The sequence below is a fragment of the Mesorhizobium sp. M1163 genome (genome assembly GCF_040318415.1).
In the GTDB taxonomy this organism is placed as follows: domain Bacteria; phylum Pseudomonadota; class Alphaproteobacteria; order Rhizobiales; family Rhizobiaceae; genus Mesorhizobium.
In genome coordinates, this window is sequence record NZ_JAMYMF010000017.1 from 57672 (window position 1) to 112973 (window position 55302).

The window sequence follows — 55302 nt, forward strand, 5'->3', positions numbered from 1 at the left end:
GCCGGCTGGGCCGCTTCGAAGCGCCCCAATCCAATGCAGGTCCGCGCCCTCAATCTGGTGTCGCACACGGTGTTCGCGCTCGGACTGTTCGGCACCGCCCTGCTCATCCGATAGCCAAGTCAGCCGTCGCGGCGCTGCGCCGGCCTGTCGATCGGCTGCCATCCATGGATAACGCGACGCGCACCGGTATCGTATGCGAAGTAGTTCCCGCCGCCCGCTGGCTGATCCGCCTCGCGGCTGATTTCCCGACCGCTCAAAGAGAGCAGCAGGAGCGTTCCGACACCTCCGTGACCTATGAATGCGACGTCGACAGCGGCGTCGGTGCCTAGCACAGTGTCTACCTCGCTTAGAATACGACGCTGGGCATCGATAGCTCGCTCCCATCCACGAATGCTGCTGTTTGGATTGGCGAAGAATTGGTCGGCGACCGCTTCGAACTCGGAAGGCGGCAGGAAACCGGTTGCCGATCGGTCATTCTCATGCATCCCTTCCCTCACCTCGATCGCAAGGCGGAGATGCCTTCCGAGTATCTCGGCGGTTTCTATCGCCTTGCGTTCACCCGATGACACGATCCGCCGAATCGACCCAACCCACGGCTGATCGAGCATTGCCGATGTTCTCGCTCGCCCGAGGTCGGATAGTCCCCATTCCGCCACTGGAACGTTGGCATCGACCTGAACCTGGGGATGCGTGATGTAGTATGCGATCGGCATGATAGAGCTCTTCCTGCCAGAGAGCGGACCCGCAGCCGGAATTCAATAGCTTTGGGTCGAGCGCCGCGCCTTTGTGGTCGTCGGCTGCTTTGACTGCGAACCTGGTACTGGTGCCACAGTCTTGACGAGCCCTTTCTTGAATGGCGCCATGCCGAGCCGCGCCAATTCGTCGGCGCGCTCGTTCTCGGGATGGCCGGCATGGCCCTTGACCCAATGCCAGGTGACCTGATGGCGGTTACGCGCTGCATCGAGCTGCTGCCACAGCTCGGCATTCTTCACCGGCTGCCTGGCGGCCGTCTTCCAGCCGTTGCGCTTCCATCCGTCGATCCAGCTGAAAATACCGTCCTTGACATAGTTGCTGTCGGTATAAAGATCGACGGCGCAGGGCTCCTTGAGCGCATTAAGCGCCGAGATGGCCGCCAACAGTTCCATACGGTTGTTGGTGGTGGCAGCCTCGCCGCCCGACAGTTCTTTCGTCACACCGTTGAAGCGCAAGATCGCGCCCCAGCCGCCAGGCCCGGGATTGCCCGAACAGGCACCATCGGTGAAGATTTCAACGCGCTTGGTCATGTTAGTCCATATTCGGAAGGAGAGTTGATCGCCCGATGGAAGCGCATCCGGCGGATATATTCGGTCGGGTCGCGTTTCATCACAAGCCCGCCGTCCGGGACCGTCAGCCAGTCGTAGAGCCGGGTCAGCATGAAGCGCAGCGCCGAACCGCGCGCCAGCATCGGCAGCGCCGCTTTCTCGTCGCTGCTCAGCGGCCGCACGCTTTGGTAGCCGGCAAGCAACGCCGTGCCCTTGGTCAGATTGAAGGAAAAATCCTTCTCGAAGCACCAGGCGTTGAGGCACGTGGCAACATCATAAGCGTAGAGGTCGTTGCAGGCGAAATAGAAGTCGATCAGCCCGGACAGTTTCTCGCCGAGGAAGAATACATTGTCCGGGAAAAGATCGGCATGGATGATGCCCTGCGGCAGACCGTTCGGCCAGTTCCGCTCGAAATCGGCGAAATCGGCATCGACCTCGGCCGCCAATCCCGGCTCGACCTCATCGGCGCGGGCGTGGGCGGCGTTCCACAGCTTGCGCCAGCCATCGATGGCAAGGGCGTTGGGGCGGGTCATCGGGAAATCCGCGCCGGCGAGATGCAGTGCCGCCAGAGCCTTGCCGACCTCGCCGCAATGCCCAGCTGTCGGCCGCCGCAGCGATAGACCCTCAAGGAAGGTGATGATGACCGCCGGCCGGCCGGCAAGCGTTCCGATCACACCGCCATCCTGCGCGGTGACCGGGAGCGGGCACGAAATGCCCTTTCTGGCGAGGTGGGCCATGAGGCCCAGAAAGAACGGCAGGTCAGCCTTGTCGACGCGCTTCTCGTAAAGCGTCAGTATGTAGGAGCCGCTGCTGGTGTGCAGCAGAAAATTCGAATTTTCGGTGCCTTCGGCGATGCCCTTGTAGGACAAGAGATCGCCGACCGGATAGTTCCTGAGGAACGCGCCGAGCTCGCCCTCATTGACGTCGGTGTAGACCGCCATCGTTGCTACGCAGCCCCGTTGACGAAGGCCATGTCGGCTGCCGTCAGTTCGACATCGCGCAACACCCGCATCACCGGAAAATCCTCCGTCTCCGTCGCCGTCACGGCCAACTCGATGGTTACGTCGAAGCGCTGCCGGAAGGCATCGACAATCTCGTCGACGATGATCTCCGGCGCCGAGGCGCCCGCCGACAGGCCGAGTGTCGAGATGCCGGCAATGTCATTCCACGGAATTTCGGAGGCGCGCTGCACGAGAAGCGACATCGAGGCGCCGGCGCGTTCGGCCACTTCGACAAGCCGCCGTGAGTTGGAGGAGTTAGGCGCACCGACGACCAGGAAGAGATCGGCGCCGGCCGCTGTTTCCTTGACCGCCTCCTGGCGATTGGTGGTGGCATAGCAGATCGATTCCGCCGCCGGCGCGTGCAACTCGGGAAAACGTTGCTGCAGGGCGCGGATGATGCCGGCGGTGTCCTCGACCGACAGCGTCGTCTGGGTGACGAAACCGAGCGCTCGCGGGTCTGCGGGCACGAAGCTTGCGGCGTCGGCTTCGGTCTCGATCAGAGTGACCGCGCCATCCGGCAACTGGCCCATTGTGCCGATCACCTCAGGATGCCCGGCATGGCCGATCAAAAGCACGTGGCGGCCAAGCCGCTGATGGCGCATTGCCTGCTTGTGGACTTTCGAGACCAGCGGGCACGTCGCGTCGAGATAGAACAGGTTGCGGGACCGGGCGTCGGCCGGCACCGATTTCGGCACGCCATGCGCCGAAAAGACGACCGGGCTCTGGCGATGCTCGGGCGGGATCTCGGAGAGCTCCTCGATGAACACCGCGCCGAGGCTTTGCAGCCCTTCGACGACGTAGCGGTTGTGCACGATCTCGTGGCGGACATAAACCGGCGCGCCATATTTCTTGAGCGCCAGCACGACGATCTGGATGGCACGGTCAACGCCCGCACAGAAACCGCGCGGCTGGCAGAGCCGGATGGTCAGCGGTGGCTTTGTCTGAAGCATGATTGCATCTTACGCTGATTGTAGGCCGGTTGATCGGACTATGACTTCTGAGCTCAAGGCGCGAAATGAGGTGTGCGGCCCTGCCCTGTCAAGGGTAGTGGCGGCGATCATTGGTCTTTCGCCGGGCGGCGGAGCCAGGAGATCAGGACACCGGCAAGGGCGACGGCAAGGCCGTACCAGGTTATCGCATATTGCAGATGGCTGTTCGGCAGGTCGATGACGGTGACGCCGCCGACGGGCAGCCCGCCGGGGTTGGCGGCGGCGTTCGCATCGATGAAGATCGGCACCAGCGCCGCACCTGCCGGCAGGCCGGCGCTCGAGGCCATCGCGTCACGATCTTTCCAGTAGAAGATGTTCTTCTGCGGATCATTGTCGGGAAGCATCATCGAGGGCTTGGCCGGCAGCGGGTTGCGGGCGAGCCCCGTCACCGTCACTTTGCCCGTCACCTGCCCCTGCGGCCGCTTGGCGGGGTCCTTGAAATCGTAGGGCACGAAGCCGCGGTTGATCAGCACGAAACGGCCATCCTCGAGTTGCAGCGGCGTGAAGACATCGAAGCCGGACTGGCCTTCCCAGGTGGCGAGGAAATGCCGTTCGCCTTGATGCAGGAAAGTGCCGGTCACTATCACCGGCGTGTAGTCCACGTCGCCGGTGGCAGCAAACCGCTTTTCGACCTCGGCCAATGGCACAGGCGCCGAATGCGTGCGCTGGTCGATCGTCTGGAGAAGGCCCTCTTTCCAGTGCAGGCGCTGAACCTGCCAGGTGCCGAGCGCCAGCAGGATCAAAGACACGACGATACCCAGGCCGAGCGCCAATGCGCGTTTCGGCCGCGACCGGCCGGCCACCAAACCTGATGCCTCGCTCATTCGCCGCGGTCCAGCCGGCCCTCGGCCGCCTTGTTGCGGTATTGCAGCGTCAGCAGCACGCCCTTGATCAGCCTGAGCGCCGCCAGGCACAGCACCAGCGTCAGCGGAATCCACAGCAACAGATGCAGCCAGAGCGGCGGATTGAGCGTCACCTCCATCCACAGCGCCAGGCCGACGACGATGAAGCCGATGATCAGAATAACGAACACCGCCGGCCCGTCGCCGGCATCGGCGAAGGAATAATCGAGGCCGCAATTGGTACAGCGATCGCCGACTGTGAGGAACCCGAAGAACAGCTTGCCCTCGCCACAGCGGGGGCAGCGGCCATGCAGGCCGGCCGAGATCGGATCGATTGGTGGCCAGATCGCCTTGTCGTCGCTCATGGGGTCATCCTAGGAGCATTTGCCGCAAAAGATAATGCGGCCACGTCGCCGCAGCCGCCTTGTCTATTTCCTCGGCCCCATTTTCCTCGGGCCCATTTCCTCGGGCCAATGTCAGTGCGGTTCGATCATTGCGCCGTTCGATGCCCAGACATAGATCGAGGCAAACAGGAATAGCCACACCACGTCGACGAAATGCCAGTACCAGGCGGCGGCCTCGAAGCCGAAATGCTGCTTGGGCGTGAAGTCGCCCTTCATGGCGCGGATCAGGCAGACCAGCAGGAAGATAGTGCCGATGATGACGTGGAAACCATGGAAGCCGGTCGCCATGAAGAAGGTGGCGCCGTAGATCGAATCCCTGAAGCCGAACGGCGCATGCATGTACTCGTAGGCCTGCACCATGGTGAACAGCATGCCGAGGCCGACGGTCAGCACCAAGCCATTGATCAGCCCTTTGCGGTCGCCGTGGATGAGCGAGTGGTGCGCCCAGGTCACCGTGGTGCCCGACAGGAGCAAGATGACGGTGTTGTAAAGCGGCAGATGGAAAGGGTCGAGAACTTCGAGGCCCTTGGGCGGCCAGACGCCGCCGGTGAAGGCGGTACGGGCATACTGATGGACCTCGCCGGGGAACAGGCTGGCGTCGAAGAAGGCCCAGAACCAGGCGACGAAGAACATCACCTCGGAGGCGATGAACATGATCATGCCGTAGCGCAGATGCAGCGACACGACACGAGTGTGGTGCCCCTCATGCGCTTCCTTGATCGTATCCGACCACCAGGCGAACATCGTGTAGATGACGATCAGCAGGCCGATGAAGAACAACCATGGATTGGCGATGTTGAAACCGAAGATGGGGAAATCGCCGCCCTTGAGATATTGCATGTAACAGACGCCGCCGATCGCGGTCACCAGCGCCCCGACGGAGCCCAGGAAAGGCCATGGGCTCGGGTCGACGAGGTGGTAGTCATGTTGCGGTTTTGCGTGTGCGTCTGCCATATCAACCCCCGAGGCTTGCTTCGGTATCTGAACTCTTGTTGCGGCGGCCGTCGGCCGGCACCGATGATGCGACCGGCTTGGTCTTGTCGACCGGGAACATCGTGTAGGACAGGGTAATCGTCTTCAAATCCTTCAATTCCGGCGCGTTGACGATGTCGGGATCGACATAGAACACGACCGGCATGTCCAACGTCTCGCCCGGCTTCAGCGTCGTGTCGGTGAAGCAGAAACACTCGACCTTGTTGAAGTAAGGTCCGGCCAGTTCAGGCTGTACATTGAAGGTGGCGCGTCCGGTGATGGGCCGGCTGAATTTGTTGGTCGCGCTGAAATGCGCCTCGGCTGTTTCGCCGATCTTGATGGTGATCGAGCGGGCGACCGGCTGGAATTGCCAGGGAATGCCGACAGTGTTGGCATCGAAGCGGATGGTGATGTCACGGTCGAGCACCCGATCGGCATATTGCTGGGTCGCCCGTTTAACGGTGCCGCCGTAGCCTGTCGCCTGGCAGAACATCGCGTAGAGCGGCACTGCGGCATAGGCCATGCCGATCATGCCGCCGAAGAACGCGATGCAGACGCCGGCGACGACGCGGTTCGTATTCTTCTTCGTAGGATCGGTGACTGTTTGCCTGGTCATGTTCAGCTCACATCGAACCGGTGACGCTGTGACCAAATTTCACGATGGTCGCGACGTAGAATATGACGACCAGCGCCGCCAGCGCGAAGCCGATTGCGGCCGAGCGATTGCGGCGGGCCTTCTGCTGACGGTCGGTCAGCGTGACCAGTTCAAGCTTCTTTTCGGCCATGCTCATGCTCCACCGATGGTCAGCGCGCGTGCGACGACGCAATCGCCAAGGTAGGCGGCGAAGATGGCGAAGAGATAGAGCAGCGAATAGCCGAACAGGGCCTTGGCCGGCTTCATCGCCCGGTCGTCATCGGCCATTTGCAGCACCTTCCACGCATACCAGACGAAGCCGGCGCCGAGCAGCAATGCAACGACGCCATAGGCTGGCGTGGTGAAGCCGAGAACCCATGGCAGCACGCCAACCGGTGCGAGGACCAGCGCATAGGCAAAGATCTGGCGTCTGGTCGAAGCCTGGCCGGCGACATTCGGCATCATCGGAATGCCTGCCTTGGCATAGTCCTCCGACTTGAAGAGCGCGAGCGCCCAGAAATGCGGCGGCGTCCACAGGAAGATGATCAGGAACAGCACCAAGCTTTCGAGGCTGACCGATCCGGTTACCGCCGCCCAGCCGATGACCGGCGGAATGGCACCGGCAGCACCGCCGATGACAATGTTCTGTGGCGTCCAGCGCTTCAGCCACATCGTGTAGATGACGGCATAGAAAAAGATGGTGAAGGCCAGAAGCGATGCGGCCAACCAGTTGACCAGCACGCCGAGCGTCATCACCGACAGAACCGACAGCACCAGCCCGAAGCTCAATGCCTCGCCAGGCCGTATGCGGCCGGCCGGCACGGGACGGCCGGCGGTGCGCGTCATCACCGCATCGATGTCTGCGTCATACCACATGTTGAGCGCACCGGACGCGCCGGCACCAATGGCAATAGCCAGGATCGCGATCACCGCCAGCAGCGGATTGATGGTCACCGGGGCGGCGACCATGCCGACAAACGCTGTGAACACCACCAGCGACATGACGCGCGGCTTCAGCAGGGCGAAGAAATCGCCCGCCGTCGCTTCCGACATGCGGAAGCCCGGCTCGTCAATCAGTCTGTCTTCGGCAAGGGCCATGCGTACTTAGAGTCCATCATTCCGTTGGCCAAAACCGCCGGACGGCCGGCGGTTCCGTATTAAAGGAGGCAACCGCCTACTTGATCTTCGGCAGCTGTTCCCATTGGTGGAACGGCGGCGGCGAAGGCAGCTGCCATTCCAGCGTGGTCGCACCCTCACCCCAAGGATTGGCGCCGGCGACCCGCTTCTTCTGGAACGCCTCGAAGACGCCGAACAGGAAGATGACGACGCCGACAGCCGAGATGTACGAGCCGTAGGACGACACCATATTCCAGCCGGCGAAGGCATCGGGATAGTCGATATAGCGACGCGGCATTCCGGAGAGACCGAGGAAATGCTGCGGGAAAAAGACCAGGTTGACGCCGACGAAAGTGACCCAGAAGTGGGTGTTGGCGATCACCGGCGAATACATGTAGCCGGTCATCTTCGGGAACCAGTAGTACCAGCCGGCGAAGATGGCGAAGACCGCGCCCAGTGACAGCACGTAGTGGAAGTGCGCAACCACGAAATAGGTGTCGTGCAGCGGGCGGTCGAGGCCGGCATTGGCCAATTGCACGCCGGTGACGCCACCAACTGTGAACAGGAAGATGAAGCCGATCGCCCACAGCATCGGGGTCTTAAGCGAAATCGACCCGCCCCACATAGTGGCGATCCACGAGAAGATCTTCACGCCCGTCGGCACCGCGATGACCATGGTGGCGAAGACGAAATAGCGCTGGGTGTCGAGCGACAGGCCCGTCGTGTACATGTGGTGGGCCCAGACGATGAAGCCCACCGCGCCGATGGCAACCATCGCATAGGCCATGCCGAGATAGCCGAACACCGGCTTCCTCGAAAAGGTCGAGATGATATGGCTGATGATGCCGAAGCCCGGCAGGATCAGGATATAGACTTCTGGATGGCCGAAGAACCAGAACAGGTGCTGGAACAGGATCGGGTCGCCGCCGCCGTCCGGGGCGAAGAAGGTGGTGCCGAAATTGCGGTCGGTCAAAAGCATGGTGATGCCGCCGGCCAGCACCGGCAACGACAGCAGCAGCAGGAAGGCGGTGATCAACACCGACCACGCGAACAGCGGCATCTTGTGCATGGTCATGCCGGGCGCGCGCATGTTGAAGATGGTGGTGATGAAGTTGATGGCGCCAAGAATCGAGGAGGCGCCGGCGATGTGGATTGAAAGGATCGCCAGGTCCATGGCCGGTCCAGGCTGGCCCGATGTCGAGAGCGGCGGATAAAGCGTCCAGCCGCCACCGACGCCATAGGCGCCCGGCGCACTCGGGACGAAGGCCGAGATAATCAGCAGGATGAAAGCCGGCGGCAGCAGCCAGAACGAGACGTTGTTCATGCGCGGGAACGCCATGTCCGGCGCGCCGATCATGATCGGCACCATCCAGTTGGCAAAGCCGCCGATCAGCGCCGGCATCACCATGAAGAAGATCATGATCAGCGCATGCGCGGTGGTGAAGGCATTGTACATGCTCTTGCCGCCGTCGATGGCGGCGTCACCGTTCATGCCGTAGACCATCTGTGCCAGGCCAGTGAATATCTGGATGCCCGGCTCCTGCAATTCCATGCGCATGACGACCGATAAGGCGCCACCGATGCAGCCCGCCATGATCGCGAAGATCAGATAAAGCGTACCGATGTCCTTGTGGTTGGTCGAATACACCCACCGGACCCAGCCATGATACGGCTTGTGGTCGTGGTCGTCGTGAGCTGCAGCGTCTGCCATGGTCGGCTCCGTTCCCTGAATCTTTTCTGGTCGCGGCATCAGTTGCCGGCGGCCGCTACCTTGTTCGTGCCATCGACCTCGGCCATCAGCGCCTTGTTGGCGCCGGGAAGATCGGTCTTGGCTGCCGCCAGCCAGGTCTTGTATTGCGCATCGGAGACGACGCGAATGGCGATCGGCATGAAGGCGTGGTCCTTGCCGCAGAGTTCCGAGCACTGGCCGTAATAGAGGCCTTCCTTGTCGGCCTTGAACCACACCTCGTTGATGCGGCCCGGCACCGCGTCGGTCTTGATGCCGAAGGACGGCATGGCAAAGGCGTGAATCACGTCGGTCGCCGTCACCAGCACGCGGGTCATGGTGTTGACAGGCACCACCATCTCATTGTCGACGGCGAGCAGGCGCGGATAGGCGGCGCGATCTTCCTTGCCGGCAGCAGCCCTGTCGGCATCCTGAAGGATCGCGGAATTGAAGGAAAGCGTGTTGTCGACCTGGTATTCGTAATCCCAGTTCCACTGATTGCCCGTCGCCTTGACGGTCAGCTTGGCTTCTTCCGGCGGCGTGTATTGCGCGGTCAGCAGCTGGAACGAAGGAATGGCGAGACAGAGCAGGATGACGACGGGACCGACAGTCCAGATGACCTCGATCAGCGTGTTGTGGCTGGTGCGCGACGGGGTCGGGTTGACGCTCGCCCGGAATTTCAAAATGCAGTAGGCGATCAGAAAAAGCACCAAGGCGGTGATCACAATGATGAACGCGAACGAATAGTTTCCGAACCACTCGATCTGCCTCATAATATCGGTCGCCGGAGGCTGAAAACTGGTTTCCCAGGGTTGAGGCTGGGCTGCATGAGCGGATGCAGCGGCAAACAACGTGGCGGCGGCACTAGCTACGATTTTGGCGGTTGCCAGGAATTTTCTCATCGCCCTCGTCATCTCCCAGTTCCTCGCGATCGGACCGCAAGAATGCCGAATAATGCCGGGACGGGAATCCCGGACAATTCAAGGCTGGTTCAAACCATACTCTATTTGCCTCCGCAAGAAAGGAGCGGCGGAACCCGTGCGGCATTTTTGCGCGCAAGCGCGGCTGTAGCTTCGTGCGGTGACCGCTCGTCGCGAATCACCGGAGCGGCATCCCGGCAGAATGAGCCGCGCGGCGCGCGAAACCGTCGCAATTAGGGCGAAATTGGCACGGAAAAGCGCATTGTCGCCTATGTCGGGGCAGACCGCGGGGGTCTCGTCCTTTACTTGGGTTTAGTGCGGCTTAAAGTGCCGTGATTCGCAATGGAGCCGTCATGAACGCGTGGCTTTCGAGAACCTTGGCGGAGGTCATCCTTGTTGCCGCCGCAATAGCCTTGTCAGGCGGCGGCCTGGCCAATGCCGCGCAGCCAAGCGGCACGGTGAAGTCGACGCATGGGGCGTGGTCGATCATCTGCGATACGCCGGCCGGTGCTACGTCCGAACAATGCGTGATGATGCAGAACGTCGTCGCCGAGGACCGCCCGGAAATGGGTCTTTCCGTTGTCGTGCTGCGTACAGCCGACAACAAGGCCGAAATCCTTCGTGTGCTGGCGCCGCTCGGCGTGCTGTTGCCCAACGGCCTCGGCCTCAATGTCGACGGCAAGGATATCGGCCGCGCCTATTTCGTGCGCTGTTTCCAGGACGGCTGCTATGCCGAGGTCATCCTGGAAAAGCCGCTGCTCGACACGCTGAAGACCGGTACGTCGGCGACCTTTATCGTCTTCCAGACGCCCGAAGAAGGCATCGGCATTCCCGTCGACCTCAAGGGTTTTGCCGACGGCTTCGCCGCCCTGCCTTGAACGCGGTCTTGTAGCACGATCCAGTGATTGTTGACCGGCCGCGGTCACGGCAAATCTCATTTCAGATTGTCTGTGCAGGCCTTCGCGCCTACATCGTGGGAAACAATCCTCCTGCGAATGGACCTGCCATGAACAGCCTGATCGGCCAATTCGACATTTCCGACGATCGCATCAAGCAGATCGTCGCCGAGACCATCAACGGCGCCGACGACGGCGAACTGTTTCTCGAATACAGCGAAAGCGAAGCGCTGATGTTCGACAATGGCAAGCTGAAGACCGCGAATTTCAACACCGACCAGGGTTTCGGCCTGCGCGCCGTCGCTGGCGAGGCCAGCGGCTACGCCCATTCCAGTGATCTCTCCGAAGCCTCGCTGCGGCGCGCCGCCGATGCCGTTTCGACGGTGAAGAGCGGCTATTCCGGCACGCTTGCCGCAGCGCCCGTCCGCACCAACCGCCATCTCTACGGCGACGGAAACCCGATCCCCTCGCCTTCCTTCGAGACCAAGGCCAAGTTGCTTCAGGAAATCGATGCATGGCTGCGGGCCGAAGATCCGCGCGTCAGGCAGGTGACGGCGTCGCTCGCCGCCTCCTGGCAGCATGTCGAGATCGTGCGCGCCGATGGCCAGATGGTCCGCGACATCCGCCCGCTGGTCAGGATCAACGTATCGGTGGTGGTCGGCGACGGCGACCGCCAGGAGAGCGGCTCCTACGGGATGGGAGGCCGCAAGGATTTTGGCGAATTCCTGGTCGAGGACAGCTGGCGGCACGCGGCCAAGGAGGCACTGCGGCAGGCGCTCGTCAATCTCGAAGCGGTTCCAGCACCTGCCGGCACTTTCGACATCGTGCTGTCGAGCGGCTGGCCCGGCGTCATGTTGCACGAGGCCGTCGGCCACGGGCTGGAAGGCGATTTCAACCGCAAAAAGACGTCGGCCTTTGCCGGCCTGCTTGGCCAGCAGGTGGCGGCGAAAGGCGTCACCGTCGTTGACGACGGCACCATGCCCGAGCGGCGAGGTTCGCTGACCGTCGACGACGAAGGCACGCCTTCGGCCCATAACGTGCTGATCGATGATGGCAAGCTGGTCGGCTACATGCAGGACCGCCAGAATGCACGGCTGATGGGCATGAAGGCCACCGGCAACGGGCGGCGCCAAGGTTACGCGCATGAGCCGATGCCGCGCATGACCAACACCTACATGACGGCAGGCGACATGGAGCCGGAGGAAATCATAGCCTCGGTCAAGAACGGCATCTATGCCGTGTCGTTCGGTGGCGGCCAGGTCGACATCACTTCGGGCAAGTTCGTGTTCGGCTGCACCGAGGCCTACATGATCGAGAACGGCAAGGTGACGCAACCGATCAAGGGCGCCATGCTGATCGGCAATGGGCCGGATGCCATGCATCGGGTTTCGATGGTCGGCAACGACATGAAGCTCGACACCGGCATCGGCATGTGCGGCAAGGCCGGACAGGGCGTGCCGGTCGGCGTCGGCCAGCCGCATCTCAGGATGAACCAGATGACGGTCGGCGGCACCAGGGTTTGATGCGGCTGCCGCCTTCCGGTAACATCGCCTTCCAAATGATGTTTCCGGATGCCGGTGTCTTCGACCATGTCCAAAGCCAAAATCGTCATCCTGACAGGCGCCGGCATTTCGGCGGAATCGGGCGTCGCCACGTTCCGGGATCCCGACGGGGTCTGGGCGAAATACGACCTGCAGGACGTGGCCACGCCGCAAGGTTTTGCGCGCGACCCCGTAAAGGTGCAGGATTTCTACAATATGCGCCGGCGGCAGATGGGCAGCGTCGAGCCGAATGCGGCGCACGCCGCGCTGGCCAAGCTCGAGCAGAAATTCCCAGGCGACGTCCTCGTCGTCACGCAGAATATCGACGACCTGCATGAGCGCGCCGGTTCGCGCAAACTGATCCATATGCATGGAGAACTGGGCCATGCCCTTTGCCTGAGCTGCGGGCAAAGCAGCACCTGGGCCGACGACATCGCTGCCCATTCGGCCTGTCCAGCGTGTGGCGCAAAAGGTCAATTGAGGCCTGACGTGGTCTGGTTCGGCGAAATGCCTTACCGCATGGAGGAGGTCGGCGAGGCGCTGACGCGCTGCGACCTATTCGTGGCCATCGGCACCAGCGGGAGTGTCTACCCGGCAGCAGGTTTCGTGGAGGAGGCACGCGCGGCCGGAGCCGTAACAGCCGAACTCAATCTGAAATGCGCCGGCTGGGCCTCCCGTTTCGACGAGCAGATGGAAGGGCCGGCGACACAAGTGGTGCCCGCCTTCGTCGAGCGCGTCCTTTCAGGCGCAGGCTAGCACCGTCTGGCTATGCAGCCTTGAATTCAGCGCGCGATCAGCATCTTTGTTATGTCGGGAGAGGAAACTGTGATCGCTGCCGGAGAAAAGCTAGAAGTCACCAGTTCGACCGACGATCAAGTCGCACTGCCTGTTCCAGTCTTGCCTTTAACACGGCCATAGGACGTATTTGGATCCCTGCTCCACATAGGCAAGCCGAAGACGTTGGAAGAGATGGAGGCGGGTGTGCCCGCCGCAGCTCGAACTGCCCTAAAGCCATGATGCCGCTGTTTTCGGCAGGCGATGGTCGGGATCGATGATTTCAAGATCCGGAGCATCGTTTTCGTTCCAGCGCCACAGCGCGACGCATGTGCCGCCAGGCGACATGAAGGACGGGTAGATCACGCCGTGCAGCCCGTCGCCAAGCAAGCGGTCTCTCAGTTGGTGCGTCTCGGGCACAAAGCCTCCATCCACGATGTCACGCCATTCGCACCGGTGAATGTCGGCCGTTACACCGAGCTTCGACAGCGTATCAGCCTCTGTCAGGTCGGCCAGCCGGGCGCCTGACAGTTTCAATTGTGCAATCAGCGCCGGGTGCTGGACAAAACCCTGATTGTACTCGGCCCAAGCCGTGGACAGTTCCCGGGCGGCGTAGATCGCCGGCGTGCCAATCGGATTCCAGCGGCCGCCGAAGCGGGCCGCGCCCTCACCGGAAAGCGGCAGATGGGCCCAGCGCGGCACAAAAGCGCGCCATAGAGTCAGCCTGGGTTCAGGCATAGATGCCGGAGCGGACTGCCTCCAGATAGGCAAGCACCTTGTCAGTCTTGCCTTCGCGAACGAGATCGTAGGCGGTCTTTCCCGCCCAGCCGGGGATCGGCTGATGTTTGAACCAGATCGCGGCACGCTGTTCATCACCGGCCATCTCGCCGGCCATCGCCAGGATGCGGACGATGGGACTCAATGCGGCGTCGACCTTGCGCGCACCGGACTTGGCGGCAAGCGTGTTGCGCGCGAGACCGGTCAGGCCGGCCAGTTCAGTCATATTGACCCCTAGCAGTGCGGCTACCCGCCTCGGCGAGAGAAACGGCGCCCGCTCCTCGCCGAAGCGCGATGCCGAATTTTCAAAGGCTGCGGTGCTCATGGCAATTTCCTAGCCCAGTTTGAACGACGTACACTCAAAATGTGCTTTTTTGGTGCGCATTTCAAGCCCTAGCTGCTAGCGCCTTCGTCTCGGCTTCTCCAACAGCGCGACGGCCTCGACATGCGGCGACCACAGGAACTGGTCGATCGGGATTACGCTCTTCAAGGCGTAACCGCCATCGAGGAGGATGCGAAGATCCCGCGCCAGCGTCACCGGATTGCAGGACACCGCGGCGACGAGCGGCACGTCGGAGCGCGCGATCTGCTTCGACTGGTCCTCGGCGCCGGCGCGGGGCGGGTCGAAGACTACGCCGTCAAAGGCATTCAACTCCTTGAATGTGAGCGGCCGCCGGAACAGGTCGCGACGTTCGCCGGTCACCCGCTTCAGGCCGCTGGCGAAACGGAAGGCCCGGTCAAGCGCCGAGAGTGCTGCCGCATCGCCTTCCACCGCATGAACCTCCGATCTTGAGGCCAGACGCAGTGCGAAGCTTCCGCAGCCGGCGAAGAGATCGGCGACCTTTTTGGCGCGCGCGAGATGCTGGCCGACAATGTCGGCCATCGCTTCTTCGGCGGCCTCGGTCGCCTGCAGGAAAGCGCCCGGCGGCACTGCGACAGCGACGCCACCAAACAGGACGACCGGTTTCTTTGGTTCGATAATGATCTCGCCGTCGACCGACAGCCTGGCTAGCCTCTCGGCAATGACAAAGTTCGAGGCGACGCGGCGCTGGTTCTCGCCGAGCTTACCGGAATCGTGAACCGCGACATCGAGGCCGGAACCGGTCACCGTCACCGCCATGTGGAACGATTTGGTCGTGGTGCAGATCAGTCCGGCAAGCATCCTCAAACGGTCGAGCGCAGCGACGATCTGCGGCAGCGAGATCGGGCATTCCTCGATGGAGATGATTTCGGACGACAGCGCGCGAACGAAGCCGAACTGCATTCCCGCCTCGCTCCGCCGGGCAGTGAAGACGACGCGGCGGCGCGTGTGCGGCGCGCACGGCACCAGCGGGCCGACATCGCAGGCGATGCCCTTGCTCTTCAGCGCTTGCACGACCCTTTCGCGCTTCCATTGGTGATAGGCTTCAGTCTCGAGATGCTGGACGGCGCAGCCGCCGCATTCGCCGAAATGGCGGCACGGCGGATCGACTCGCAGCGGCGAGGCCTCAAGCACCGACATCAAGGTAGCGCGATCTTTCTCCCGCCCGGCGGTGACGACCTCTCCCGGCAGCGTAAACGGAATGAAAACCTCGCCGGTCTCGGTCTCGGCGATGCCGTCGCCCTGCGAGCCCAATTTTGCGATTGTGAAACGCGTGGTCATCGCTTCTCAATCCCGGCCCGCCCGATCTTGGCAGGCTTGGTCGCGACGGCCTTGATGCCGCCGAGCAGGAACTCGCGGTTGCCGTCGCCGCCCTCTATCGGCGACAGATGAAGTCCCAACGAGCGCCAGCCGGGAATGGCATCGAGCCAGTCCTGCATCAGGCCGGCAATGCGCGCCGCATCATAGGGGTCCTTCAGCAGGCCGCCCTTGCCGATCGCCTCGCGGCCGGCCTCGAATTGCGGCTTGACCAGAAACACGGCTTTTGCGCCGTTCCTGGCCAAGGCAAGCGCCGGCGGCAGCGCCAGTTTCAGCGATATGAAGCTGACATCCGAGACGATGAAATCCGGCACACGGCCGCCGAGATCGGCGGCCGACAGTTCGCGCGCATTCAGGCCTTCAATCACCGTCACGCGCGGATCGCCGGCAATGTCGGAGTGGATCTGGCCGTGCCCGACATCGATCGCCGTGACATGCGCCGCGCCGCGTTCGAGAAGTACCTGCGTGAAGCCGCCGGTCGAGGCGCCGACATCGAGCGCTTCGCTACCGGTGGGGTTGAGGCCGAAATGGTCGAGACCAGCCTTCAGCTTCAGTGCGGCGCGCGAGACGTAACCTTGCGCCGGATCGTCAACGACGATGTTGCACTCAGGCAGAACGGCCTGGCCCGGCTTGTGGGCGACGATGCCGTCGACCGTCACGGTGCCGCGCGCCACCGCATCGCGAGCACGCGAGCGGCTGGCAAACAGGCCGCGCTGGACGAGTAATTCGTCGAGCCGCTGGCGAATGCTGGCTGGCGGAAGGGAAGTCATCGGCCTTCATGGCGAATGCCAACGATGATGGCAAGGATATTGGCGATGAGACAAGGCATAGTTGGAAAAGCGGGTGAACTCATCAGCCGCTCCGCTGTTTGTCGAACCTCGCACGACACCCGACGCAATGCTAAGAAGAGATGCCGTTTAGCCGTCGAAACGTGGAGGAGGAACATGCTGACGGGAACCTGCCACTGCGGCGCAGCCCACTGGACCCTGGAGGGCGATCCCGGTTCGATCACTGCCTGCAACTGTACGCTTTGCCGTCGCTACGGCACGCTCTGGGCGTATGACTATGTCGACGAACGCATCCGCCTTGCGGGGCCCGTGAGTGCCTATACGCGCGTTGGAAGGGCTCACCCTTCGCTTAAGATTCTCTTCTGTCCAACGTGCGCTTGCGTCCTGGCCTGGCGCGGATTGCGTGCCGATACCGCCGGTCGCCACCGCATCGCCGTCAATATGAGGCTTGCGCCGCCGGAGGCTGTCGCCGACCTCCCGATCGATCATTTCGACGGTCTCGACACATTCGAGGATTTGCCGAGGGATGGTCGCTGTGTGCGGGATATGTGGTTCTAGTTTCTAGAATATGGTCCGCGAAACCCGCCGTTCAACGGTCGGCGTCAGACCGTCGCTGCTGTCGCCGGACACCTGCGGGCGCGGCCGGTCAACGGAAATGGACGCCTTCGGCAAGGTATCTGGCACGACGACGAATTGCGGCGCCTCCTTGTAGGAGAAGCCGCCACGGATTTGGCCGATCTTGCCGGCGACGATGCCCATCACCGCCTCTTCGAGTTTGCGGTCGTAGCGCGTTTCGGCCACGGCCGACGCGGCGAAGATGGCCGTTAGCGCGATGCCGCCCAAAAGCGATCTCATTGGTCTTCTTTCCCCTGCCGGTCGCTTTCTAGCAGGGCGGCGTTGAAAAACGGCCAAAGGACACGGCAAGCAAATCGCCAAATGGCAGCGTAAACAGTATCTTACGACTGTTCGCCGGTAATTTGATTCAAGCAGTTGAGATTTTGATTCAGACTGGCATTTGCAGCCAAGCAGAATCTTTTGGCGTTGCAGAAACGCGGAAACAACTAGGCGCGCTGGGCCTGCGCGGTATGCCCCAACGCCACGAACACTGTGCGCACGATGCCGGCGCTGTCCAGCCCGGCATCGGCATACATCTTTTCCGGCTTGGCATGGTCGACGAAAGTGTCGGGCAGCACCAGCGGGCGCACCTTCAGGCCGCTCTCCAGCAGCCCTTCGTGGGCCAGGAACTGCAGCACATGGCTGGCGAAGCCGCCGACCGCGCCCTCTTCCACCGTCACCAGTATCTCGTGCGAACGGGCCAGCCGCCGGATCAGATCCTCGTCGAGCGGCTTGGCAAAACGGGCATCGGCGACCGTGGTCGAAAGCCCCGCCGCGCCAAGCTCCTCGGCCGCGGCCAGGCAATCCTGCAGCCTGGTGCCGAAGGAAAGCAGCGCAACCTTGGTGCCTTCCCTGACGATCCGGCCCTTGCCGATCTCCAATACCGAGCCGCGCTGCGGCATCTCGACGCCAACGCCGTTGCCGCGCGGATAGCGGAAGGCGATCGGGCCGTCATCGTAGCTTGCAGCGGTGCGTACCATGTGGCGCAGCTCGGCCTCATCGGCCGCCGCCATGACGACGAAACCGGGCAGCGTCGCCAGGAAGGTGGTGTCGAAAGCGCCGCAATGGGTGGCACCATCGGCGCCGACGAAGCCGGCGCGGTCGATCGGAAAGCGCACCGGCAATTTCTGGATCGCCACGTCGTGGACGACCTGGTCGTAGGCGCGCTGCAGGAAGGTCGAGTAGATCGCCGCGAAAGGCTTGAAGCCTTCCGTGGCAAGGCCGGCGGCGAAGGTCACCGCATGCTGCTCGGCAATGCCGACATCGAAGGTCCTCGCCGGAAACGCTTCGCCGAAGAGGTCAAGCCCGGTGCCGTTCGGCATGGCGGCGGTGATGGCGACGATGCGGTCGTCCTCTCGGGCCTCCTGGATCAGACTGTCGGCAAACACCTTGGTGTAGCTCGGCGCGTTGGCGGGCGCCTTGGCCTGGGCGCCGGTAATGACGTCGAATTTGTTGACGCCGTGATATTTGTCGGCGGCCGCCTCGGCCGGGGCGTAGCCCTTGCCCTTCTGGGTCACGACGTGGATCAGCACCGGGCCGTCGGCATTGTCGCGGACGTTCTTCAGCACCGGGATCAGGTGCTCGAGGTTGTGGCCGTCGATTGGGCCGATGTGGTAGAAACCCATTTCCTCGAACAGCGTGCCGCCGGTGACGTAGCCGCGCGCGTGCTCGACCGCCCGCTTGATGGCGCGATCGGCGCGCTCGCCGAGATAGGACGTCAGCTTCTTGCCGAAATCGCGCAACCCCAGATAGGTCTTGCCAGACGCCAGACGGGCCAGATAGGCGCTCATTGCGCCGGTCGGTGGAGCGATCGACATATCGTTGTCGTTCAAGATGACGATTAGCCGGGCATCGAGTGCGCCGGCATTGTTCATCGCCTCATAAGCCATGCCGGCCGACATGGCGCCGTCGCCGATGACGGCAATGACATTGTTGCGGCCATCGGACAGATCGCGCGCCATCGCCATGCCGAGGCCGGCTGAAATCGAGGTCGAGGAGTGGGCTGCGCCGAACGGATCGTATTCGCTCTCGACGCGACGGGTGAAACCGGACAGCCCCCCCTCCTGCCGCAGCGTGCGGATGCGGTCGCGGCGGCCGGTCAGGATCTTGTGCGGATAGGCCTGGTGGCCGACGTCCCAGATCAGCCGATCGTCCGGCGTGTTGAAGACGTAGTGCAGCGCGACGGTCAACTCGACCACGCCAAGGCCGGCGCCGAGATGCCCGCCGGTGTGGGAGACGACGTCGATCAGTTCGGCGCGAAGCTCGGAAGCCAGCTGCGGCAGGTCGCCTTCGGCAAGCGTGCGCAAATCGGCCGGGACGCGGACCTTGTCGAGAAGCGGCGTATCGGGCTTTGCGTTCACTGTTTGCGAGCCTGGTCAGATTTTCTGTTCATCGTGAAATATGCCGCTGGCCGGCGAATGTAAATGTGGCGGTAACGCGCATCAGCTTTCGGGCAGCGGGATGAACTCTTGCTCGTCTCCGGGAACGATATCGAAGCGGCCCGTCTTCCATTCTTCTTTCGCCTGTTCGATGCGTTCCTTTGAGGACGATACGAAATTCCACCAGATATAACGTTTCGAACCGAGCGAAGCGCCGCCAAACAGCATGAAATGGGCGCCGCTCTCCGATAAAACAACGATCTCATCGCCGGGCCGGAAAACCAGCAGCCGCTCGGCCGGGAAGCGGTCACCGGATATCGAAACCTCGCCTTCCAGCGTATAGATGGCGCGCTCCTCGGCATCGGCCGGGATCTTCACGCTGGCACCCGGCGCCAGCCTGAGATCGGCGTACAGTGTGTCCGAAGCGGTCGCAACCGGGGAGCGCATTCCGGAAAACGCACCGATGACGATATGGCCGCTGACCCCCTCGGCATCGATTTCGGGCAGGCGCAGCGCCGCGGTGTTTTCGAAGATCGGCGCGACCTCCTCCTTGCCGTCCGGCAGCGCCAACCATGTCTGCAGGCCGGAAACCGACATCGGCGCGCCGCGCAGTTCTTCTGGCGTGCGCTCCGAATGGACGATGCCGCGGCCGGCGGTCATCAGATTCACGTCGCCGGGCTGGATCACCATCTCGGTGCCGAGCGAATCACGGTGCCTGATCTTGCCGTCGAACAGGTAAGTCACCGTCGACAGTCCGATATGCGGATGTGGACGGACGTCGAGCGCCTGGCCGGCCCGAAGAACTGCCGGACCCATACGATCGAAGAAGATGAAAGGTCCGACCAGCCGGCGCCTGGCCGTCGGCAAGGCGCGGCGAACCTGAAATCCGCCAATATCCTTGGCGTTCGGAATGACCATCAGCTCGATCTGATCGCTGGCGAAGGCATCGCCCATCTGCGGATCGTTTCCGGGAAAGAAGCTCACGCGGTCCCCTCAGGCGAAGCGAAGTGCAGATTTGGCCTTCGCCTTGGCCGCCACCTCTTCGCGATTGCGCGGATGCTGCGTCGTCTCGAGGCTGTCGAGCAATTCGCGCGCCGAGGCGGCAATGGCCTCGACGGCATGGTCGAACGCATGCTGGTTCTGTTTTGACGGTCGCGTCGTTCCGCTCAGCTTGCGGACAAACTGAAGTGCGGCATCGCGGACCTCGTCATTGGTTGCCGGCGGATCGAAATTGAACAGGGTTTTGATGTTTCTGCACATCGTTCGCAATCTCCTCTCGTCCTGGAGCCGTTTCAAACGGGATGAGTTTTATCCTCAATCATGGTGATGTCCAAAGCCGGCAAGCACAATCGTCGTTCGAGGCCGCCTCAATCCGCGTCCAACGGCTCTGTCCCCACCGGCTTGCCGTCACGCGACAGCCTGATTTTCTCGACCTTGTCCTCGGCCGCCTTCAACAGCCGGTCGCAATGGGCCTTCAGCGCCTCGCCGCGCTCGTAGATGCGGATCGACTGGTCGAGCGGCACGTCGCCGCGCTCCAGATCGTCGACGATCCTCTCTAGCGCGTCGAGCGCCTGCTCGAAGCTCATCGCCTTGACGTCCTCGTTGATCTCACCAGCCATCGTCTATCCCTTCATCAGCCGCCCGACATGGGCGGCGACTGAAAATGCCAATCCCTGCAGATCGTAGCCGCCCTCGAGCAGGCTGACGACCCGATTGCCGCTAAGGCGCCCGGCGCGTTCGAGCAACTGACCGGTCGCCCAGTCGAAATCATCCTCGGTCAGGTTGATCTCGGCCAGCGGATCGCGGTGGTGGGCGTCGAAACCGGCGGAGATGATGATAAGATCGGGCACAAAATTGTCGAGCGCCGGCAGGATGCGCGACAGAAAGGCGTCGCGGAAAACATCGCTGCCGCTCTGCGGCGCCAGCGGCGCGTTGACGATGTTGCCGGCGCCGGTTTCGCTCACGGCCCCGGTGCCGGGGTAAAGCGGCATCTGGTGCGTCGAGCAATAGAGCACGGACGGATCGTCCCAGAAGATGTCCTGCGTGCCGTTGCCATGATGCACATCCCAGTCGACGACGGCAACGCGGTCGGCGCCATGGTTCTTCTGCGCGTAGCGTGCCGCGATCGCCGCGGTGTTGAACAGGCAAAAACCCATGGAGGTGGTCTTTTCGGCATGATGGCCAGGCGGCCGTGCGGCGACGAAGACATTGTCGGCACGGCCGGTGAAGACGTCGTCAACAGCAGCGTTGGCAGCCCCGATCGCAGTCACGGCCGCCTGCCAGCTCTTTGGGCTGGCGGTGGTATCGGCGTCGATACGGGCGATGCCGGTGTCCGGTATCGCTGTGCGGACACGTTCGACGAATTCGGGCGGATGCGCGTAAAGGATGGTTGCCTCGTCGCCTTCCGGCGCCTGGACGCGATCGAGCGCCGCGAAGGCCTCGTCGTCAAGCACACGCTCTATGGCGCGCAAACGGTCTGGCCGCTCCGGGTGACCGGGCGGGGTTATGTGCTCGAGGAAAATCGGATGGGTGTAAAGTCTCGTGACCATGCCCCGATATAGGCGCGCCTCGACGCTTTGGCCATGTTTTAGCGTCTCGCTGGTGTGATGTTCAACAGGGTTTAAGCGGGCGGGGCCGGCTGGTTCCAGCGCGAGCCGCCAGATTGCTGGAAAGAACAACCTCAGGCCGGTGACTGGTCAATCTCGGGGTGCATCGACGATAGTCGATCAGGCTGGTGCAGCCTGCCGGTGAGATTGAGCAGCCCTTCCAGAAGAACCTTGAACGCCTTCACTGCCTTCTTCGACGTCGCTTCGGGATCGTTCGAATTTGCGATCCACTGCGCCGCATGCAACGAGGCGCCGCTGACCAGCCTTGCCGCGGCTTCGGGATCGATGGCAAGAATGGTCCCCTCGTCGCTCAGTCTTTGCAGGCTCTCCGTCATCGAGCGGATGCATGTGCTCTGGCTTGGCCATTGCGATGGATCGCCGAGCACCGCCGGGCCGTCGCGAAGCACAATACGCTGGATCTCCGGCTCCAGCGCCATCTCAATATAGGCGGTGCATTCGTCGACAAAGCCCTGCCAGAGATTGTCCGGCTTGGCCGAAACGACCTTCAGCCGGGCCGACATTTCGGCGTCGATCTCGGCGATGACCGCCTGGAGAAGGCCCTTCTTGTCGCCGAAGTGATGATAGAGCGCACCGCGCGTCAGCCCGGCCGATGCCGTGAAATCATCCATCGAGGCTTCGGCATAGCCGAGCGTCCCGAAGGCCTGGCGTGCCGCGGCAATCAGCTTGGCGCGGGTCTCGGCAATCATCTCCTTGCGTGGTCTGTGCATGCTGTGGCCCTATTAACATACGCTTCGTATGCCAATTGACATACGCGGCGTATGATCTATTTAAACTCATACGTTACGTATGTAATCGTCGAACCGTCCGTTGTCGAGGAGCCAGACCATGCAAAATCCCTATACCCAGATCTTTCGCGCGCCTGGCGCCATAGGCTTCGCCGCAGCCGGGTTCGTTGCCCGGCTGCCGATGGCCATGGCTCCGATCGGGATCGTTGCGATGCTGTCACAGACTGATGGCGAATACTGGCTGGCCGGCGCTGTCTCCGCGACATATGCGCTTGCCAACGCTTTCGTCGCGCCACAGGTATCGCGACTGGTGGATCGCCTCGGCCAGACGCGGATTGTGGTGCCGACCACCGTGATTTCCACGCTCGCTTTCGCGATCCTGATTGCGGCGGCCAATCAGCATTGGCCGATATGGACGCTGTTCGTGTCATCGCTGCTGGCTGCTGTCATGCCCAGCATCCCGGCAATGGTGCGCGCGCGCTGGACTGAGATCTTCCGCAACCGTCCCGAGCTGAACACCGCGTTCGCCTTTGAATCGGCGGCGGACGAACTGGTCTACATCGCCGGGGCATCGCTGTCGGTGGGGCTGAGCGTCGCGCTTTTCCCGGAAGCGGGAGTGCTCGCGAGCACATTGTTCCTCGCCCTCGGTTCGACGGCTTTCATCCTGCAGCGTTCGACCGAACCGCGAGCCAGACCGGTGGAACATGGTTCGGGCGGTTCGGCAATCCGCCTGCGGCCTGTCCAGATCCTCACCTTGGCGCTGATCTTCATTGGCGCGACCTTTGCAACCACGGAGGTGAGCACAGTGGCGATCACCAAGGAGCTTGGCCAGCCGGGCGCCGCCAGCTTCGTTATCGGCGTCTACGCGCTCGGATCGTTCGTCGTCGGCATCATTATCGGCGCCCTGAACCTGAAAGTGCCGCTGCAAATTCAACTTGCCATCGCAATCGCCATCATTGCGCTTACCACGCTGCCGCTGCTCGTCGCCGACACCGTGCCGCTGCTGGCACTGGCCGTCTTCGTCAGCGGCGTGGCGATCTCGCCGACCTTCATCACGGCATTCGGTCTGATCGAGCGGCGCGTGCCCGAGGCGGTGCTGACCGAAGGCGTGACCTGGGTGATGACCGGTATTGGCATCGGCATGGCGCTCGGCTCATTCGCCGCCGGCTGGGTGGTGGACGCTTTCGGCGCGCAGAACGGGTTCTGGGTATCGGTGGCGTCGGGCACAATCGCATTGGTCATCGTGCTTGCCGGCCAGCGCAGCCTTGCCGCGCCGGATTGCGACATTGCAGCCTGCGACGCTGCTGCGGTCGCTGCGGAATAGCTTCCGGTGCGTCCGGCCCGAGGCGGGGGCCGGACGCATACCAGCATCGTGAGAACGGTCAAAGAATCTCGGTCTTGGCGATGTGGATGCCAAAACCTTCGAGGCCGACATAATGGCGCTCGCGCGAGGCGATCAGATTGATCGAGGAAATGCCGAGATCCTTGAGGATTTGCGCGCCGAGGCCGATCTCGCGCCATTCGTTCTCGCGCCGGCGCGCCTCTTCATGGTCCTCGCGGTCGCCGGCAGCCGGCCGCTTGCGCTCCTGATGGGCGACGCCGACCGACCCTTCGCGCAGATAGACGATGACGCCGCGCTTGCGCTCACCCATCGCCTTCATGATGGCGTCCAGCCTGTGGCTGGTGCCGAAGACGTCACTCACCACGTCCTCGGAATGAAGGCGCACCGGCACCTCGACGCCGTCGCGGATATCGCCGAAGACGACCGCCACGTGATGCATGGAATCCCAGGGCAGCGTATAGGTAAAGACCTGCGCCTTGCCGCCGGGCGTCTCGATGTCGGAACAGGCGACGCGTTCGACCAGCGTTTCCTTGCGTTGCCGGTAGGCGATGAGGTCGGCAACCGAGATCTGCTTCAACCCGTGCTTTTCGGCGAAGGCCTGCACCTGCGGGCCGCGCATCACGGTGCCGTCATCGTTGACCAGCTCGGAAATGACGCCGACCGGCGGCAGGCCGGCGAGCTTGCAAAGGTCGACAGCGGCTTCGGTATGGCCCGAACGCATCAGTACGCCGCCCTCGCGCGCGATCAGCGGAAAGATGTGGCCGGGGCGCACGAAATCGGACGCGCCGACATTGCCATTGGCGAGATTGCGCACCGTCAGCGTGCGGTCGTCCGCCGAAATGCCAGTCGTGGTGCCGTGCTTGAAGTCGACGCTGACGGTAAAGGCAGTGGTGTGGGCAGAATCATTGTCGGCCACCATCGGCGACAGGTTGAGCCGCTTGGCTTCCTCGCGCGGCATCGGCGTGCAGACGATGCCTGACGTGTTGCGGACGATGAACGCCATCTTTTCCGGCGTGCAATGGACGGCGGCGACGATCAGGTCGCCCTCGTTCTCGCGCCCGTCATCGTCCATGACGACGACGATCTCGCCGCGCTCGAAGGCGCGCAGGGCTTCAACGATCTTCTTCTGGTCGTAAGGCATGGACGCTCGTTTCACTCGCAGGGAATAGGGGAGTAAGGGAGTAGGGCAGTACGGGAGTAGGGAAAAGGAAAAAATTGCTGTCGCGGGAGCTGCATAACCTACTCCCCTACTCCCCTACTCCCCTACTCCCCTACCCCCCTACTCCCTACTCCCTACTCCCCTCCCTGTCTGTCCCCGATGCCGCAGATAATGATCGGCAATGGCGCAGGCAACCATCGCCTCGCCGATCGGCACGGCGCGGATGCCGACGCATGGATCGTGCCGGCCCTTGGTCATGATCTCGACGTCGTTGCCGTCCTTGTCGATCGACTTTCGCGGCGTCAGGATCGACGAGGTCGGCTTGACGGCGAAACGCGCGACGATCGCCTGGCCGGTCGAGATGCCACCGAGGATGCCGCCGGCATTGTTGGACAGGAAGACCGGTTTGCCGTCATTGCCCATGCGCATCTCGTCGGCATTCTCCTCGCCGGTGATGCGGGCGGCCTCGAAACCGTTGCCGATCTCGACGCCCTTGACGGCGTTGATAGACATCAGGCCGGAGGCGATGTCCTGGTCGAGCTTGGCATAGATCGGCGCGCCAAGCCCCGCCGGCACGCCGTCGGCGACGATCTCGATGACCGCACCGACCGAGGAGCCCGCCTTGCGGATACCGTCCAGATATTTGGTGAAGACGGCGACCGACGCCGGATCGGGAGTGAAGAACGGGTTTTCGGCGTCACCGACGAAATTCCAGTTCCAGTTGGCGCGATCGATCGATCTTTCGCCCATCGACACCAGCGCGCCGCGCACCACCATGCCTGGCACGATTTTGCGGGCAAGCGCCCCGGCCGCCACTCGCGCCGCAGTCTCACGCGCCGAGGAGCGGCCGCCGCCGCGGTAATCGCGCAGGCCGTATTTGACCTCGTAAGTGTAGTCGGCATGGCCCGGCCGGAACTGGCGGGCGATGTCGCCATAGTCCTTGGAGCGCTGGTCGACATTCTCGATCAGCATCGACACCGGCGTGCCGGTGGTGATCATCGTCTCCCCGTCCTCATCGACAATAAAGCCGGACAGGACCTTGACCTCGTCAGGTTCGCGACGCTGGGTCACAAAACGTGACTGGCCGGGGCGACGCTTGTCGAGTTCGGCCTGGATCTCGTCGCGAGTGAAGCGGATGCCGGGCGGACAGCCATCGACGACGCAGCCCAGCGCCGGCCCGTGGCTTTCGCCCCAGGTGGTGACGCGGAAGAGATGGCCGAACGTGTTGTGCGACATGGAACCAGCCCTGCCGGCGTCGGAGCCGGCCTAGCGCATGACCTCGAAAATCGGCGCGATTTTCGGAAAGGATCATGCGCAAAAAAAATCAAAAGTGCTACAGCGTTCGTTGCGCGCCCAGGAGGACGCGGCGCTGCAGCTTGCCTTCTATTGGCGTTTTCCACAGTGGTCAAACTGTGATCCGGCGGATTTAGTTTTGACACATTCGATTGGTTTCTGCTCAGTTCCGTTCCGTTGGACCGAGCCGCTGTACCGGCAATGATTAAAGAGGACGATGATGCGTATCCTGATTGGCGCTGTTGCCGCCACGCTGTTGATTTCCACCGCCGCCTTCGCCGGCCAGACCGAAGGCCTGATCAAGAAGGTCGACAAGGACGCGCTGACGCTGACGCTGGACGACGGCAAGTCCTACAAGCTGAACGCCGAAACCGATCTCGATGCGCTGAAACCGGGCATGGACATCGTCCTCGCGTATGACGTGACGAATGGCGAGAACGTCGTCACCGACATGGAACTGCCGGACACCGGATCGACCGAGTAGAGTCTTTTGCGAAGCTTCTTACGCGATGCGTGGGGAGCCGCACAGATATCCAACGGGATTCATTCCGCGTGATAGCAGATGGTTTTCTAGCAGTGGGGCAGACCGATCGAGGCTGCTTGCGCATCGTTGCTCATGTCTTCCTTCTTCGGATCGTTTCCCGGCCAGTACACTCCTTTTATATATTTTCCCGCCAGGTACTTCCGCATTACAAATTCCCGATGCGGTAGAAAGACGAACTTCAAAGCATCCGATATTTCGTACTCACCATCCGTTGATTCGGTGGTGACGTGTTTGTTCTCGAAGGAAATTTGCCAACAGACCTCGCGTTTGAAGTCGTCGGTGAAGCCGCCGTTGCCCGTTCTGGAAAACTGATGGCAACCCGCGCAGGAGAGGGACTGAATCCGCTTTCGGATTTGTTCCGCTGTCAGAGTTCTCGTAGCACCACCTTCGATCTCACCAATGAGGTCGGGATGTCCTTCAGCGTCGAGTATTTTCGCGTAGTCGCCGAGTGAACGATCTTCAGCGTTCATTTCCGCCGCGAGCAGGTGCTCGGGCAGGCTTGGCAACAAATGGAAGCTGTTAATGTTGGGATCAAGCAGAGGACCAGGCGCAGAACCATCGGTGCGAATAGACTTTGCCACTAGCTCAACGAGCTTGTTCGTTGCTTCGGGGTCCGGGGAATTTTTGGAAAAAAGAGTGGGCTCAGGGGAACCTGTTGTACGCGTGGGAAGCAGGCGCATCGAAGGCTTGTCGAAACGGTACTCACGGAGCCCCCATTGTCCCCCATGTAGCTTCGAGTTCGTCCGGATCTGACCGGTGCTTGATTCCGACGCGCCGAGATGGTCGACATGCATGGCCGGAGGCAGCTGAAACGTCGTCGGACCGACCGCATCGCCGTCAACAACGCTGCCGTCCTCCGCGAGCGTTATTCCCTCCAGGAAAAACCTGCGCAGCCAAATCGCGACTTCCTCGTCCGAGAACCGCTTTTCCGAAAGGGATAGCCAGAACTTCTGGATTGCCATGCAGCGCTCCGGCTTCCCCCCATTGGGCATGACTGCCTCGAAGGCGATCAGCATCTCGCCGTGGATTCGATCGGGAGCAGCCGGATTTTCCCAATCCGGATGCTTTCCCGCTATGATGCGAAACTCGCCGCAATCGCCGCCAAGCGAATCACGCAGCAGATCGACCCGATTCACGGCGGCAATGATGATGAATGGAGTTTTGCCAACGCCGAACTCCTTGTAGGGATCCTTGTCCTTGAGCATCCCTTCGGCTCGCGAACAGTCGTAGGAAAACGGCGGGCCACCATTCGGCTGCTTCGGCCGCAGTTCTTCGCATTCGTCGCCAGCAGCCGTTTTCCACCAGTTCCGGAACAGCTCGTTTCGGTCGGCGATCTTGCCCCCGCTCGACGCCACGAGTTGGTCCATCACGGCGGTGAAGGAAATTTTGTTCAGAAGGGCCGCCTTTCGCACGAAAAGCGACCGTCCCCACTCGATGGTGGGAGCGGCGCCAGCGTCGCGCCCAGGTGTCGCTTCAGTATTCGTCGAGCTTTTTCCCGCCAACTTGACACCCAAGCCACGCCGCTCCGGATGGTCTTGAAGCGGCGCCTTACCTTCGCCGGCATCGGGCGCACCTGCGGAAGACAACAACACCGCAAGCCCGACCAGCACTCCACGAACCGGCGCGAGCCGGACTGACCACAGTTGGCGAGAAAGTCGTCTCCAAGCAAAACCCAGACGACCAATATCGTTCATGCCGACCATCCCCTCAAAAAGCTTAATACCGTCTTGAGCCCCGATTAGCGGAAAGGAGATATGTAAAACGTGAAGCCGATTTTGTCTTCTGGCGGTGTCACGTGAAATTTTCACGAAGCTTTCACGCTGACGATGTGAGTTAATCGCCCTTGCGGGTATTTGACGTTAGCGGTCTACTGCCCGTGCGTGAAGACGCTACCAAAGGAGGGAAGCATGCCGGGACCAGATATCGGTTCACCAGATCGAAAATACCCGCCGATTCAGTTCGGTAGACATGGCGACGAGACAGGTGCCATCTTCAAGGATTACGAGGCTGTCGGGAAGAAGTTGGTCGAATGGGCGCAGCAAGACAGAGACTCTTGGCCCACAACCATCGATGAGTTGCGGGAGGCGTTTAAGGACCTCCTGACGATACCGGACGTCTTCAAGACGCTCACGGTGGTACGGGGCGACGACCATATCGAAGGTAACTACGAGTTTCTCCTGCGGTTGCCACCGAAGGGCCAGGTAACGGAGTCGGAGCAGATCGTCAAAGCTAATGTTGAAGACGACGTCTATCCGCTTCCGGCGCTTTACAAGGATTTCGAGCCGGGCGGACGCGACGAGGACAAGCGCGTGATCACTCAGTTGCGCTTTTTCTATGCGCGGGTTGCCGACTATACGATGCGTGGCTGCCGGTGAGCGAAAAACGGTGGGTGGAACGCTAACCAGCCAGGTCGAGCAACCCGGTCGCCAGAATTCCTGAATGTAGCCTCTCCCGGTCCGCCATCAGGCGGATCGGGAGGCATTGCCAGAACCATTCGAGCGTGGCTTTCGGCGAAGCAGGACCGTCGCCATGCCAGTTGTCCGCGGTACGGCGGAAGAACGCTGCCGCCTCTTCAAGAGCCGCCTCTTTCAAGCCAAGCTCGGCCAGCGCCGCCGCTTTCAAGCCGCCGACAAAGAAGGTCGCATCCTCGGCAAGATCGGCTGCTTCCACCGCGCCCTCGCTGTTGCCGAAGAGAAAGCGAATACAGGCGTGGTAGGCCCAATGAACGGGTTCGGCGCCATATCCTACCCGCAGCGCCCTTTGTGCGATCTCGTCTGCGAGCGCCTTCTCGCCGCAATAGGCAAGGCCCTGCGCACATGAGATCAGCGTCCAAGGATCGTTGTCGTTCATTTTGAGCGTCAGCCCATAGCAATAGATCGCTTGCTCGTACTTTTCGTTCATAAGATAGGACCAGGCCAGAGTGAGCTTGGTCCGGCTATCCATCGGCGCGAGCTTGGAAGCCATGTTTGCAAGTTTGAGGGCCTCCTGTTCCCGCTTTCTATCCCGCATGAGGCCGGGGAAGATGAGATGTCTGCTGTTGAGGATCTGCGCCAGACTGGCATGAGCGGGCGCGAAATCGGGAGCATTCCGTATGATCGACCGGAATATCCCCTCGGACCGGCTCTCGTCGGCCGGACGCCACCGCGAAAGAAGCTCATTACCACGTAGCCAGCGGTCGTAGATGTCGAGATCCATATCGGCGAGGCCCGCCGTCGTGCTCAAACGCTCTGCCGAGATCTGAACATCGAGCGCTGCGGCCAGGTGCCGGACGATCTGCAGTCTGGCGCGATGCCAGTTGCCGATCTCGATCTCCGAGTTCTCGCTCCACATGTAGTGGCCGTCAGACCTGCGACGCAGCAGCACGGCGATGTGCAATTCACCGTCCTCGCCGGTTGCAGTGGCAAGCAAGTCATAGACCTTGCGGCCGCTTGGCGGGAGAGCATCGTCGGAGGCCGAATGCTCCCTCACCGACCAGTCCCGGAACCGTGTCATGGCTGCGATCAATTCGTGGCGGAAGCCATTGATACGGATGGCATGAACCGCCTCGTGCAAGAATGGATGAACCAGGATCAGTGGGGGTTCAGCGCGCGCCTGAGCGGCGATTCCTACACCGTCGAACAGCTGCGCTGCTGCCGGAACAGCGGGGGCGAGTTGCGGGACGTGGCTGGGAGGCGCGGGAAGAGGTTCCGCCGTCTTTATCTCCGCAACCAGCGCCTGGGTTTGCGGTGACGGCTCCATGTCATAGTCGGTGCCGAGCAATTCCCACAGGTCGTTGTAGATGCGAAGCGCTCCCGCCGTGTCGCCACGTGAGGCACGGCACTGCATGAGGATACGGCAGGCTTCCTCATGCGTCGGGTCCAGATTGTGGATGGCGGTGGCGAACCTCTCCCGCTTGGCATCGTTCTGCTCGCGCCGGGCCTGGTCCTGGAGGAGCTTAACGGCCCTGTCGTGGAGATATTCGCGCTGGACCGAGAGCCACATATCGAAGCTGGGATCAATGTCCCTCAAATTGACGAGAAAGCCCCCGAACAGCCGCTTCTGCGTGATCATCACTTCGGGCACGATATTCTGTTCGAGATCGGCGATGTGGGTCGCCGCGTCGCTTGATACATGGATCGGCTGCAACCAAACATTGTTCCGATCGCAGTCGAATATCTGTATTGGAAACTGATTCGTGTCCTTCTTTATCCCACTGATTAGCTGACGCAGGGAGGTGCGCGCGGCTTCCTCACTGTTTTCGCCCCACAAAAGGCCGGCGAGGCGCTCCCGGCTTTCAATCATGTTCTTGCAAAATGCGAGGTAGGCAAAGAGCGCCTGTGCCTTACGGCTCTTGAAGGTGCAATTCACGGCGCCATGAGACATACGGAAGATGCCAAGCGTCTCAATACGGAAGCTTGGCGTTTCACTGCTCCGCGATGCTGCCCGGCTATATTGGTCCATGGGACTCTGATTACAGCAAACGCCTTACAGTACCGGAATGTTGAAGTTGATGCACCTACCCACGGAGTCGAATTGCAACACGTCGCCTGGGGGAATCTGCTGCAGGCCTGTGGCAAGAGCGCGGGCGACCGGAATGCCAATGCGATCGCGCGTCAGGTCCACGATAAAGGCCGTACAGTCAGCACGGAGGAGTGCCTGGCGCGTATTGTCGAGGAGGAGTAATTCGTCGCTGCCTTCTAAGGACGAACTCTTCGAGCCGACGGGAGCAGCTTTAAGCTTTGGATGATCGGGGGTGACCCGCTGGCTTCGCGCAATATAGGCGAGGTCATCCTGATTGAGCTTCTCGAAACCGTGCACCTGTTGCTTGGCTCGTACCAGATGATGTCCGATTTCCATCTGCACCATCTCTTTCGTTGCGGCGTGGACAGCATCGGCCATGTTCGGCCGTGCTGCGAAACCGCAAGCGAAATCGCTCCCGTCACGAGAAAACGAAAAGGCAGCGATGACCGGAATGTCAACAGCTGCGCGGATATCGACCCAGCCACACGTCCGGGTCGTCTTTCCCGACCGGTATCGGGAGAGCAGGTCCGGGAGTCCGCTATCCCGCAATACATCTTCGCCAATCGCATGCGCCACCTGGTCGCCGTGCCACCATCTCGCGACGGCATCGCGCTCGACTAGTTCCCATATTGCACGGTTTGCCGCCTCTATAAGGGTTCTTCCCGCCGCGACGCCGTTACCGAGCCTGTACGGCAAAACACCATTGCCGCTTGCGCGGCGGACGCAAAGTTCGCCCGGCAAAGCCACCGGTTCCGATGAGCCGACCTGATGCCCGGCTAGCCACAGGCGCTCGCCTCCGGTTTCGGTGACGCCGGCAAGATAGTGATCGAAGGCATCAATGCGCCGACCGGCCGTTTCGGCCCCAGGATTTCGGTCCTCCGGGTACTCGAGCTGGGAAAGATATTCGGCTGCTTCGCCGATGCAGGCTTCGAATGCCCGCTCGGAACGCCAATCGCAGCCCGCGACTCCGACAGGCTGAAAGTCGCGGAACTCCTCGCCGTGTTCATGGGGATGCGCTTGCGCCACATATATCGCGGCACCAGGTGCGTCCGGATGAGGCAGTCGAGTAATAAGACGAAGCTTCGTCGCCAACCGCGCGATCGCTATCCGATTTTCTCGTGATATCGGATCGAGCTCGTGTGGAGTTTCAAGCGAACCCGAAGCAACCGTGGCCACGTGCCCTCCATCGCTGAGCGCCCCAGCAGAATGCCCGTTGCAGGCTTGCCAACCATATCGGCCAACCGGGCGCCGGATAACCGGCTGCTTGCCTCGACAGACGATGTGGCATCTTCGCGCGTGCAGGTCTAATGCGCAACACGGGCGATCGGTGGGCGGTGCGGCCCGATTAGTCGTCCACAGGCAGCAAATCCCAGCCCGCGCAGCAGGTGGCGACATCGTGCAGGGCGGGCAGCAATTCCATCGGCACCCCAGCGGGGGTACGCAGAGCTGGGTAGGTGTCGCCGGCACCGTCGAGCACGAGATCGCGGAACCGTTTCCACGGAAAGTGGGCACCTGGATCGCTGCATCGATCAGGGTCCAGCAAGGCATGCGATGCGATGTGTTTCAAATTTGGGTACTTCGCCCAACAGTAGCGCACGATTTCAGCGGCAATCTCCACCTGCCAGTCCGAGAATGGCTCCACGACATCGCGGCTCCGCGAATTGACTATCTGGATTGCGAGGCTCCAGTCATCGACTTTGGCCTGGCCAGCGTTCACCGCAGGATACGACCGATGGTCTCGCACGTGGAGGGCGGCGCTTGCCTCCGGCACACAGGCCCATGCGAACTTGCCATGCGGCTCTTCGTCCGTGCCAGGAATCAGCCAATGCCAACTGGCCCTGTGCGCTTTCATGACGGACATGGCGCCCGCCGAACTTAGCCCTGCCGCCGCGTGGATGACCAGCGCCCTGATTCCTTCGATCGGATCGACCGCTCGACGGGACGTCGCATTATACCAGTGATCCCGTACGCCGGGATAATATTCCTCCGGAATTCTGAATGGTGCAGGTCGTCCCGACCTTGGCAAATCAAAGAGAAAAAATCTCGGATCGTTCATCGTCCGTTATCCCAGGGTCGAGACCACCTTTGTCTGCGCCACGCGTGAAGGCAGCGTGATTCCCCCGCTCGCAGCCGTCTGCCGCGCGTCGACTGCCAATCACGTGCTGCTCACGAGCAACTTACGACGACCCGGTTCAAATCGGTGCATATCCCGATCTGGAGGCGAACCCGATGTTCTCCCGATCCCTTGGTGAGGAGCGATGCCGTGGATGAACTCGTAAACATCATCGTGTTGTGGCCAACCGTCACTTTTGGCTACCGGAACCGCCGCAACACCCGAGGATCCGGCATGTCTCGCCGACCCAGACGATCGTGCTGCGTCCGGATTGGAACGCTCGCGAATCCGGCACGCCAGTGGGGAGATAGCAGATGAATGCTCAGTTCGAGTTTTGCCGGTCCATGACCCGCAACCACCAGCTGGCTGCGTCCCTGCGGCGTCCGGCAAGCTTGTCTTGGCCGATCAAGGTGTATGTTCTCGGCGGGTTCCGGCTTGAACGTGACGGTTCGGCACTGGACCTTGGCGCCAAGCCACCGACGCGGGCCCTCGACATTCTTCGTGCCTTGGCCATCTCCCAGGGCCAAGTCTGCCCGCTCGAAGGCCTGCAGGACTGGCTCTGGCCCGACCTTGACGGCGACCAGGCGAAGGCTGCCTGCGATCAGGCGCTCCACCGTCTGCGCAAATTGCTCGGCCAGACGGACCTGGTGATTCAGAGGGAGGGCAAGCTGCGCCTCGCCGCAGACAGGGTTTGGGTGGATTTGGCCGATTGGGAGGCGCGCCTCAAACGGGCTCTGGCCTCGAATGCCGTGACTGAACCGGAGCTGGAGCGGCTCTTCCTCCTGTTCGCGGGGCCTCTCTTTCTGCACGAGCGTATTGCCGCCTGGTGCTTGCCGGCCGCTGAACGCGTGCGCCGCGACGTGATCGAACTCGCGATCCGCATCGGCAAGCACTGCGAGGCTCGCAACGATCCTGGGAAAGCCCGGACTATCTATTTGCGGGCGCTCGATTTTTACCCCGACTCTGTGAGAATCTACAAGGCGCTCATTCAGGGCGACATCGCCCAAGACGATGTTGCTGGCGCGATCGAGGATTACTCCTGCTACGAGCGGACACTTCGCGCATCATGCGGTAGCACACCTTCGCCTGAGCTGCGTGCCCTCATCCAGTTGCTCTTCGCGCGCCTTGCGCGTGAGACCGGACCTGTTGGGCAATATGTCAGGGCCGGTCGAGAACGGTTTGTCCCGGTTCTCAGGCCAGCGACGATCCCGGCGTGATCAACTTCGCCTACGCGCCTCTGTCGCCGATTCAGCGCGAGATCGCATTCTGCTTCAATCTCTCGAAAGCTCACGACTAAAGCCACTCCAGGCGCCAGCCGTCCAGCCTGAGCAGGCGGTCCTGCGGCACTTCCATGCTGACCGCATCTTGTTCGGACATCCCCAGCACGAAGCGGAACAGCGCGCGCATGACGCCACCATGGGTCACGCAGACCGTCTGGCGATCGAGCGCGTCGAACCACGGCTTCACCCGTTCGAGCAGCATCTGATAGCTTTCGGCGCCCTCGCCGGGCGGCTGGAAATTCCATTTATCGAGGCGGCGTTGCCTGGTCGAACCGGGATTGTTCGCCTCGAGTTCGGCAAAGGTGAAACCCTGCCAGTCGCCAAAGCTCAATTCTACGAGTAGCGGCTCGGTACGATAGGCGTGCGGATCGAGCTTCATCGCCGCGCGCAGGCGCTCCATCGTCTCGCGCGTGCGCCGCATCGGGCTGGCGACAAAGTCGAAATCTTCGGGCCTGTCGATGAGGTCGGCCAGCCTACGCCCGTTGCGGCTAGCCTGCTCGCGGCCAAGCTCGTTGAGGTCGGTATCGGCCTGCCCCTGCAGCCGGGCCTCGGCGTTCCACGCCGTCTGGCCGTGGCGCACGATATAGACGAGCGGGTACATCAGGTCTTCCGGAAGAGGTCAGGCGGTGGCGTCAGTCCTTGACCGTCGAAATATCCGGCGCGTCGACCGCCTTCATGCCGACAACATGATAGCCGGAATCGACATGATGGATCTCGCCGGTGACGCCGCGCGAAAGGTCGGACAGGAAATAGACGCCGGAATCGCCAACCTCCTCCTGCGTGACCGTCTGCTTCAACGGCGAATTGTATTCGTTCCACTTCAGGATGTAGCGGAAGTCGCCGATGCCGGATGCGGCAAGCGTCTTGATCGGGCCGGCGGAGATCGCGTTGACGCGGATCTTCTTGGCGCCGAGGTCGACGGCCAGATAGCGCACGCTGGCCTCGAGTGCCGCCTTGGCGACACCCATGACGTTGTAGTGCGGCATCACCTTTTCCGCGCCGTAATAGGTCAGCGTCAGCAGCGAGCCGCCATCGGTCATCAAAGGCTCGGCACGTTTGGCGATGGTGGTGAAGGAATAGACCGAAATATCCATGGTGCGCAGGAAATTGTCGCGCGTCGTCTCGACATAGCGGCCGGTCAGCTCGTCCTTGTCGGAGAAGGCGATGGCGTGGACGAGGAAATCGAGCTTGCCCCAATGACTGGCGATATCGGCGAACACCGCATCGAGGCTGGCCGGGTCGGTCACGTCGCAATGGCCGGCGACATGCGCGCCCAGTTCCGCCGCAAGCGGCTCGACGCGTTTCTTGAACGCCTCGCCCTGATAGGTCAGCGCGATCTCGGCGCCATGGTCGACACAGGCCTTGGCGATGCCGTAAGCGATCGAGCGATTGTTGGCGATGCCAAGGATAAGGCCGCGCTTGCCGGCCATAAGGCCCCGTCCACCCGCCATGTCAGCGCTCTCCGCAAGGTTCTCTACTTTGTGGAGTGCCTATCGCACAGCCACAGTGCCCCTTCAAGCGTTCAAAGCGGACAGTTCGGGGGACAAAGCGGTTGCTCAGCAGTGCCGCGCGTCCTTTGGACGTGCAAAGGACGCTGTAGCGCTTTGACCTTGCGGTCGTGGGCCAGTGAAAAAATACGACACTTGGTGTCCGTGTGGCACGGCGGAAGATGACCCTTTGGCGGAAGTTTCGTTGGCCAGCGGCCGAAGTCACGCTCATGACCCCAAGCCGACTTCATGATTTGAGCTGTGGACGACCGGTTTGAGCCTAATCTAAGACATTCCGGAGACGCGGCCCTATCCCGGAAGCGGACGTTGCCAGTGAGCGCGCTGGAGACGTGATTGCGCCAAACGTGGACCGCACGCGCGCTCCTCCAGCCGACACTCCTGTTAGGCTAGAGGCACCCCATTCCTGTCGTTGCAGCGAACTGAAAGCCCGCGTTGATGATCACGACTGGATTGCGAACGGATAGCAGACGGGTGGGCTAGGAACCCATTATGCCGTTGCCAATGGGACTATTCTAAGCCTTAGTGCTCACGATGGAGCTTCGATAACATCCGAGAAAGCCGCGTGGCTCTCTCAGCGTGTTGCAGGACGTCCGATGACCACCAGGGAACGAGTTCAGACCGGGTCGCTTGCAGGGGAGCGCAGGCATGTGACCGCGCTGTACTATGACATTGTTGGTTCGACCACTCTGCTAAATCAGCTGGACCCCGAAGAATTCGGCGCTATGCAACGTTCGCTCCACAATGGAGCGGCTGCATTGATCAGCGACTACAATGGCTACCTCGAGCGGGTTCATGGCGACGGCGGCTGCGCCTATTTCGGCTTTCCCGAGTCCAGGGAAGATGCCGCCGAATGTGCGGTCGCGTCGGCAATCGAAATTGTCGAGTGGTGCGAGAAACTGGCGAGACAGTCCGAATCCAGCCTCAAGGTAAGGGTCGGCATCACCACAGGTGTGGTCGTCATCGCTGACGCTTCGAAAACGAACCTTCCGGGCGCCACCGAGATTATTGGCGTCGCGCCGGCACTGGCTGCGCGCATCCAGTCCGAAGCAGCGCCGAACAGTGTTGCTGTCGCAGAAGCCACCTATCGGCTTACCATGGGCGCGTTCGAATTCGAGGAGATCGGTCCAAGGCACCTGAAAGGATTTGGCGAACCGGTACTTTTGTGGCGGCCATTAACTCGCCGGCAGCAGTTCGACCGCTTCACAGCGTATCGGCGCGTTTCCGCGCCGCTAATCGGTCGCGAAGACGAGCTTGAATTGTGTGGCCGGCGTTGGGTTAGAGCCGCAAACGGCAATGGCCAGTTCATTCTTCTCCATGGCGACCCCGGGATCGGAAAATCCCGGCTGATCGCCGAGTTCCGCCGTGATCTTGCCGCTAAGGGTGTGCGGACCCTGGTGTTTCAATGTCAGCCGCGCGGCAATTCGGAACCGCTGCACCCGTTTCTAGAACCTCTCAGAAAGGCAATCGCAGACGCGACCGGCAACGCCGACCCGGATCGGGATGCGGTCACGCGCTACCTGCGGTCACATGGCTCGGAACTTGGCGCGTTGAATGCCGAGATCATCACATTCCTTGTCGCGGGCGAGACGGAGGGGGGCGCTGGCCAAGCCTGGCAGGTCGATCTCTCGAACGAGGAGATCAGGGCGCGTGTTGTCGAGGCCATGCTGTCACTTCTGACGTCGCCGTCCGTTCTTGGACCGCTCCTCCTGATAATCGAGGACGTTCACTGGGCAGACACGCTCACCAAAGCACTTGTCGCCAAGCTGAGCCGGTGGATCGAAACACGGCCGATTCTTGCCGCAGTAACGTCGCGCGAGGCTATCGCGCCGGACGGTTTCGGCGATCCAAACGTGCTTGCCGTCGCCTTGTCTGGCCTGACTGCTCAAGCTACCGCGGAGCTGCTCAGCACGATCTGGGAGGATTATTCGCCACCAGATGAACTGGTCGCCTTTATCTACGAGAAGAGCGATGGCGTGCCCCTGTTTGCCGAACAGCTGGCGCTTTGGATCCGTGAACGAGCGAAGGCTGGCTTGCCAGATCGGGCCGGATTGGAGGCGTTGCTTCGTGCGGATAGCATTCTGGATCTCCGGGATCTTCTCGCAGCCCGCCTCGCCAGCTTGGGGCCATTGAGACGTGTCGCCCAAATCGCAAGCGTCCTAGGGCGACAGTTCCGACGGAAACTGCTGGCTTGTGTGCTTGAACTTGGGCCTCTTGCCATACCTCTGGACGAAGCAATCGAAGGTCTTGTCCAAGCCGGGATTGTCCGTCGGAAGTCTGGCGGTATGGAAATTCGCTTCCGCCACGTGCTGATCCAGGAAGCGGCCTACGAAAGCCTCCTGAAATCCGAGCGGCAGGAAATCCACACAAGCGTTGTAAATCTCATTCAATCAGGTGTTGTTCCGCCGCTCTCCGACGAGACGATGGCATGGCATTTCGGGCAGGCCGGACAGCCTGTGCAGGCGGCGCGCCACGCTATTCAGGCGGCAGAGGCTTGCGATGTTCGGTCAGCAATGCAGGAGGCAGAAAACCTGCTGGATTTCGCTGAGAAACAACTCGCTCAGGCCGGCAGGAATGCCGAGTCGAATGAGCAGCTGCTTCGCCTCCTCACAGTTCGCGGGCCGGTCGTTGCAGCGCTTTTCGGTAGAGGCAGCAAGCAAGCGCGTGCGATCTATGAGCGCGGCGTATCGCTGTGCGCCACGGTTAAGGATCGGGATCGTGCAGAATGGTTCCCGCTTTACTGGGGTTGGTGGTTCACTGCGCCCGACTACCAGACACAGCGCGCAAGATCCGACATCCTCGTGCAGGACCTTGAAGGCTCTGCAGATCCTGAGGTCCGGCTTCAGTCGCTGCATTGCGCATGGGCGACCAACATTGATGCCGGGCTGCATTCGCACTGCCTAAAATGCGTCGAGCAGGGTCTCGTTCTTTACGACGAGGATCGCGCATGTTTCAACCGCGGCCGTTACGGAGGTCATGACGCCAAGGTCTGCGGCCTGGGCGAACGTGCGTTCTCCCTGTGGTTCGTAGGCGACGACAATGGGGCTTCCGAAAGTATAATCGCTGCCAAACGATGGGCCGAGCACATCAATCATCCGAACAGCATGTTGCATGCACTGGAGTTCGAGATCGAGCTGAAACGATATCGAAACGACCATCCCGGTGTGATTGCGGTCTCCGAAAGGATCGGAGAACTCGGGCGGGCAACGCCGGGTGTACTCGCCAAGGCGGCGCTGTTCCGTGCCTGGGCGCAGGGTATGAGCGGGGACGCGGCAGCTGGCGTAGTGGCATTCGAAACCGAGCTGACACGCTGGCGCGAGATCGCGACCTACGAGGGTGCCCCCGTTTTTGAGGGCATGCGTTCGGAGTTGTTAGAACGCGCTGGACGCAACGACGAGGCCTTGTCGATACTGGATAGCATCATCGCGGCTTCGACCAGCAGTGGGCAAGTGTTCTGGCTTGCTGAGTTGCTACGGCAGCGCGGTGTGCTCCGTCATACCCTTGGCGAATCGCAGGAGGCGGTGATGGCCGACCTTCGTCGAGCGCTCGAAGTCAGCACCGAACAGCGGGCCGCACCCCTGGCGTCACGCGTGCGGCTGGACCTCGATCGGCTCCGGCTGTGAAGTCCGACACCGGCTTTGCGCAGGCGCTTGCCATTCCTGCGAATGAGATCGGTCTTAGGCTCGACCGCGAACTCTCCGCCCTTGGCGATGCCCAGTGCACAGACTCCGCAGCCACCGAGAAGCTCGCCCGCGGGCTTTTCTCCGTCCGGAGACGTTTTGGCATAACGCGGATCGGATCGTTGACCCGCCTTGATCGCGCCGGCGTGGCGGTTGCTCAAGCCGTGCGGCCATTGTCGCTCTCCAACGCTGTCTCCCAGGGCAAGGGTGAAACCCTCATAGAGGCAGCGGCCGGGGCACTGATGGAAGCGCTCGAAGGATGGGCAGCGGAGCAGGTCTCGCATGAGCGCATCAGGATCGCAAGCGCGCGCGTTCTGGGAGAAGAGATTCGGGCCCTCTATGCCGGCTGCCGAGTCCATGACTTCGACGCCGGCTGGGATCAACTGCAACTCCAGTGGACCGACGGTTATGATATTTTCACCGGCCGGGTGCTGCCAGTTCCTCTCCCCCTGGTCGATACCATCTACACGCTTCCGTCCCCGCATCCCGTGGCGTTTCCCCGATCCACGCGCGGACTCGCCGCCGGGCAAACGCTAGTTTCCGCGATCACCCATGCAGCGCTAGAAATCATCGAGCGCGCGAGCATCGCAGGAGCCAAGCGGTATCCACGTTCCTTTCCGGAAATTCGTATCGACCCCGCCCGTATTGGCGGTCCGCGTTCGTCGCGAATTCTGGCAAGCCTCGCAGCCGCGGATCTCGTTGCCGGAATATGGCTCGTCCCAGGCGATCATGATTTGCCGGTCTTTCGCTGCGCCGTAATGGAATCGGAAGCGCATCAGGAGATTGCGCCGCTGCCGGGCGAGGGGTTTGCGTGCGACTTTACCCATGATGGCGCCTTGGCCAAGGCACTGATGGAGGCGGCACAGGCCCGGGTAACCGCGCTCGCCGGTGCCCGTGAAGATATTACACGTGCCGCTTATCCCGAGTGGTACGACCGAGTGGACCTGGACACGCGTCGACGCTCGTTCCGGGTGCCAGGGAACGCCACCACGCTTCCCGCCGATAGCGTCGGACCGACCTCAGGCGCCAGCAAGCTCGACGCCGTTCTCACATCGCTAAGGCGCGCCGGAGCGCAGGCGGCCCTTGTCGTGCCGCTCCATAGCAGCACGGATCCCGATATCGAGATTGTCCGTCTCGTCGCCCCTCCGCTCAAAGACCTCATCAGAGGATAGGGATGGCGGACAAGCCGGTCATTTTCCTCGGACCGACACTGCCGCGTGCCCAAGCGGCAGCCATCCTCGACGCCGTTTATCTACCGCCCGCCGAACAGGGTTCGATCGTCCGCGCAATGAGAGCCTATCAACCGAAAGCGATAATCCTCATCGACGGTTCGTTCGGGAAGGTACCGGCAGTTCGTCACAAGGAAATCCTGTGGGCGTTGGGAAACGGAATTCCGGTGTTCGGGGCGGCAAGCATGGGCGCGCTCCGCGCCGCTGAACTGGCGGCGTTCGGCATGCAGGGCCATGGCTTCATCTACCGATGGTACGCGTTGACGCCGCTCGCCGACGACGATGAAGTCGCGGTAGCGATGTGTCCTACTGAACTCGGCGCGGCGGCCCTGAGCGAAGCGCTTATCAACATACGCCTTACGCTAAAGCGGGCATTGCGAGCAGGCATCATCAACGCCGTGGAAAGGCGATCTCTGGAAGTGCTGGCGCGGGACACGCACTTCGTCGATCGCAGCTATCCGAGGCTGCTCGCGGAGGCGCGATCTTCTCTGCCCAGCAAATCCGCAACGGCCCTGGATCGGCTTGCTGACTGGCTCCCCCGATCGGCGATCGACCGCAAACGCGAAGACGCAACCGGCTTGCTGGCGAAACTTGCATGCTGCCCTGAACTTCTGGCGCATGCGCCGATGACCCCGCCTTTCACCCTGACCGAAGCTTGGGCCTATGACCTCGGCGCGGCCGGGCTGTGGGACGACGACATTGGGTCTGTTCTTGCGGAACGGGATGGATTTTGATCTAACAGGAATACTTCAGACTGTCCTTTCAGGAGAGGGGTGGGACTGCCTGCATGGGCGCCAGTGCAAGATGGCAGTCGGGTATTGGATCCGCGGCTTCGCGCCTTGGAACACGCTTTCTTGTTTTTCCCCAACCTCCTTTCATTCAGGGTTACGAACGGCCCGAGATGATTTGGGTCTCCACGCCGCCTGACGCGATCGGCCCCGGGCCAGCCGACCGACGGATGTATGTGATCGACCCGTTGCTTGAAAAGCAGCCATACCAGTTTCCTTACCTGCCTCCTTACGCCGGTGCCCTCAGGCCGCCTGCGGTAGCCGGCCCAGACGGGCACTTCGACAACATTCCGCTGGGCACACCGGAGTTCGAGGCGGCGCATGCCTACGCTTGCGTGCGGCGGGTGCTCGACATCTGCGAGAGCTATGTGGGGCGCGAGATTCCCTGGTTCTTCGAACCGACCTATCCGCGTCTCGAGATTGTGCCGCGGCTGAACTGGGACAACGCCCAGTCGGGTTACGGCTTTCTGGAGATGGGGATCGATGAGGCCCGCGGAACCACGCAGCCCTTCGCGCTCAACTTCGATGCTGTTGCACACGAGATCGGGCATCTGGTGATTTTCGGCGTCATGGGAGTTCCCCGTTTCGATCCGCCGCATGAATACTTCGCCTACCACGAGGCAGTGGCCGATTTCATCGCGCTGATCTCGCTCCTGCACTTCGATACTGCGCTGGATTTGCTTTTGCGGCGCACGCGCGGCAACCTCCTGATCAACAACGAACTGGACCGCTTCGGCGAGCTCTCCGACGAAAAGCAGGTCCGACGGTTCAGCCACTCGCTGCGGATGAGCGACGTCAGCACGGAAGTGCATGACCTTTCCAAGCCCTTCGCGGGCGCACTCTTCGACATCCTTATCGAGATCTACCAGGTGCTGCTGTTCGAACGCGGGCTGTCCGATCTGGATCCGCGTGACTTTCGTGATCTCAGGAGTGAGCTTTCCGAAGAAGAGGTCGAAGACCTGCTTTCGGTTTCACTCGCCGCCAATGACGGCCGCCTCTTCGCATTGAAATCGGCATTGGAAGAAGCCCGCGACCTAGTGGGCGAGATCCTGGTGCGGTCGTGGGAAGAGCTTGATCCGCATGCACTGGACTATCGCGAAGCAGCCGAGGCGATGGTTGTTGCCTGCGAAAGCGGGCGTGCGCGCCGCTTCGCTGACAGCCTTGTCGACAACTTCGCCTGGCGCGAGATTTTTTGAAGGAGAAAGGGATGCCAAAGTCACCAACGCCGACAGGCAACCCACTTAAACCGTCTGGCCCGGGCGGTGGGCCAGGTCGATCGCCAAACAATACTGGAGGGAGAAGCATTATGTCGTCCGATATTCCTGCGCCACCCAGCGCGCAAAACTATTCGCCGGATCAGATTACGCTCTATGGCGTCAGGTTGAATTTCGATAATGTGGGCAAAGTTAGTCACAGAACAGCGACTTTGCCGTTGAATGAAAACTTACTTCGCATGTCCATTGTCAAGAAACGCGATGACCTCGAGCCTATAATTCCAACCAAGGAGGTGATTGCTGTCGTCTATGGATATGCCTTTGAAGGTCAATGCTACCGCAATGACAAACCAAAACTACTCATTTTTCATCCAACGTCACGAGAAACCGCCGCGACAGGATGCGGATTTGATGACCTGGGATACGTCATGTGGGGAGTTACAAAGAAAACCCCGATCATGGAACTTGCCACAAGTACTGACTTCGCCGAAGAAATCATCTTGAATGCAAACCTTCCCGGCAACCGCAGCCCAAACACTTACGGGAACAGCTTCATGCTGGCACATCGCGGCGGCCGGCTAAGCCGCGGAGGGGGGAGCCAAAGTTAGTTCTTGGTATCTTCCTTGGCGGCTTCTTGCTTCGACTTCGAGGGTGGCGGTGGCGGGAAAGCTTTGTCATCAATATTGTATGTGCTGTCAGCCTCGACCTCCATATTCTCTTCGTGTACAAGCCAATCTTTCTCGTTCTTGCTCACATAGACATCGACACTGCCGACGTTATTGCCTTGGGTCGTAACGGCCACCTCACGTTTGGCATCACGGACTTTCAGGAAAAACTCCGTCGGCGGCGGCTCGGGAAATGGTAGTTTGTCTGTTATTCTCAAAAATTTATCACTAACCGTCACGGTGAAATATATCGATTCCACGCCTGCCATTGATCCCTCCTGCAGAAGGCCGTGCTCAAATTCGGTGCGAAGCAGTACAGTGCAACCAGTTCGGCTCGTTGTAAAGGCAGTGACTACGGCCTTACCTTTCGGGCACAGAACCCACACGGACAAACTCGACCCCGGTGATCGCCATCGCAGGTCGCCTCTCCACGATTGCCAGGATGGAGCGGATAGTTGTGCTCGATCGGGGACGCATCGTGGAAGAAGGCGGGCCGGACGAACTGGTGGGACAGGATGGCCTGTTTGCCCGTCTGTGGAAACACCAAACCGGTGGCTTTATTCCTTACGAGATAAGCTAACCTACCCCTGTTGCAGGAGCCGACAAAGCTCCAGAGATTTGCGACGGAAATTGGGATTCCCGTTCTGCAGTCGCGAGCGCTCCGATCTACGCTCACGGCGCTTCGTGGCTTGAACGTCGCTCTCATCTATGAAGCTCCATAAGCTGCCCTTCCGCTCGCGGCTCCAAACGCGACGTCTGAGCAGTAGTTCGGCGACAACGCTCCTGGCCCAATCAAGACGTTCGGTGTATAGCAGAAGCGTCCGCAAGTCCGCTTTTCCACACGGCATCAAGCGCCGGCCTTTTCGATCGTCAGCCCTTTCGCCGGCGCATCAGCGCCTCGAGCTCGGCGTCGCCGCCTTCCGGCAGCATCAGCCGCACGTGCGCGTAGAGGTCGCCGTGACCGCCGGCCTTTTCCGGCAGGCCCCTGCCCTTCAGCCGCAGAACCTTGTCCGAGCTCGACCAAGGGGGGACGTTGACCGCAATCCTGCCGGTCGGGGTTTCGACCGCCACCTTGGCGCCGTGCACCGCATCGGCCAGTTCCACCGGCAGGTCGACATGCAGGTCGCGGCCCTCGACGCGGTAGCGCGGGTGCCGGCGAAAGCGGATCTTGACCAGTGCATCGCCCGGCTGCCCCGGCCCTTGCTCGCCCTGGCCTTTCAGGCGGATGGTCTGGCCGTCCTCGACATAGGCCGGCAACTTGACCGCCATCTTGCGGCCGTCGGGGAACATCGCCGTCACCTTCTCCGCGGTGGCGGCTTCCTCGATGGTGACGTCCAGCGTCACGTTGAGATCGGCGGCGGTCGGGGCCTGACGGCGGCCGCCCGCGCCGGCGCCGCGCTGCTGGGTGAAAGCATCGCCGAAGATCTGGCTGAAGATGTCGCTGTTGCCGTCGAACGGATCGCCGCCGGGACGGCCCGTGCGGAATTCGAAATGCGCGCCGCCCGGCCCTTGCTGCCGGCGGAAACCGGCGAAAGGATCGGCGCCGCCGGCCGCGCCTTCGAAACCCTGGAAACGCGGTTTGCCGTCGGCGTCGATCTCGCCGCGATCGAAAGCCGCCCGGTTCTTCTCGTCGCCGACAATCTCGTACGCCTGGTTGGCGGCGGCAAAACGGTCCTTCGCCTTGGGATCATCCGGATTCTGGTCTGGATGATACTTCTTGGCGAGCTTCCGGTACGCCGATTTTATATCCTTGGCCGAGGCGTTCTTGGCAACGCCCAGCACCTCATAGGGGTCGCGCATGCTTACTGCCCTGGAGAAGGAGTGAGTCCACGATTTGCTACCCCTATATGCGCTCGCATAGGAAGAAATTCCAGTGGCTTGCCACCATATGGCTGGCGGAAAATCAGAGCGCCTTGAAGTCCTGCATTCGCCAGGCGCTGCCGCCGGCCAGGCATACTTCGCCCTTGAACAGCACGACGCCGTCGAAGCTTTCGCGTGACGCGGTGAAGCGACGGCATGTCTCGCCGTTAGCCCTGAATTCCGCCAGTTCGGTGATGGAGCCGCGCGAGCCGGTGTCGGCATTCGCCCAGGGAACGGCCTGCCCGGCCAGTTGCTCGACGTCGGCGGAGGACACGGCGTTGCGGATCGTGGCCTGGTCGGAGGCGCGGTCCTGATCGAGCGACGTGACTGGGGCCGGCGTGCTCGAGGTCAGCACCGAGCGGTCGACCTCCGCCTGCTCGAGGCTGAAGCCGCCGCCGCCACACGCGGCAAGCGGCAGGACGATTATCACGATCATGGCTTTGGCGCTGGCCGAAGCGATAACGTTCCATTGCCCACTGTCAAAAGCTTGCGCGATACGCGACAATCGGCAATCTCCCCAGCCGGCGACAAATTTGGGAAAACTATGAGCGAAACCGGGTTAACAAGCGGTGACTTTACCGAGGCGGCGGAGCCGTTCCGGCTTTTTGCGGCGTGGCTCGACGATGCGACGAAGAGCGAGATCAACGACCCCAACAGCGTGGCTCTGGCGACGGTCGATGCCGAGGGCATGCCGAATGTGCGCATGGTGCTGCTCAAGGGCTTCGATGAGGGCGGCTTCGTCTTCTACACGAACTTCGAGAGCGCCAAGGGCCGTGAGATCCTGGGCAGCATGAAAGCGGCAATGTGCTTCCACTGGAAATCGCTGCGCCGGCAGGTGCGGGCGCGCGGCCCGGTGGAGATCGTCACCGACGCCGACGCCGATGCCTATTACGCGACCCGCCCGCGCGGCAGCCGCATCGGCGCCTGGGCCTCCAAACAGTCGCGGCCGCTGGAGAGCCGCTTCGCGCTGGAAAAGGCGGTCGCCGAATACACGGCGCGCCATGCGATCGGCGAGATCCCGCGGCCAAAACACTGGTCAGGCTTTCGCATCGTGCCGCAGAGCATCGAGTTCTGGCACGACCGTCCGTTCCGGCTGCACGACCGTGTCGTCTTTTCGCGCAACGCCGAGGGCGGCTGGGACAAGGTGAGGCTTTATCCGTAGGGGACGATGCCGCGCTGTTTCAATCGCAGGAGTGACTCCTGTGTGGCTGCGCAGGCCATCGAGGATTTTGTAGCCCGTGAGGAATGGCAACTCGCCGAAATAGAGGCAGGATTGGCTGAAGCCTCGCGCGGCGATTTTGCCAGTGCCGGCGAGGTAGAGGCTGTTGTCGGGAAATACGTCAAGTCGACCCGCCAGGCATAAGCCACAGTCAATCCGCTAAACCGAGCGGGCGCTGCGGCGGCTTGATGAAATCGGCGCGCATGGCGAGAAAGACAATCCCGAGGCCGCCGCGAGAGTCATTGCGCGCATCGTAACGGCGGCGGGACATCTCGCCGAACAACCGCGATGGGGCGTGTCGGGCGCATCAAGGGGACACGGGAACTCGTCTTGGTCGAAGCCGTATATCATCCCTCATCGCGTCGACGGCGAGACTGTCGAAATCCTCACCGTCATGCACGCCGCCCAGCGGTGGCTTAGGCCTTGTAAGTCGCTCGGCACCCAGGTCAGGCCATACCGCCTGCGCCGAACCACCCGGAACTCCCGGGCTCCAGAGACCTGGCGCTTCCGATCTCACTTCTCGATCTCGTGTGCGTGAAACGTTCCAGCTTGCGGGGACGAACCAGGGAAGGGCTCAACGCGCCGCTGGCGCAAATTCAGGAGGACGCAATGCATTCACTCAGGTTGGTCACGATAGCCGGTCTTGCCGGCCTTTTCGCTTCGCAAGCCTTTGCGGAGGACGCGATGGGGACAATGACGGTGATGAAGGGTGGCGAGGTCATGGCGATCATGCCCGATGGGCATATGGGCACCATGATGCCCGACGCGAAGATGAGCGCCGAAATGATGAAAATGGCGAAACCGATCAAGCATTGCATGATGTTGATGACCGACGCCAAAGGCAAGACATTCATGATCGACACGTCTTCGGCAAAGGCCCAGGCCGAATGTAAAAAAATGGCGATGTGACAAAGAGAGCATGGCGAGAAAACCCGCCGGTTGCTGCCGGCGGGTCCACGATGCGAGACAAGGCCAGAAGGTCTAGGCCTTTTTCCTGGTCAAGAAGGCGGTCAAGGCGGCGCGGGCTTCATCGGATTTGAGCCGCTCGCGGAAATGCTGGCTTTCCTGGCCGATGCGCTCGACAAGGTCTTCGCGCGAGCCGCGCATCAGGTCTCGCGCGATCCTCAGCGCTTGCGGCGGCTTGGCCGCGATCTGGCCCGCCGCCGCCAATACCGATGCTTCGAGTGCGTCTTCCTCGACCACCTCGTAGATCAGCCCGGCGGCCTTCGCCCGCTCGGCCGAAAAGCCCTCGCCAAGGCCAAGCAGCGCGAAAGCGCCCTGCCGGCCGAGGATCTGCGGTGCGAGCAGGCTCGAACCGGCCTCCGGCACAAGGCCGAGATCGACGAAGGGCGTCCGGAATATTGTGCGCGGCGTGGCGAACGTCAGGTCGCAATGCAGGTTGAGCGTGGTGCCGATGCCGACCGCAATCCCGTCGACGCCGGAAACCATGGGCTTTTCCACTTTGGCCAACGCCATCAGGAAATCCCAGACTTCGGTACCGCCTTCGCCGCCCGAGGCGATGACCATGAAATCGGCAAGGTCGTTGCCGGACGAGAAGGCACCGGGCACGCCGAGAAAGACATGGACGCGGATCGCCGGATCGGCGTCGCCGCCGGTAAGAGCCGCCGACATTGTCGCATACATGGCGCGGGTCAGGGCGTTCTTCTTGTCCGGACGGTTGATGCGGATGATCTGGATGGCGCCCTGGCGTTCGACGAGGATGTGGTCTGTCACGGATTGTCCTTTGTGAATTTCGGGCGTTTGCGAACGTCAGGCTGAAATCAGCGACTTGCCGGCAACGCCAAGGCTGTCGGCGCCGCCGATGACGCGCTCCTTCAGCGCGCCCACCTCGCCCAGCAGGTTCTCGGCGAAGAACCGGCAAAGCGCGATGCGGTTTTGGTCGGCAAGCGCACCGCGCGCCAGATAGGCGCTGCCAGCGGCAAGCGAGATCAGCCTGAGATAAGGTGTGGCGCCGGCCAGCGCCTCGTCCGAACGGCCTTCGGCCTGCAGGTCTTGCAGGAAACGGGTTGCCTGGGAGAGGTCGTCGAGCGCCTGGTCGAGCCGATCGGCGGTGCGGCCGAAGCCTTCAAGGTTCGACGCTCGCACCGCATCGGCGACGGCCTTGAGCTCGGCGATGTAGCCATGCACATGCTGGCCGCCGCCGAGCGGCAGTTTGCGCGTCACCAGATCGATTGCCTGGATGCCATTGGTGCCTTCGTAAATGGGCGCAATGCGTGCGTCGCGATAAAGCGCTGCAGCCCCCGTCTCCTCGATGAACCCCATGCCGCCATGCACCTGAAGCCCAAGCGAGGCGACCTCGACGCCGACATCGGTGGAAAACGCCTTAGCCAGCGGCGTCAAAAGATTGGCGCGTTCCTGCCAGTGCTTTGCATCCTCGCTCGCGGACGCGAGATCGATGGCGTGGGCGCAGGAATAGCAGATGGCGCGGGCAATCTGGGTCAGCGCCTTCATAGTCAGAAGACTGCGCTGGATGTCGGGGTGATGCACGATCGGCGCCATGCCGGCACCGCGATAGCTTGCCGCCTTGCCTTGCCGGCGATCATTGGCGTAGGCCAGCGCCTTCTGCGTCGCCGCCTCGGCGACCGCGACGCCCTGGATGCCGACGGCAAGACGCGCATTGTTCATCATGGTGAACATGCAGGCGAGGCCTTTGTTCTCCTCGCCGACCAGCCAGCCAATCGCGCCGGGCGTGCTGCCTTCGAAGCCATCGCCATAGATCATGGTGCAGGTCGGCGAAGCGTGGATGCCCAATTTGTGCTCCAGCGCGGAGCAGAAGACGTCATTGCGCCCGCCCAGCGCGCCATCGTCGCCAACCAGGAATTTCGGCACCAGGAACAGCGAAAGGCCACGCGTGCCGGCCGGCGCGTCCGGCAGCCGCGCCAGCACCAGATGGATGATGTTGTCGGTGAAATCGTGCTCGCCATAGGTAATGAAGATCTTTTGCCCGAAGATGCGGTAGGTGCCGTCGCCGGCCGGCTCGGCACGGGTTCGCAAGGCATTCAGGTCCGAGCCGGCCTGCGGCTCGGTCAGGTTCATAGTGCCCATCCATTCGCCAGAGACCAGCTTTTCCAGATATTTGGCCTTGAGCGCTTGCGAGCCGTGCTTGTCGAGTGCTTCGACCGCACCCATGGTCAGCGTCGGAGCGATGCCGAACGCCATTGAGGCGGAGTTCCACATTTCGAGCGCGGCGGCGCCGAGCATGGCCGGCAGCGCCTGGCCGCCATACGCTTCCGGCGCGGACAGCGCGTTCCAGCCGCCATCTATCCAGCGGCGATAAAGTTCCTTCCAGCCGGTTGGCGTGGTGACGGCAGCGCCGTTGAGCACCGCGCCTTGCCGGTCGCCGATCTCATAGAGCGGCGCCACCTCCTCACTGGCGAAACGGCCGGCCTCGGCCAGAATGGCGTCGACGAGGTCTTCGCCGAGTTCGCCAAAGGTGCCGGCATCGAGCGCCGCCTTCAAGCCGGCGACATGCTTCAGGGTGAAGGCGATTTCCTCGACCGGTGCCCGATACATGGCGCTCGCTTCTCCTCAGCCTGGCTCTCCTCAGTCCGGCAGGCCAAGTTGAGACCCGTGCCGGCGCAAAATCATCTGCTTTCGGAGTTCCCTGTCCATCTTCTTTTTACGTAAACGTCAAACTTTGTCACGTGGATTTTGCAATTGCCACGACGCAGGCTAAATTCGCCAAGATAGAGCAGAATACCGAAATAGGATTGCCTCGTGCTCGCAGACTTGACGCCCATCGCTGCATCGAATGCGCCTGCTTTGGCGGGCGGCCGGTTTTTGCTATCATGAAGGTAAGGTCGAGAACGGCGCAGCCTATTGGTCGGATCGCGGCACATTGTGCTCACCACCATGCTCGCTGACCCCTCATCGCAAACGCGAGGCCGAGGGAACGCTGTCGCAAGTGCCGGCGCTCAATCCGTTTCATATCCCCTCTCGCCAGTGACAACCATCAAGACCATCGACGGAGAAGCTGTCCGAGCCGTGGCATCCGCGGGCCGCGATCGAAAGCATTTCCTTAACCATGGCGGTTCAGGATCTGGCTTTGGCCAGCAAGGACCTGCTGTTTGAAAACGCCGGCGCACCCCCTTGTCCGCTCAGCGCTTCTCCTTGTCGCGGCCGCGATAACCCTGGCGCTGACGCCGGCAAGGGCCTCGGATTTCTCCGAACCGTGGAAGGATGCGGACCGGGCGCTGGTCGTCGACGCCTACGAATACAATTCCATTGACTGGACCCGGCTAGCTGCCGACAAGCGTCTTGTCGGCTTCATCAACAAGGCATCCGACGGAATGCCGCCACCCTATTTCTGTTTCGGCGACGAGACCGAGATGCGTCTGTGCAAGACGCTTTGGAAGCGCCATGCGATGGCACAGGAACTGTTCCAGACGCGCAAGGTGGTGGCCAAGGCGCTGGGCCTGAAATGGGGTGCCTATCATCTCGCCCGCCCTGGCAACCCCGTGGGACAGGCCAATAATTTCATCAATTTCGTGAAACCCGGGCCGGATGACCTGCTTGTCCTCGACATCGAGGACGATGATTCCACCCAATGGATGTCGCTCGAGGATGCCGAGGAATTCGTGCGCCATGTGCATCGTCGGGTTGGCCGCTTTCCGGTGCTCTACACCAACGGCACGACCGCCAGGCATATCGCCGACAATAAGTATAAATACCCGCTCCTGTCCCGGTTGCCGCTGTGGTACGCGCGTTATAAGCCAGACATCGATGTGCATTTTCCGATGGGCAACTGGCAGGGCTATGCGCTCTGGCAGTTTTCGGCGCGAGCAAATTGCGGCCGGTTCCGCTGTCCCTACAGGGTTGCGGGCACGCCCAACGATATCGATGTCAGCGTCGCGCCGATGAACGCGACGGAATTGCGCGCACAGTGGCCGTTCGGCGGCCTGATCGACGTGCAGCCGGATTATCTCGCCTCGATACCGGTGCCGCTCTCACGCGAGGCGGGGCTCGCCGGCACTGCCATGACCTATGCCACAGTGGCAGCACCCGCGAGCCTCGAGCAACTGGTCGCGGTATTCAGGACGCGCTTGGCCAGGTTCAGCAGCGGCTTTCAAATGCCTGCGGCGAAGGCGGCGCCGAGCCTTCCGCGCGGGATTGCCGAATATGTTGCCTGGACGCGAAACGAAGAGCGCCTGGCATCGGTGTCTGGAATTGCCCCCACCGCCGATGCGGTCAGCAGCGTCTCGACCGTATTCGGCCGCGGCCTGCGCTGAGGCTGAGGGCCGCCTGAAGCGTCAGTTCGCCTGCTCGCGCGCCACCGCCAGCCAGCCAATGTCGCGGCGGCAAAAGCCTTGCGGCCAGTCGATCCGGTCGAGCGCGGCGTAAGCCTTCTTCTGCGCCTCGCCGACGGTGCGGCCGGTCGCCGTGACGTTGAGCACGCGACCGCCATTGGCGACGAGTGCGCCGCCGTTGATGGCGGTGCCGGCGTGAAAAATCTCGACGCCGTCGCCTGCCGCTGCCTCGACGCCGCGAATGACCGAGCCCTTTTCCGGCGTGCCGGGATAACCCCTGGCTGCCATCACCACGGTGAGCGCCGCCTCGTCGCGCCAGCGCACCGAGGTGTGCGCCAGCTGGCCGTCGGCGGCGGCGTTGAGTAGGACCAGGAGATCGTCCTTCAGCCGCATCATCAGCACCTGGCATTCCGGGTCGCCGAAACGGGTGTTGTATTCGATCAGCTTCGGCCCGCTGTCTGATATCATCAGCCCGGCGAACAGCACGCCGGAAAACGGCGCGCCTGTTTCAGCCATGCCGCGCATGGTCGGCTCGACGATCTCGCGCATGGTGCGGTCGATCATCTCCGGCGTCATCACCGGCGCCGGCGAATAGGCGCCCATGCCGCCGGTGTTGGGGCCGGTGTCGCCGTCACTGAGGCGCTTATGATCCTGCGCGGTGCCGAAGGGCAGCGCGGTGATGCCGTCGCAAAGGCAGAAGAAGCTTGCCTCTTCGCCGCTGAGAAACTCCTCGACCACCACTTCGGCGCCGGCCTGGCCGAAGGAGCCGTCGAAACAGGCGTCGAGCGCGGCCAGCGCCTCGTCAAGCGTCATGGCGACGGTGACGCCCTTGCCGGCAGCGAGGCCGTCGGCCTTGATGACGATCGGCGCACCCATTCTCTCGACATAGGCCTTGGCCGAAGCCAGATCGCCGAAGCGGCCATAGGCGGCGGTCGGGATGCCGTATTTGGCGCAGAGGTCCTTGGTGAACCCCTTCGAGCCTTCCAGCCGTGCCGCTGCCTTTGACGGGCCGAAGACGCGGATGCCCTCGGCGCGAAGGTCGTCGGCAATGCCGGCGACCAGCGGCCCTTCCGGGCCGACCACGACGAGGTCTATTTCTTTCTCGCGGCAAAACCGGACCACCGCTGCATGATCCGAAACATCGAGCCTCACCAACTCGGCTTCGCCGCCGATGCCCGGATTGCCGGGCGCCGCGTAGAGTTTGGTCAGCAGCGGCGACGCCGCCATCTTCCAGGCCAACGCATGTTCTCGTCCGCCGGAGCCGATCAGCAAAACACGCATGCCTGGATTCCTTGCCCGTTCCGATCAGGACTGCGCTATTGCGCCCCGGGCGGCGGGTCAAGACATTTGGCTGTCCGCGGCGGCGATTCCGCGCCGCGAGCGGATCCGGCCTGCTTGACGCTTGACGGCATTCGCCTCTGCTGCCACTCCAGCAAAATGGAAACCGTCCAGTCGAAAGCGGCCCAGGGCCGCGTCGCCGATGCGCCGAGCGGCCACTGGGTCTATCGCGCGCTGCCGCGGGGGTTGTGGCCCTATGCGCAGCTTGCCCGATGGGACCGGCCGATCGGCTGGCAATTGCTGCTGTGGCCATGCTGGTGGTCGGCTGCACTTGCCGCGAGCGCCTATCCGCGTCCGACGGACCCGCTGCTCTCGCTGCTGCCGTCGCCGTGGTATCTGCTGCTGTTTTTTCTTGGCGCGTTCGCCATGCGTGGCGCCGGCTGCACCTACAACGACCTGGTCGACGAGGACATCGACAACCAGGTGGAACGCACACGCTCGCGGCCGCTGCCGGCCGGCAAGGTTACGCGCCGGCAGGCCTGGATGTTTGTTGTCTTGCAGGCACTGGTCGGCCTCGCCGTGCTTTTGCAGTTCAACAGCTTGGCCATCTTGCTCGGCATCGGCTCGCTGGTCATCGTCGCCATCTACCCGTTCATGAAGCGGTACACCAATTGGCCGCAACTGGTTCTCGGTCTTGCCTTTTCCTGGGGGGCGCTGATGGGATGGGCGGTCGAGTTCGGCGATCTCGATGGGCCGGCAATCATGCTCTATATCGGCTCGATCCTGTGGGTGATCGGCTATGACACGATCTATGCGCATCAGGACAAGGAGGACGACGCCATCGTCGGCGTGCGCTCGACGGCGCGCCTGTTCGGCGACAACACCAAGGCCTGGCTTGCCGGACTTTATGGCGGAGCGCTGGTCTGCTTCGCCATTGCTTTCGCCTCGGCGCAGGCACCGGTGCCGGCGCTCGCCGGGCTGATTGCCGCCGGCGCCCATCTGGCGCGGCAGATCGGCGTGCTCGACATCGACGATCCGGACCAGTGCCTGAGGCTGTTCAGATCGAACAACCAGGTCGGCTGGCTGATCTTCCTCGGCCTGATCGGCGGCGCGGTTTGGGTGGCGCTGAAGCCGCTGGTTTAGGAGCCTTTTCCCTTCTCCCCCTGTGGGAGAAGGTGGATTGGCGCGTAGCGCCAAGACGGTTGAGGGATGTTGGAAGAAATGAGGCGTTGGCGGTCCCTCGAACACCCCTCATCCGACCGAGCTCCGCTCGGCCACCTTCTCCCACAGGGGGAGAAGGAAGAGGCGCTCAGGCCTATTCCCGCGAAATAAGCTCCTCGCCGCCGATGACCAGCCTGAGGCCGAGGTCGCCGGCGCGGCGGCGGGCGAGGAAGCGCGGGCGGCGCATGGTCGAGACGCGACCTTTGCGACGGTCCTGCGCCGGGAGCGCCTTGATGGCGGCGCCGAGTGATTCTTCCAGCGTGCGAGCAATGCCGTCGGCCTCGATCAGAAGCATCGGCAGGCGGTAGGCCTCGGCCCAGGCGCGCCAGTCGGCGGCGACGTCGTCGAGATCGTCGGCGACCAGCAGCGGCACCGACAGCATCGGGTCGTTGTGCAGAAGCTCAAGCGTCACTGTGACATTGCCATCCGGATCCTCCATGG

Annotated in this window: 58 protein-coding genes and 2 pseudogenes (2 of these 60 running past the window's edge); 22 read left to right on the forward strand and 38 right to left on the reverse strand. The window is 62.0% G+C overall.

The window, feature by feature from the left end; all coding sequences use genetic code 11:
- Positions 1–114: the 3' end of a DUF2938 domain-containing protein gene (locus NKH43_RS17465; RefSeq protein WP_023716931.1), read on the forward strand. The gene continues 366 nt to the left of window position 1, outside the view; only the last 114 of its 480 coding nucleotides appear in the window; the start codon falls outside the window, past its left edge; its stop codon occupies positions 112–114.
- 5 nt (positions 115–119) lie between these two features.
- On the opposite strand, the gene NKH43_RS17470 is transcribed toward NKH43_RS17465, so the two are convergent.
- The 12 genes from NKH43_RS17470 to coxB all read right to left on the reverse strand — a co-directional run bounded on the left by NKH43_RS17470 (position 120) and on the right by coxB (position 9887).
- The gene (locus NKH43_RS17470; protein ID WP_023716930.1) at positions 120–713 is read right to left on the reverse strand and encodes a histidine phosphatase family protein; all 594 of its coding nucleotides are present in this window, start codon (positions 711–713) and stop codon (positions 120–122) included.
- Positions 714–755: 42 nt separating this feature from the next.
- Complete coding sequence (gene rnhA, locus NKH43_RS17475; protein WP_023716929.1) at positions 756–1283, reverse strand: ribonuclease HI; 528 nt, start codon at positions 1281–1283, stop codon at positions 756–758.
- A complete protein-coding gene (locus NKH43_RS17480; RefSeq protein ID WP_023716928.1) occupies positions 1280–2242 on the reverse strand; it encodes a homoserine kinase in 963 nt (320 codons plus the stop codon). The genes rnhA and NKH43_RS17480 overlap by 4 nt, the downstream gene beginning before the upstream one ends.
- A gap of 5 nt (positions 2243–2247) precedes the next feature.
- Positions 2248–3252, reverse strand: a complete 1005-nt coding sequence (gene ispH, locus NKH43_RS17485) for a 4-hydroxy-3-methylbut-2-enyl diphosphate reductase (protein WP_023716927.1) — start codon at positions 3250–3252, stop codon at positions 2248–2250.
- Between the two features lie 107 nt (positions 3253–3359).
- Positions 3360–4115: an SURF1 family protein gene (locus NKH43_RS17490; protein ID WP_352483708.1), complete on the reverse strand. Its 756-nt coding sequence runs from the start codon at positions 4113–4115 to the stop codon at positions 3360–3362.
- Positions 4112–4498 (reverse strand): DUF983 domain-containing protein, encoded by a 387-nt coding sequence (locus NKH43_RS17495; protein ID WP_352859180.1) that lies wholly within the window; start codon positions 4496–4498, stop codon positions 4112–4114. Before NKH43_RS17495 ends, NKH43_RS17490 begins: the two co-directional genes overlap by 4 nt.
- A 111-nt stretch (positions 4499–4609) precedes the next feature.
- Positions 4610–5491, reverse strand: coding sequence for a cytochrome c oxidase subunit 3 (locus NKH43_RS17500; protein ID WP_023716924.1), 882 nt, complete (start codon positions 5489–5491; stop codon positions 4610–4612).
- 1 nt (position 5492) lies between these two features.
- Complete coding sequence (locus tag NKH43_RS17505) at positions 5493–6125, reverse strand: cytochrome c oxidase assembly protein (protein ID WP_352547562.1); 633 nt, start codon at positions 6123–6125, stop codon at positions 5493–5495.
- A 7-nt stretch (positions 6126–6132) separates the two neighbouring features.
- Positions 6133–6300: a cytochrome c oxidase system small membrane protein gene (locus NKH43_RS17510; RefSeq protein ID WP_023716922.1), complete on the reverse strand. Its 168-nt coding sequence runs from the start codon at positions 6298–6300 to the stop codon at positions 6133–6135.
- Positions 6297–7241 (reverse strand): heme o synthase, encoded by a 945-nt coding sequence (locus NKH43_RS17515; protein WP_352483710.1) that lies wholly within the window; start codon positions 7239–7241, stop codon positions 6297–6299. The genes NKH43_RS17510 and NKH43_RS17515 overlap by 4 nt, the downstream gene beginning before the upstream one ends.
- A 76-nt stretch (positions 7242–7317) precedes the next feature.
- Positions 7318–8970, reverse strand: coding sequence for a cytochrome c oxidase subunit I (gene ctaD / locus NKH43_RS17520; protein WP_023716920.1), 1653 nt, complete (start codon positions 8968–8970; stop codon positions 7318–7320).
- Between the two features lie 38 nt (positions 8971–9008).
- Positions 9009–9887: a cytochrome c oxidase subunit II gene (coxB, locus tag NKH43_RS17525; protein WP_023716919.1), complete on the reverse strand. Its 879-nt coding sequence runs from the start codon at positions 9885–9887 to the stop codon at positions 9009–9011.
- 371 nt (positions 9888–10258) lie between these two features.
- Here coxB and NKH43_RS17530 point away from each other — a divergent pair, with 371 nt between their 5' ends.
- The 3 genes from NKH43_RS17530 (at position 10259) to NKH43_RS17540 (ending at position 13098) form a co-directional block, all read left to right on the forward strand.
- Entirely contained in the window at positions 10259–10783 is a 525-nt protein-coding gene (locus NKH43_RS17530; RefSeq protein ID WP_023716918.1) for an invasion associated locus B family protein, read from the forward strand.
- A gap of 128 nt (positions 10784–10911) precedes the next feature.
- Positions 10912–12324 (forward strand): metalloprotease TldD, encoded by a 1413-nt coding sequence (gene tldD / locus NKH43_RS17535; RefSeq protein WP_023716917.1) that lies wholly within the window; start codon positions 10912–10914, stop codon positions 12322–12324.
- A gap of 66 nt (positions 12325–12390) precedes the next feature.
- Positions 12391–13098 (forward strand): NAD-dependent deacylase, encoded by a 708-nt coding sequence (locus tag NKH43_RS17540; RefSeq protein ID WP_023716916.1) that lies wholly within the window; start codon positions 12391–12393, stop codon positions 13096–13098.
- A 249-nt stretch (positions 13099–13347) separates the two neighbouring features.
- Here the strand turns inward: NKH43_RS17540 and NKH43_RS17545 are convergent, their stop codons facing one another.
- From NKH43_RS17545 to NKH43_RS17560, 4 genes are all read right to left on the reverse strand, one after another.
- A complete protein-coding gene (locus NKH43_RS17545; protein WP_502895932.1) occupies positions 13348–13881 on the reverse strand; it encodes an RES family NAD+ phosphorylase in 534 nt (177 codons plus the stop codon).
- Positions 13847–14218 carry an antitoxin Xre/MbcA/ParS toxin-binding domain-containing protein gene (locus tag NKH43_RS17550; RefSeq protein WP_023716914.1) on the reverse strand — a complete coding sequence of 124 codons (372 nt, stop codon included), beginning with the start codon at positions 14216–14218 and terminating at the stop codon, positions 13847–13849. The genes NKH43_RS17545 and NKH43_RS17550 overlap by 35 nt, the downstream gene beginning before the upstream one ends.
- Before the next feature lie 75 nt (positions 14219–14293).
- Positions 14294–15535: a class I SAM-dependent RNA methyltransferase gene (locus NKH43_RS17555; protein ID WP_352589012.1), complete on the reverse strand. Its 1242-nt coding sequence runs from the start codon at positions 15533–15535 to the stop codon at positions 14294–14296.
- Positions 15532–16341: a TlyA family RNA methyltransferase gene (locus NKH43_RS17560; protein ID WP_023716912.1), complete on the reverse strand. Its 810-nt coding sequence runs from the start codon at positions 16339–16341 to the stop codon at positions 15532–15534. The genes NKH43_RS17555 and NKH43_RS17560 overlap by 4 nt, the downstream gene beginning before the upstream one ends.
- Before the next feature lie 174 nt (positions 16342–16515).
- On the opposite strand from NKH43_RS17560, the gene NKH43_RS17565 reads away from it, so the two are divergent.
- A complete protein-coding gene (locus NKH43_RS17565) occupies positions 16516–16917 on the forward strand; it encodes a GFA family protein (RefSeq protein WP_352859181.1) in 402 nt (133 codons plus the stop codon).
- A 3-nt stretch (positions 16918–16920) separates the two neighbouring features.
- Here the strand turns inward: NKH43_RS17565 and NKH43_RS17570 are convergent, their stop codons facing one another.
- From NKH43_RS17570 to NKH43_RS17600, 7 genes are all read right to left on the reverse strand, one after another.
- Positions 16921–17214: a hypothetical protein gene (locus tag NKH43_RS17570; protein ID WP_352859183.1), complete on the reverse strand. Its 294-nt coding sequence runs from the start codon at positions 17212–17214 to the stop codon at positions 16921–16923.
- A gap of 206 nt (positions 17215–17420) precedes the next feature.
- Positions 17421–19334 (reverse strand): 1-deoxy-D-xylulose-5-phosphate synthase, encoded by a 1914-nt coding sequence (dxs, locus tag NKH43_RS17575; RefSeq protein ID WP_023716910.1) that lies wholly within the window; start codon positions 19332–19334, stop codon positions 17421–17423.
- An 81-nt stretch (positions 19335–19415) separates the two neighbouring features.
- A complete protein-coding gene (locus NKH43_RS17580; RefSeq protein ID WP_352483716.1) occupies positions 19416–20336 on the reverse strand; it encodes a pirin family protein in 921 nt (306 codons plus the stop codon).
- A 9-nt stretch (positions 20337–20345) separates the two neighbouring features.
- Positions 20346–20612, reverse strand: coding sequence for a DUF2277 domain-containing protein (locus NKH43_RS17585; RefSeq protein WP_023716908.1), 267 nt, complete (start codon positions 20610–20612; stop codon positions 20346–20348).
- Positions 20613–20719: 107 nt separating this feature from the next.
- Complete coding sequence (locus tag NKH43_RS17590; protein ID WP_023716907.1) at positions 20720–20971, reverse strand: exodeoxyribonuclease VII small subunit; 252 nt, start codon at positions 20969–20971, stop codon at positions 20720–20722.
- Between the two features lie 3 nt (positions 20972–20974).
- Entirely contained in the window at positions 20975–21901 is a 927-nt protein-coding gene (locus NKH43_RS17595; RefSeq protein WP_352483717.1) for a histone deacetylase family protein, read from the reverse strand.
- Positions 21902–22032: 131 nt separating this feature from the next.
- Positions 22033–22686: a TetR/AcrR family transcriptional regulator gene (locus NKH43_RS17600; protein ID WP_352483718.1), complete on the reverse strand. Its 654-nt coding sequence runs from the start codon at positions 22684–22686 to the stop codon at positions 22033–22035.
- 118 nt (positions 22687–22804) lie between these two features.
- Here NKH43_RS17600 and NKH43_RS17605 point away from each other — a divergent pair, with 118 nt between their 5' ends.
- On the forward strand, positions 22805–24028 hold the full coding sequence (locus NKH43_RS17605) for an MFS transporter (RefSeq protein WP_352483719.1): 1224 nt from the start codon (positions 22805–22807) through the stop codon (positions 24026–24028).
- Positions 24029–24086: 58 nt separating this feature from the next.
- Here the strand turns inward: NKH43_RS17605 and ribB are convergent, their stop codons facing one another.
- Positions 24087–25187: a 3,4-dihydroxy-2-butanone-4-phosphate synthase gene (ribB, locus tag NKH43_RS17610; RefSeq protein WP_023716904.1), complete on the reverse strand. Its 1101-nt coding sequence runs from the start codon at positions 25185–25187 to the stop codon at positions 24087–24089.
- Between the two features lie 138 nt (positions 25188–25325).
- Complete coding sequence (gene aroC / locus NKH43_RS17615) at positions 25326–26441, reverse strand: chorismate synthase (RefSeq protein ID WP_352589006.1); 1116 nt, start codon at positions 26439–26441, stop codon at positions 25326–25328.
- Between the two features lie 37 nt (positions 26442–26478).
- On the opposite strand from aroC, the gene NKH43_RS17620 reads away from it, so the two are divergent.
- Positions 26479–26703: a hypothetical protein gene (locus NKH43_RS17620; protein ID WP_352494383.1), complete on the forward strand. Its 225-nt coding sequence runs from the start codon at positions 26479–26481 to the stop codon at positions 26701–26703.
- A 15-nt stretch (positions 26704–26718) separates the two neighbouring features.
- Positions 26719–26982, forward strand: a complete 264-nt coding sequence (locus tag NKH43_RS17625; RefSeq protein WP_023716902.1) for a DUF1344 domain-containing protein — start codon at positions 26719–26721, stop codon at positions 26980–26982.
- 86 nt (positions 26983–27068) lie between these two features.
- On the opposite strand, the gene NKH43_RS17630 is transcribed toward NKH43_RS17625, so the two are convergent.
- On the reverse strand, positions 27069–28850 hold the full coding sequence (locus NKH43_RS17630; protein ID WP_352859185.1) for a hypothetical protein: 1782 nt from the start codon (positions 28848–28850) through the stop codon (positions 27069–27071).
- Between the two features lie 99 nt (positions 28851–28949).
- Here NKH43_RS17630 and NKH43_RS17635 point away from each other — a divergent pair, with 99 nt between their 5' ends.
- Positions 28950–29417, forward strand: coding sequence for a hypothetical protein (locus NKH43_RS17635; protein ID WP_031193363.1), 468 nt, complete (start codon positions 28950–28952; stop codon positions 29415–29417).
- 22 nt (positions 29418–29439) lie between these two features.
- On the opposite strand, the gene NKH43_RS17640 is transcribed toward NKH43_RS17635, so the two are convergent.
- The 3 genes from NKH43_RS17640 to NKH43_RS17650 form a co-directional block, all read right to left on the reverse strand.
- Positions 29440–31482: an AfsR/SARP family transcriptional regulator gene (locus NKH43_RS17640; RefSeq protein WP_352859187.1), complete on the reverse strand. Its 2043-nt coding sequence runs from the start codon at positions 31480–31482 to the stop codon at positions 29440–29442.
- Positions 31483–31506: 24 nt separating this feature from the next.
- Positions 31507–32718 carry a YcaO-like family protein gene (locus NKH43_RS17645; RefSeq protein ID WP_352859189.1) on the reverse strand — a complete coding sequence of 404 codons (1212 nt, stop codon included), beginning with the start codon at positions 32716–32718 and terminating at the stop codon, positions 31507–31509.
- Between the two features lie 169 nt (positions 32719–32887).
- Entirely contained in the window at positions 32888–33598 is a 711-nt protein-coding gene (locus NKH43_RS17650) for an N-acetylmuramoyl-L-alanine amidase (RefSeq protein WP_023716896.1), read from the reverse strand.
- 371 nt (positions 33599–33969) lie between these two features.
- On the opposite strand from NKH43_RS17650, the gene NKH43_RS17655 reads away from it, so the two are divergent.
- The gene (locus NKH43_RS17655; RefSeq protein WP_352859190.1) at positions 33970–34872 is read left to right on the forward strand and encodes an AfsR/SARP family transcriptional regulator; all 903 of its coding nucleotides are present in this window, start codon (positions 33970–33972) and stop codon (positions 34870–34872) included.
- 76 nt (positions 34873–34948) lie between these two features.
- Here the strand turns inward: NKH43_RS17655 and NKH43_RS17660 are convergent, their stop codons facing one another.
- Positions 34949–35536 (reverse strand): histidine phosphatase family protein, encoded by a 588-nt coding sequence (locus NKH43_RS17660; protein WP_352483722.1) that lies wholly within the window; start codon positions 35534–35536, stop codon positions 34949–34951.
- Between the two features lie 31 nt (positions 35537–35567).
- Positions 35568–36386 (reverse strand): enoyl-ACP reductase FabI, encoded by an 819-nt coding sequence (gene fabI, locus NKH43_RS17665; protein ID WP_352589000.1) that lies wholly within the window; start codon positions 36384–36386, stop codon positions 35568–35570.
- 650 nt (positions 36387–37036) lie between these two features.
- On the opposite strand from fabI, the gene NKH43_RS17670 reads away from it, so the two are divergent.
- The 5 genes from NKH43_RS17670 (at position 37037) to NKH43_RS17690 (ending at position 43959) form a co-directional block, all read left to right on the forward strand.
- Entirely contained in the window at positions 37037–40063 is a 3027-nt protein-coding gene (locus tag NKH43_RS17670) for an ATP-binding protein (protein WP_031193359.1), read from the forward strand.
- The gene (locus NKH43_RS17675; protein WP_352859191.1) at positions 40060–41292 is read left to right on the forward strand and encodes a YcaO-like family protein; all 1233 of its coding nucleotides are present in this window, start codon (positions 40060–40062) and stop codon (positions 41290–41292) included. Before NKH43_RS17670 ends, NKH43_RS17675 begins: the two co-directional genes overlap by 4 nt.
- 2 nt (positions 41293–41294) lie before the next feature.
- Complete coding sequence (locus NKH43_RS17680) at positions 41295–42083, forward strand: TfuA-like protein (RefSeq protein WP_023716890.1); 789 nt, start codon at positions 41295–41297, stop codon at positions 42081–42083.
- Positions 42084–42136: 53 nt separating this feature from the next.
- A complete protein-coding gene (locus NKH43_RS17685; RefSeq protein WP_023716889.1) occupies positions 42137–43333 on the forward strand; it encodes a gluzincin family metallopeptidase in 1197 nt (398 codons plus the stop codon).
- Between the two features lie 110 nt (positions 43334–43443).
- Positions 43444–43959, forward strand: a complete 516-nt coding sequence (locus NKH43_RS17690) for a hypothetical protein (protein ID WP_051409559.1) — start codon at positions 43444–43446, stop codon at positions 43957–43959.
- Here NKH43_RS17690 and NKH43_RS17695 read toward each other — a convergent pair.
- Positions 43956–44285: a hypothetical protein gene (locus NKH43_RS17695; RefSeq protein WP_023716887.1), complete on the reverse strand. Its 330-nt coding sequence runs from the start codon at positions 44283–44285 to the stop codon at positions 43956–43958. The genes NKH43_RS17690 and NKH43_RS17695 overlap by 4 nt on opposite strands.
- A gap of 134 nt (positions 44286–44419) precedes the next feature.
- Here NKH43_RS17695 and NKH43_RS17700 point away from each other — a divergent pair.
- Positions 44420–44596 (forward strand): annotated as a pseudogene (locus NKH43_RS17700) (hypothetical protein); the annotation flags it as partial.
- A 290-nt stretch (positions 44597–44886) separates the two neighbouring features.
- Here NKH43_RS17700 and NKH43_RS17705 read toward each other — a convergent pair.
- Both NKH43_RS17705 and NKH43_RS17710 read right to left on the reverse strand, forming a co-directional pair.
- A complete protein-coding gene (locus NKH43_RS17705) occupies positions 44887–45816 on the reverse strand; it encodes a DnaJ C-terminal domain-containing protein (RefSeq protein WP_352588997.1) in 930 nt (309 codons plus the stop codon).
- 103 nt (positions 45817–45919) lie between these two features.
- Positions 45920–46381, reverse strand: coding sequence for an RT0821/Lpp0805 family surface protein (locus NKH43_RS17710; RefSeq protein ID WP_352588994.1), 462 nt, complete (start codon positions 46379–46381; stop codon positions 45920–45922).
- 39 nt (positions 46382–46420) lie between these two features.
- On the opposite strand from NKH43_RS17710, the gene pdxH reads away from it, so the two are divergent.
- The 4 genes and pseudogenes from pdxH (at position 46421) to NKH43_RS17730 (ending at position 48004) form a co-directional block, all read left to right on the forward strand.
- Entirely contained in the window at positions 46421–47038 is a 618-nt protein-coding gene (gene pdxH, locus NKH43_RS17715) for a pyridoxamine 5'-phosphate oxidase (RefSeq protein WP_352588991.1), read from the forward strand.
- A 27-nt stretch (positions 47039–47065) separates the two neighbouring features.
- A pseudogene (locus NKH43_RS17720) lies at positions 47066–47239 on the forward strand (CopG family ribbon-helix-helix protein); the annotation flags it as partial.
- Positions 47240–47288: 49 nt separating this feature from the next.
- A complete protein-coding gene (locus NKH43_RS17725; RefSeq protein WP_352859203.1) occupies positions 47289–47633 on the forward strand; it encodes a type II toxin-antitoxin system RelE/ParE family toxin in 345 nt (114 codons plus the stop codon).
- 71 nt (positions 47634–47704) lie between these two features.
- On the forward strand, positions 47705–48004 hold the full coding sequence (locus tag NKH43_RS17730) for a hypothetical protein (protein ID WP_023716881.1): 300 nt from the start codon (positions 47705–47707) through the stop codon (positions 48002–48004).
- Positions 48005–48076: 72 nt separating this feature from the next.
- On the opposite strand, the gene NKH43_RS17735 is transcribed toward NKH43_RS17730, so the two are convergent.
- Positions 48077–48829 carry a crotonase/enoyl-CoA hydratase family protein gene (locus NKH43_RS17735; RefSeq protein ID WP_352483724.1) on the reverse strand — a complete coding sequence of 251 codons (753 nt, stop codon included), beginning with the start codon at positions 48827–48829 and terminating at the stop codon, positions 48077–48079.
- A gap of 36 nt (positions 48830–48865) precedes the next feature.
- Positions 48866–50629 carry an acyl-CoA dehydrogenase family protein gene (locus NKH43_RS17740; RefSeq protein ID WP_352588988.1) on the reverse strand — a complete coding sequence of 588 codons (1764 nt, stop codon included), beginning with the start codon at positions 50627–50629 and terminating at the stop codon, positions 48866–48868.
- A gap of 554 nt (positions 50630–51183) precedes the next feature.
- On the opposite strand from NKH43_RS17740, the gene NKH43_RS17750 reads away from it, so the two are divergent.
- Positions 51184–52344: a glycoside hydrolase family 25 protein gene (locus NKH43_RS17750; protein ID WP_502906487.1), complete on the forward strand. Its 1161-nt coding sequence runs from the start codon at positions 51184–51186 to the stop codon at positions 52342–52344.
- Positions 52345–52365: 21 nt separating this feature from the next.
- On the opposite strand, the gene purD is transcribed toward NKH43_RS17750, so the two are convergent.
- A complete protein-coding gene (gene purD, locus NKH43_RS17755) occupies positions 52366–53643 on the reverse strand; it encodes a phosphoribosylamine--glycine ligase (protein ID WP_352547529.1) in 1278 nt (425 codons plus the stop codon).
- A gap of 156 nt (positions 53644–53799) precedes the next feature.
- Between purD and ubiA the strand changes: the two genes are divergently transcribed.
- Complete coding sequence (gene ubiA, locus NKH43_RS17760; RefSeq protein WP_352588985.1) at positions 53800–54783, forward strand: 4-hydroxybenzoate octaprenyltransferase; 984 nt, start codon at positions 53800–53802, stop codon at positions 54781–54783.
- 172 nt (positions 54784–54955) lie between these two features.
- Here ubiA and NKH43_RS17765 read toward each other — a convergent pair whose 3' ends face one another.
- A protein-coding gene (locus NKH43_RS17765; protein ID WP_352859196.1) for a DUF6101 family protein crosses the window boundary here: on the reverse strand, positions 54956–55302 show its 3' portion. It continues 220 nt past the right edge of the window; the window shows 347 of its 567 coding nt (coding positions 221–567); its start codon lies off the right edge, out of view; it ends in the stop codon at positions 54956–54958.

Excerpts from the sequence above, each read along its gene's own strand:
- NKH43_RS17470 (WP_023716930.1), bottom strand. The coding sequence starts at position 713 with ATGCCGATCGCATACTACATCACGCATCCCCAGGTTCAGGTCGATGCC.
- rnhA (WP_023716929.1), bottom strand. The coding sequence starts at position 1,283 with ATGACCAAGCGCGTTGAAATCTTCACCGATGGTGCCTGTTCGGGCAAT.
- NKH43_RS17480 (WP_023716928.1), bottom strand. The coding sequence starts at position 2,242 with ATGGCGGTCTACACCGACGTCAATGAGGGCGAGCTCGGCGCGTTCCTC.
- ispH (WP_023716927.1), bottom strand. The coding sequence starts at position 3,252 with ATGCTTCAGACAAAGCCACCGCTGACCATCCGGCTCTGCCAGCCGCGC.
- NKH43_RS17490 (WP_352483708.1), bottom strand. The coding sequence starts at position 4,115 with ATGAGCGAGGCATCAGGTTTGGTGGCCGGCCGGTCGCGGCCGAAACGC.
- NKH43_RS17495 (WP_352859180.1), bottom strand. The coding sequence starts at position 4,498 with ATGAGCGACGACAAGGCGATCTGGCCACCAATCGATCCGATCTCGGCC.
- NKH43_RS17500 (WP_023716924.1), bottom strand. The coding sequence starts at position 5,491 with ATGGCAGACGCACACGCAAAACCGCAACATGACTACCACCTCGTCGAC.
- NKH43_RS17505 (WP_352547562.1), bottom strand. The coding sequence starts at position 6,125 with ATGACCAGGCAAACAGTCACCGATCCTACGAAGAAGAATACGAACCGC.
- NKH43_RS17510 (WP_023716922.1), bottom strand. The coding sequence starts at position 6,300 with ATGAGCATGGCCGAAAAGAAGCTTGAACTGGTCACGCTGACCGACCGT.
- NKH43_RS17515 (WP_352483710.1), bottom strand. The coding sequence starts at position 7,241 with ATGGCCCTTGCCGAAGACAGACTGATTGACGAGCCGGGCTTCCGCATG.
- ctaD (WP_023716920.1), bottom strand. The coding sequence starts at position 8,970 with ATGGCAGACGCTGCAGCTCACGACGACCACGACCACAAGCCGTATCAT.
- coxB (WP_023716919.1), bottom strand. The coding sequence starts at position 9,887 with ATGAGAAAATTCCTGGCAACCGCCAAAATCGTAGCTAGTGCCGCCGCC.
- NKH43_RS17530 (WP_023716918.1), top strand. The coding sequence starts at position 10,259 with ATGAACGCGTGGCTTTCGAGAACCTTGGCGGAGGTCATCCTTGTTGCC.
- tldD (WP_023716917.1), top strand. The coding sequence starts at position 10,912 with ATGAACAGCCTGATCGGCCAATTCGACATTTCCGACGATCGCATCAAG.
- NKH43_RS17540 (WP_023716916.1), top strand. The coding sequence starts at position 12,391 with ATGTCCAAAGCCAAAATCGTCATCCTGACAGGCGCCGGCATTTCGGCG.
- NKH43_RS17550 (WP_023716914.1), bottom strand. The coding sequence starts at position 14,218 with ATGAGCACCGCAGCCTTTGAAAATTCGGCATCGCGCTTCGGCGAGGAG.
- NKH43_RS17555 (WP_352589012.1), bottom strand. The coding sequence starts at position 15,535 with ATGACCACGCGTTTCACAATCGCAAAATTGGGCTCGCAGGGCGACGGC.
- NKH43_RS17560 (WP_023716912.1), bottom strand. The coding sequence starts at position 16,341 with ATGACTTCCCTTCCGCCAGCCAGCATTCGCCAGCGGCTCGACGAATTA.
- NKH43_RS17565 (WP_352859181.1), top strand. The coding sequence starts at position 16,516 with ATGCTGACGGGAACCTGCCACTGCGGCGCAGCCCACTGGACCCTGGAG.
- NKH43_RS17570 (WP_352859183.1), bottom strand. The coding sequence starts at position 17,214 with ATGAGATCGCTTTTGGGCGGCATCGCGCTAACGGCCATCTTCGCCGCG.
- NKH43_RS17585 (WP_023716908.1), bottom strand. The coding sequence starts at position 20,612 with ATGTGCAGAAACATCAAAACCCTGTTCAATTTCGATCCGCCGGCAACC.
- NKH43_RS17590 (WP_023716907.1), bottom strand. The coding sequence starts at position 20,971 with ATGGCTGGTGAGATCAACGAGGACGTCAAGGCGATGAGCTTCGAGCAG.
- NKH43_RS17595 (WP_352483717.1), bottom strand. The coding sequence starts at position 21,901 with ATGGTCACGAGACTTTACACCCATCCGATTTTCCTCGAGCACATAACC.
- NKH43_RS17600 (WP_352483718.1), bottom strand. The coding sequence starts at position 22,686 with ATGCACAGACCACGCAAGGAGATGATTGCCGAGACCCGCGCCAAGCTG.
- NKH43_RS17605 (WP_352483719.1), top strand. The coding sequence starts at position 22,805 with ATGCAAAATCCCTATACCCAGATCTTTCGCGCGCCTGGCGCCATAGGC.
- ribB (WP_023716904.1), bottom strand. The coding sequence starts at position 25,187 with ATGCCTTACGACCAGAAGAAGATCGTTGAAGCCCTGCGCGCCTTCGAG.
- aroC (WP_352589006.1), bottom strand. The coding sequence starts at position 26,441 with ATGTCGCACAACACGTTCGGCCATCTCTTCCGCGTCACCACCTGGGGC.
- NKH43_RS17620 (WP_352494383.1), top strand. The coding sequence starts at position 26,479 with ATGACCTCGAAAATCGGCGCGATTTTCGGAAAGGATCATGCGCAAAAA.
- NKH43_RS17625 (WP_023716902.1), top strand. The coding sequence starts at position 26,719 with ATGCGTATCCTGATTGGCGCTGTTGCCGCCACGCTGTTGATTTCCACC.
- NKH43_RS17635 (WP_031193363.1), top strand. The coding sequence starts at position 28,950 with ATGCCGGGACCAGATATCGGTTCACCAGATCGAAAATACCCGCCGATT.
- NKH43_RS17640 (WP_352859187.1), bottom strand. The coding sequence starts at position 31,482 with ATGGACCAATATAGCCGGGCAGCATCGCGGAGCAGTGAAACGCCAAGC.
- NKH43_RS17650 (WP_023716896.1), bottom strand. The coding sequence starts at position 33,598 with ATGAACGATCCGAGATTTTTTCTCTTTGATTTGCCAAGGTCGGGACGA.
- NKH43_RS17655 (WP_352859190.1), top strand. The coding sequence starts at position 33,970 with ATGAATGCTCAGTTCGAGTTTTGCCGGTCCATGACCCGCAACCACCAG.
- NKH43_RS17660 (WP_352483722.1), bottom strand. The coding sequence starts at position 35,536 with ATGTACCCGCTCGTCTATATCGTGCGCCACGGCCAGACGGCGTGGAAC.
- fabI (WP_352589000.1), bottom strand. The coding sequence starts at position 36,386 with ATGGCGGGTGGACGGGGCCTTATGGCCGGCAAGCGCGGCCTTATCCTT.
- NKH43_RS17670 (WP_031193359.1), top strand. The coding sequence starts at position 37,037 with ATGACCACCAGGGAACGAGTTCAGACCGGGTCGCTTGCAGGGGAGCGC.
- NKH43_RS17680 (WP_023716890.1), top strand. The coding sequence starts at position 41,295 with ATGGCGGACAAGCCGGTCATTTTCCTCGGACCGACACTGCCGCGTGCC.
- NKH43_RS17685 (WP_023716889.1), top strand. The coding sequence starts at position 42,137 with ATGGGCGCCAGTGCAAGATGGCAGTCGGGTATTGGATCCGCGGCTTCG.
- NKH43_RS17690 (WP_051409559.1), top strand. The coding sequence starts at position 43,444 with ATGTCGTCCGATATTCCTGCGCCACCCAGCGCGCAAAACTATTCGCCG.
- NKH43_RS17695 (WP_023716887.1), bottom strand. The coding sequence starts at position 44,285 with ATGGCAGGCGTGGAATCGATATATTTCACCGTGACGGTTAGTGATAAA.
- NKH43_RS17705 (WP_352588997.1), bottom strand. The coding sequence starts at position 45,816 with ATGCGCGACCCCTATGAGGTGCTGGGCGTTGCCAAGAACGCCTCGGCC.
- pdxH (WP_352588991.1), top strand. The coding sequence starts at position 46,421 with ATGAGCGAAACCGGGTTAACAAGCGGTGACTTTACCGAGGCGGCGGAG.
- NKH43_RS17730 (WP_023716881.1), top strand. The coding sequence starts at position 47,705 with ATGCATTCACTCAGGTTGGTCACGATAGCCGGTCTTGCCGGCCTTTTC.
- NKH43_RS17740 (WP_352588988.1), bottom strand. The coding sequence starts at position 50,629 with ATGTATCGGGCACCGGTCGAGGAAATCGCCTTCACCCTGAAGCATGTC.
- purD (WP_352547529.1), bottom strand. The coding sequence starts at position 53,643 with ATGCGTGTTTTGCTGATCGGCTCCGGCGGACGAGAACATGCGTTGGCC.
- ubiA (WP_352588985.1), top strand. The coding sequence starts at position 53,800 with ATGGAAACCGTCCAGTCGAAAGCGGCCCAGGGCCGCGTCGCCGATGCG.